The sequence below is a fragment of the Jiangella mangrovi genome, from assembly GCF_014204975.1.
GTDB lineage: Bacteria > Actinomycetota > Actinomycetes > Jiangellales > Jiangellaceae > Jiangella > Jiangella mangrovi.
This window is the reverse complement of record NZ_JACHMM010000001.1, coordinates 6,899,082-6,955,016: the sequence shown is the minus strand read 5'-3', so window position 1 is coordinate 6,955,016 and position 55,935 is coordinate 6,899,082. Positions and strand designations below refer to the sequence as shown.

Annotated in this window: 52 protein-coding genes (2 of these 52 running past the window's edge); 20 read left to right on the top strand and 32 right to left on the bottom strand. The window is 72.5% G+C overall.

Annotated elements, in window-relative coordinates; translation table 11 throughout:
• The 4 genes from HD601_RS36165 to HD601_RS32105 form a co-directional block, all read right to left on the bottom strand.
• A protein-coding gene (locus HD601_RS36165) for a sortase domain-containing protein (RefSeq protein ID WP_184828996.1) crosses the window boundary here: on the bottom strand, window positions 1–417 show its 5' portion. The gene continues 303 nt to the left of window position 1, outside the view; only the first 417 of its 720 coding nucleotides appear in the window; it begins with the start codon at window positions 415–417; its stop codon lies off the left edge, out of view.
• Window positions 390–1,061 (bottom strand): hypothetical protein, encoded by a 672-nt coding sequence (locus tag HD601_RS32115; RefSeq protein WP_184828994.1) that lies wholly within the window; start codon window positions 1,059–1,061, stop codon window positions 390–392. Before HD601_RS32115 ends, HD601_RS36165 begins: the two co-directional genes overlap by 28 nt.
• 253 nt (window positions 1,062–1,314) lie before the next feature.
• The gene (locus HD601_RS32110) at window positions 1,315–5,988 is read right to left on the bottom strand and encodes an outer membrane protein assembly factor BamB family protein (protein WP_184828992.1); all 4,674 of its coding nucleotides are present in this window, start codon (window positions 5,986–5,988) and stop codon (window positions 1,315–1,317) included.
• A gap of 95 nt (window positions 5,989–6,083) precedes the next feature.
• Entirely contained in the window at window positions 6,084–7,238 is a 1,155-nt protein-coding gene (locus tag HD601_RS32105; RefSeq protein ID WP_184828990.1) for a HupE/UreJ family protein, read from the bottom strand.
• Between the two features lie 202 nt (window positions 7,239–7,440).
• Here HD601_RS32105 and HD601_RS32100 point away from each other — a divergent pair, with 202 nt between their 5' ends.
• The 5 genes from HD601_RS32100 to HD601_RS32080 all read left to right on the top strand — a co-directional run bounded on the left by HD601_RS32100 (window position 7,441) and on the right by HD601_RS32080 (window position 12,960).
• Complete coding sequence (locus HD601_RS32100; RefSeq protein WP_184828988.1) at window positions 7,441–8,175, top strand: response regulator transcription factor; 735 nt, start codon at window positions 7,441–7,443, stop codon at window positions 8,173–8,175.
• A gap of 103 nt (window positions 8,176–8,278) precedes the next feature.
• Window positions 8,279–9,526 (top strand): ATP-binding protein, encoded by a 1,248-nt coding sequence (locus HD601_RS32095; RefSeq protein ID WP_221441487.1) that lies wholly within the window; start codon window positions 8,279–8,281, stop codon window positions 9,524–9,526.
• Between the two features lie 722 nt (window positions 9,527–10,248).
• Window positions 10,249–10,566: a PepSY domain-containing protein gene (locus tag HD601_RS32090; RefSeq protein ID WP_184828986.1), complete on the top strand. Its 318-nt coding sequence runs from the start codon at window positions 10,249–10,251 to the stop codon at window positions 10,564–10,566.
• 1 nt (window position 10,567) lies between these two features.
• Complete coding sequence (locus HD601_RS32085) at window positions 10,568–11,689, top strand: hypothetical protein (protein WP_184828984.1); 1,122 nt, start codon at window positions 10,568–10,570, stop codon at window positions 11,687–11,689.
• A gap of 47 nt (window positions 11,690–11,736) precedes the next feature.
• Window positions 11,737–12,960 carry a low temperature requirement protein A gene (locus HD601_RS32080; protein WP_184828982.1) on the top strand — a complete coding sequence of 408 codons (1,224 nt, stop codon included), beginning with the start codon at window positions 11,737–11,739 and terminating at the stop codon, window positions 12,958–12,960.
• Between the two features lie 34 nt (window positions 12,961–12,994).
• On the opposite strand, the gene HD601_RS32075 is transcribed toward HD601_RS32080, so the two are convergent.
• The gene (locus HD601_RS32075) at window positions 12,995–13,384 is read right to left on the bottom strand and encodes a cupin domain-containing protein (protein WP_184830314.1); all 390 of its coding nucleotides are present in this window, start codon (window positions 13,382–13,384) and stop codon (window positions 12,995–12,997) included.
• 177 nt (window positions 13,385–13,561) lie between these two features.
• Between HD601_RS32075 and HD601_RS32070 the strand changes: the two genes are divergently transcribed.
• On the top strand, window positions 13,562–14,758 hold the full coding sequence (locus tag HD601_RS32070) for a glycerophosphodiester phosphodiesterase (protein WP_184828980.1): 1,197 nt from the start codon (window positions 13,562–13,564) through the stop codon (window positions 14,756–14,758).
• Window positions 14,759–14,779: 21 nt separating this feature from the next.
• Here the strand turns inward: HD601_RS32070 and HD601_RS32065 are convergent, their stop codons facing one another.
• From HD601_RS32065 to HD601_RS32030, 8 genes are all read right to left on the bottom strand, one after another.
• A complete protein-coding gene (locus tag HD601_RS32065) occupies window positions 14,780–15,757 on the bottom strand; it encodes a carbohydrate ABC transporter permease (RefSeq protein ID WP_184828978.1) in 978 nt (325 codons plus the stop codon).
• A complete protein-coding gene (locus HD601_RS32060; RefSeq protein ID WP_221441485.1) occupies window positions 15,754–16,641 on the bottom strand; it encodes an ABC transporter permease subunit in 888 nt (295 codons plus the stop codon). The genes HD601_RS32065 and HD601_RS32060 overlap by 4 nt, the downstream gene beginning before the upstream one ends.
• Window positions 16,642–16,730: 89 nt before the next feature.
• Window positions 16,731–18,143, bottom strand: coding sequence for an ABC transporter substrate-binding protein (locus HD601_RS32055; protein WP_184828976.1), 1,413 nt, complete (start codon window positions 18,141–18,143; stop codon window positions 16,731–16,733).
• 59 nt (window positions 18,144–18,202) lie between these two features.
• Complete coding sequence (locus HD601_RS32050; RefSeq protein WP_184828974.1) at window positions 18,203–19,843, bottom strand: glycoside hydrolase family 13 protein; 1,641 nt, start codon at window positions 19,841–19,843, stop codon at window positions 18,203–18,205.
• A gap of 71 nt (window positions 19,844–19,914) precedes the next feature.
• Window positions 19,915–20,931 carry a LacI family DNA-binding transcriptional regulator gene (locus tag HD601_RS32045; protein ID WP_184828973.1) on the bottom strand — a complete coding sequence of 339 codons (1,017 nt, stop codon included), beginning with the start codon at window positions 20,929–20,931 and terminating at the stop codon, window positions 19,915–19,917.
• 361 nt (window positions 20,932–21,292) lie between these two features.
• Window positions 21,293–23,464, bottom strand: coding sequence for an MMPL family transporter (locus HD601_RS32040; RefSeq protein ID WP_184828971.1), 2,172 nt, complete (start codon window positions 23,462–23,464; stop codon window positions 21,293–21,295).
• 164 nt (window positions 23,465–23,628) lie between these two features.
• Window positions 23,629–24,714, bottom strand: coding sequence for a GNAT family N-acetyltransferase (locus HD601_RS32035; RefSeq protein ID WP_184828969.1), 1,086 nt, complete (start codon window positions 24,712–24,714; stop codon window positions 23,629–23,631).
• Window positions 24,715–24,756: 42 nt separating this feature from the next.
• Window positions 24,757–25,434, bottom strand: a complete 678-nt coding sequence (locus tag HD601_RS32030) for a D-lyxose/D-mannose family sugar isomerase (RefSeq protein ID WP_184828967.1) — start codon at window positions 25,432–25,434, stop codon at window positions 24,757–24,759.
• Between the two features lie 162 nt (window positions 25,435–25,596).
• On the opposite strand from HD601_RS32030, the gene HD601_RS32025 reads away from it, so the two are divergent.
• Window positions 25,597–26,295, top strand: a complete 699-nt coding sequence (locus tag HD601_RS32025; protein WP_184828964.1) for a hypothetical protein — start codon at window positions 25,597–25,599, stop codon at window positions 26,293–26,295.
• On the opposite strand, the gene murJ is transcribed toward HD601_RS32025, so the two are convergent.
• The 7 genes from murJ to HD601_RS31990 all read right to left on the bottom strand — a co-directional run bounded on the left by murJ (window position 26,242) and on the right by HD601_RS31990 (window position 32,034).
• Window positions 26,242–27,846 carry a murein biosynthesis integral membrane protein MurJ gene (gene murJ / locus HD601_RS32020; protein WP_184828962.1) on the bottom strand — a complete coding sequence of 535 codons (1,605 nt, stop codon included), beginning with the start codon at window positions 27,844–27,846 and terminating at the stop codon, window positions 26,242–26,244. The two genes, HD601_RS32025 and murJ, sit on opposite strands and share 54 nt — an antisense overlap.
• Before the next feature lie 66 nt (window positions 27,847–27,912).
• Window positions 27,913–28,866 (bottom strand): hypothetical protein, encoded by a 954-nt coding sequence (locus HD601_RS32015; RefSeq protein WP_184828959.1) that lies wholly within the window; start codon window positions 28,864–28,866, stop codon window positions 27,913–27,915.
• Between the two features lie 110 nt (window positions 28,867–28,976).
• Window positions 28,977–29,888 (bottom strand): nucleotidyl transferase AbiEii/AbiGii toxin family protein, encoded by a 912-nt coding sequence (locus HD601_RS32010; protein ID WP_184828957.1) that lies wholly within the window; start codon window positions 29,886–29,888, stop codon window positions 28,977–28,979.
• Complete coding sequence (locus HD601_RS32005; protein ID WP_184828955.1) at window positions 29,885–30,475, bottom strand: type IV toxin-antitoxin system AbiEi family antitoxin domain-containing protein; 591 nt, start codon at window positions 30,473–30,475, stop codon at window positions 29,885–29,887. Before HD601_RS32005 ends, HD601_RS32010 begins: the two co-directional genes overlap by 4 nt.
• Window positions 30,476–30,575: 100 nt before the next feature.
• Complete coding sequence (locus tag HD601_RS32000; protein ID WP_184828953.1) at window positions 30,576–30,962, bottom strand: RidA family protein; 387 nt, start codon at window positions 30,960–30,962, stop codon at window positions 30,576–30,578.
• The gene (locus HD601_RS31995) at window positions 30,959–31,531 is read right to left on the bottom strand and encodes a helix-turn-helix domain-containing protein (RefSeq protein WP_184828951.1); all 573 of its coding nucleotides are present in this window, start codon (window positions 31,529–31,531) and stop codon (window positions 30,959–30,961) included. Before HD601_RS31995 ends, HD601_RS32000 begins: the two co-directional genes overlap by 4 nt.
• A 125-nt stretch (window positions 31,532–31,656) precedes the next feature.
• The gene (locus HD601_RS31990; protein ID WP_184828949.1) at window positions 31,657–32,034 is read right to left on the bottom strand and encodes a hypothetical protein; all 378 of its coding nucleotides are present in this window, start codon (window positions 32,032–32,034) and stop codon (window positions 31,657–31,659) included.
• A 106-nt stretch (window positions 32,035–32,140) separates the two neighbouring features.
• Between HD601_RS31990 and HD601_RS31985 the strand changes: the two genes are divergently transcribed.
• Window positions 32,141–32,533, top strand: a complete 393-nt coding sequence (locus tag HD601_RS31985) for a Rid family hydrolase (protein WP_184828947.1) — start codon at window positions 32,141–32,143, stop codon at window positions 32,531–32,533.
• Here the strand turns inward: HD601_RS31985 and HD601_RS31980 are convergent.
• Window positions 32,530–33,750: an enolase C-terminal domain-like protein gene (locus HD601_RS31980; RefSeq protein WP_184828945.1), complete on the bottom strand. Its 1,221-nt coding sequence runs from the start codon at window positions 33,748–33,750 to the stop codon at window positions 32,530–32,532. The two genes, HD601_RS31985 and HD601_RS31980, sit on opposite strands and share 4 nt — an antisense overlap.
• Before the next feature lie 428 nt (window positions 33,751–34,178).
• On the opposite strand from HD601_RS31980, the gene HD601_RS31975 reads away from it, so the two are divergent.
• The 7 genes from HD601_RS31975 (at window position 34,179) to HD601_RS31945 (ending at window position 40,265) form a co-directional block, all read left to right on the top strand.
• Window positions 34,179–35,636, top strand: a complete 1,458-nt coding sequence (locus HD601_RS31975) for a restriction endonuclease (protein ID WP_184828943.1) — start codon at window positions 34,179–34,181, stop codon at window positions 35,634–35,636.
• Between the two features lie 127 nt (window positions 35,637–35,763).
• The gene (locus tag HD601_RS31970) at window positions 35,764–36,210 is read left to right on the top strand and encodes a hypothetical protein (protein WP_221441483.1); all 447 of its coding nucleotides are present in this window, start codon (window positions 35,764–35,766) and stop codon (window positions 36,208–36,210) included.
• A gap of 19 nt (window positions 36,211–36,229) precedes the next feature.
• Window positions 36,230–37,162 (top strand): LysR substrate-binding domain-containing protein, encoded by a 933-nt coding sequence (locus tag HD601_RS31965; protein WP_184828941.1) that lies wholly within the window; start codon window positions 36,230–36,232, stop codon window positions 37,160–37,162.
• Window positions 37,163–37,255: 93 nt separating this feature from the next.
• Window positions 37,256–37,999, top strand: coding sequence for an SDR family oxidoreductase (locus HD601_RS31960; RefSeq protein WP_184828939.1), 744 nt, complete (start codon window positions 37,256–37,258; stop codon window positions 37,997–37,999).
• The gene (locus HD601_RS31955) at window positions 37,999–38,880 is read left to right on the top strand and encodes an SDR family oxidoreductase (protein WP_184828937.1); all 882 of its coding nucleotides are present in this window, start codon (window positions 37,999–38,001) and stop codon (window positions 38,878–38,880) included. Before HD601_RS31960 ends, HD601_RS31955 begins: the two co-directional genes overlap by 1 nt.
• A complete protein-coding gene (locus HD601_RS31950) occupies window positions 38,877–39,782 on the top strand; it encodes an amidohydrolase family protein (protein WP_184828935.1) in 906 nt (301 codons plus the stop codon). The genes HD601_RS31955 and HD601_RS31950 overlap by 4 nt, the downstream gene beginning before the upstream one ends.
• 189 nt (window positions 39,783–39,971) lie before the next feature.
• Window positions 39,972–40,265 carry a Dabb family protein gene (locus HD601_RS31945; protein ID WP_184828933.1) on the top strand — a complete coding sequence of 98 codons (294 nt, stop codon included), beginning with the start codon at window positions 39,972–39,974 and terminating at the stop codon, window positions 40,263–40,265.
• Here HD601_RS31945 and HD601_RS31940 read toward each other — a convergent pair.
• Together HD601_RS31940 and HD601_RS31935 are read right to left on the bottom strand one after the other, a co-directional pair.
• On the bottom strand, window positions 40,247–40,996 hold the full coding sequence (locus HD601_RS31940) for an MBL fold metallo-hydrolase (RefSeq protein WP_184828931.1): 750 nt from the start codon (window positions 40,994–40,996) through the stop codon (window positions 40,247–40,249). The genes HD601_RS31945 and HD601_RS31940 overlap by 19 nt on opposite strands.
• Before the next feature lie 25 nt (window positions 40,997–41,021).
• Window positions 41,022–41,768, bottom strand: a complete 747-nt coding sequence (locus HD601_RS31935; RefSeq protein WP_184828929.1) for an SDR family NAD(P)-dependent oxidoreductase — start codon at window positions 41,766–41,768, stop codon at window positions 41,022–41,024.
• Window positions 41,769–41,925: 157 nt separating this feature from the next.
• On the opposite strand from HD601_RS31935, the gene HD601_RS31930 reads away from it, so the two are divergent.
• Complete coding sequence (locus HD601_RS31930; RefSeq protein WP_221441482.1) at window positions 41,926–42,825, top strand: LysR family transcriptional regulator; 900 nt, start codon at window positions 41,926–41,928, stop codon at window positions 42,823–42,825.
• Here HD601_RS31930 and HD601_RS31925 read toward each other — a convergent pair.
• From HD601_RS31925 to HD601_RS31890, 8 genes are all read right to left on the bottom strand, one after another.
• On the bottom strand, window positions 42,813–43,307 hold the full coding sequence (locus HD601_RS31925) for an LURP-one-related/scramblase family protein (RefSeq protein WP_221441481.1): 495 nt from the start codon (window positions 43,305–43,307) through the stop codon (window positions 42,813–42,815). The two genes, HD601_RS31930 and HD601_RS31925, sit on opposite strands and share 13 nt — an antisense overlap.
• 98 nt (window positions 43,308–43,405) lie before the next feature.
• Window positions 43,406–44,362: a phosphotransferase gene (locus HD601_RS31920; RefSeq protein ID WP_184828923.1), complete on the bottom strand. Its 957-nt coding sequence runs from the start codon at window positions 44,360–44,362 to the stop codon at window positions 43,406–43,408.
• 12 nt (window positions 44,363–44,374) lie between these two features.
• Complete coding sequence (locus HD601_RS31915; protein ID WP_184828921.1) at window positions 44,375–45,070, bottom strand: B3/B4 domain-containing protein; 696 nt, start codon at window positions 45,068–45,070, stop codon at window positions 44,375–44,377.
• Window positions 45,071–45,147: 77 nt separating this feature from the next.
• A complete protein-coding gene (locus HD601_RS31910) occupies window positions 45,148–46,410 on the bottom strand; it encodes an aspartate aminotransferase family protein (protein WP_184828919.1) in 1,263 nt (420 codons plus the stop codon).
• Window positions 46,407–47,510, bottom strand: coding sequence for a phosphotransferase (locus HD601_RS31905; RefSeq protein ID WP_184828917.1), 1,104 nt, complete (start codon window positions 47,508–47,510; stop codon window positions 46,407–46,409). The genes HD601_RS31910 and HD601_RS31905 overlap by 4 nt, the downstream gene beginning before the upstream one ends.
• Window positions 47,492–48,769 (bottom strand): ArgE/DapE family deacylase, encoded by a 1,278-nt coding sequence (locus HD601_RS31900; protein ID WP_184828915.1) that lies wholly within the window; start codon window positions 48,767–48,769, stop codon window positions 47,492–47,494. The genes HD601_RS31905 and HD601_RS31900 overlap by 19 nt, the downstream gene beginning before the upstream one ends.
• Window positions 48,770–48,794: 25 nt before the next feature.
• The gene (locus tag HD601_RS31895; protein WP_184828913.1) at window positions 48,795–49,559 is read right to left on the bottom strand and encodes an SDR family NAD(P)-dependent oxidoreductase; all 765 of its coding nucleotides are present in this window, start codon (window positions 49,557–49,559) and stop codon (window positions 48,795–48,797) included.
• Window positions 49,556–50,317: an SDR family NAD(P)-dependent oxidoreductase gene (locus tag HD601_RS31890; RefSeq protein ID WP_184828911.1), complete on the bottom strand. Its 762-nt coding sequence runs from the start codon at window positions 50,315–50,317 to the stop codon at window positions 49,556–49,558. The genes HD601_RS31895 and HD601_RS31890 overlap by 4 nt, the downstream gene beginning before the upstream one ends.
• A 60-nt stretch (window positions 50,318–50,377) precedes the next feature.
• On the opposite strand from HD601_RS31890, the gene HD601_RS31885 reads away from it, so the two are divergent.
• From HD601_RS31885 to HD601_RS31870, 4 genes are all read left to right on the top strand, one after another.
• Window positions 50,378–51,925, top strand: coding sequence for an aldehyde dehydrogenase family protein (locus HD601_RS31885; RefSeq protein ID WP_221441480.1), 1,548 nt, complete (start codon window positions 50,378–50,380; stop codon window positions 51,923–51,925).
• A gap of 20 nt (window positions 51,926–51,945) precedes the next feature.
• Window positions 51,946–52,971, top strand: coding sequence for an NAD-dependent epimerase/dehydratase family protein (locus tag HD601_RS31880; protein WP_184828909.1), 1,026 nt, complete (start codon window positions 51,946–51,948; stop codon window positions 52,969–52,971).
• Entirely contained in the window at window positions 52,968–54,011 is a 1,044-nt protein-coding gene (locus HD601_RS31875; protein ID WP_184828907.1) for a glycoside hydrolase family 88 protein, read from the top strand. The genes HD601_RS31880 and HD601_RS31875 overlap by 4 nt, the downstream gene beginning before the upstream one ends.
• 101 nt (window positions 54,012–54,112) lie before the next feature.
• Window positions 54,113–55,150, top strand: coding sequence for a LacI family DNA-binding transcriptional regulator (locus HD601_RS31870; protein ID WP_184828905.1), 1,038 nt, complete (start codon window positions 54,113–54,115; stop codon window positions 55,148–55,150).
• Here HD601_RS31870 and HD601_RS31865 read toward each other — a convergent pair.
• Window positions 55,147–55,935 carry the 3' portion of an ABC transporter ATP-binding protein gene (locus HD601_RS31865; protein ID WP_184828903.1) on the bottom strand. The gene runs 222 nt beyond the window's last position, so only the last 789 of its 1,011 coding nucleotides appear in the window; its start codon lies beyond the right edge, outside the window; the stop codon is at window positions 55,147–55,149. The two genes, HD601_RS31870 and HD601_RS31865, sit on opposite strands and share 4 nt — an antisense overlap.

Below are 55,935 nucleotides of genomic sequence, written 5' to 3'. Positions count from 1 at the left end.
CGGCTCCGGGCCCTCCTGCCACCAGCCGGCGTCACCGTACGGCGGCGGGACGAGCACGTTCTGCGCGTCGACGGCGATCGGCACGATGTTCGTGTCGATGCCGACGGCCGGGACGGCGACGGCGACCGGGTCGGCCAGTTCGGGCGCCGCGGCCTGCGTGAGCGTCGGGGTCGGGGTGGGCGTGGGGGTCGGGGTGGGTGCCGGGGTCGTCGGCTCGCTCGACGGCGACACCTCGGCCGCCGGTGTGGTCGAGCCGGCGGAGGGCTGGTCCGCGCCGCCGCACCCGGCCGTCAGCAGGCACGTCGCCGTCAGGACGGCGAGGGCCGTGGTGACCGCCGGCCGCCCGAGCCGGCGGTCACCACGGGTGCGGAGAACGGGAGCCGTCCCGTTCAGCTCTCGGTCCGGAAGCGACGCCACACCAGACCGGCGCCGCCGATCGTGGCGAGGCCGACCAGCGCGCCCGGCGCCAGCCAGCCGAGGTCGTTGCCGGACGTGCTGCCGGAGCCGGTGTCGACGCCGCCGCTGGGCGCCTGGCCGCCGTCGTCGTCGCCACCGTCATCGTCACCGCCGTCGTCGTCGCTGGTGCTGACGCCGGTGTTCACGCCGCCGCTCGGGGCCTGGCCGTCGTCACCGTCGTCGTCGCCACCGTTGCCGTCGTCGTCACCGCCGCCGCCACCGGCGCCACCGCCACCGCCGGCACCACCCGAGCCGCCGTTGCCGTCGTCGTCTCCGTGACCGTCGTCGTCACCGGACCCGCCGGCGCCGTTGCCGTCATCGTCGCCACCGTCGTCGTCACCGCCGGAGCCGCCGTCGTCGTCGCCGGCACCGTCGTCACCGTGACCGTCGTCGCCGTCGTCGTCGCCCGAGCCACCGTCGTCGCCCGAGCCGTCGTCGTCACCGTCGTCGTCGCCACCCCCGTCGTCGTCTCCGCCGTCGTCGTCGGTCTGGACGACCACGGAGTCGACCGCCGCCGTCGCGGGCGCCGCGAGCGCGACCCCGGCGCCGGTCAGGCCGGCGGCCGCGGTGAGGGCCGCGGCGAGGCTGATCTTGCTGGAACGCATGGCTGAACTCCCTCGTGTCGGGTGGACCTGCGAGCCGGTCCCGTCCGACCGGGCTCAGCATCAATCTGTCCTGGCCAGCGGCCGAATTCCAGCGCAGGAGCCCTTGTTGAGAGCGTTCTCATCGAGACCTCATCGGAGGGCTGGGACCCTCTCATCAAAGGGGCGAATCGGACCCGGAACGAGGCCGTCCCCGCCACCCGGCCGGAGCCGGATGACGGGGACGGATGATGCGCGCTAGCGGGTCGTCAGAGGGTCACTCCGCGGCCAGCTGGTCGAGCACGGCGAACGGGTTGGCGGCGCCGCCGTTGGCGATCGCGACCACCCGCCGGTCGAGCGTGTAGCTCTGCCCGGCCGGGATCTCGACCTGGAACCGGCTCATGACCCAGTTCCCGTTGCCGTAGGCCGAGAACTCGTCGTCGCCCTCGTAGATGACCCCGTACGTCTGCGGGTCGTTGCCGGCGGCACCGATCCACCGCCCGGCCGGAGCGTACTCGGCGGGGCTCTCGTACGGCGTCGTGATGACCCCGTGGCCGGGGACGCCGATGCGCTGGCCGGCGCCGTCCCAGTCCATGGCGTCGCCGACCCAGACGTTCAGGTCCGACGTCCCGTTGTTGGTGAACACCGTCGACGCCTGCACCCACTCCTGGCCGGGGCGGATCGTGTACGTGGTCGAGATGTTCACGCCCGGGTGCTCCGAGGACGTGCCGGTGGTGCGCACGACCGCCGAGTCGCCCGTCGCCTGGACGATCTCGACGTTCGAGCTCCGGACGGTCGTCTTCTGCCAGGCCTCGGTGCCGGTCGGCTCGTCGTTGACGATGTACGGCAGGTTCAGCCAGTCCAGCTGGTCGGCCCGGCCGCGGACGGCGAGGTCGATCGGCTTGCCGACGGTGGAGTTCGGCAGCTGGCCGTCGTTGTACACCTTCGAGATGGTGATGGCGAGCTTGCTGTTCTCCATGACGATGTCCTGCAGCCCGCCTTCGACGGTGCCGCCGGAGATCTGCCGCCCGGTGCTGGCGAGGACGCTCACCGGCTGGAGCGCGATGTTCGCCGTCGCCGTGCCGCCGTCGGTCACCGTCGCCGGGACGGACGCCGTCGCGTAGCCCAGCGTCGCCACCCGCAGCGTGTACGTGCCGGGGTCCAGCGCCATCAGGTAGCTGCCGTTGGCGGCGGTCCGGGCCGAGCCGACGACGGTGCCACCGGCGTTCAGCGCCTCGACCAGCACGCCCGCGGCCGGGGCGGTGGTGTCGGCCTGGGTCACCGTGCCGCCCACGCGGGACTTGTCGGCCACCTCGTCGTCGAGCAGGTCGAGCTGGTCGGCCCACGCGGCGATGTTCGAGGAGAAGTGCCCGGCACCCGGGTAGTCGGTGATGTGGTACCAGCTGATCTCCTTGGTGTCCCCGGCGCCGACGCTCGCGTCGAACCAGGTGCCGGTGACGTAGCCGAAGCCGCTGATCGCGTACGGTTCGTCCTCGAGCCAGGCCAGGCCGTGCGCCGGGACCTGCCGCACCGTGGTGGAGCCGACGTAGGCGAAGTTGTCGGTCCAGCCGGAGGTGCGGTAGCCGGGGTCGTTCCCGGCGATGCCCGGGACGTACGCGACGTCCTGGGCGCTGTCCGGGTCGAGCAGGTACTGGAAGTACCCGGTGAAGTCCGACGCCCCGGTGTTCTCGACCTCGAGCGTGATCTTGACGACCGGCGCGTCGCCGAGGGCGCGGTAGCGCAGCGTCGTCTTGAGGTTGCTGTCGATCCTCGCCGACCCGGACGCGACGACGGCGTCACCGTCGGTGCCGATGTCGGTGATGTTCAGCCAGTCGTTCGGACGGTTCCAATCCGGGGTGCCCGGGCCGCCGGCCGTCCGCGACAGCATGAGCTCGCTCCAGTCCAGCGTCTCCTGAGCGGTGCCGTCGAGCAGGAAGATGTCGCCGAGGCTGCCCTTGGCGAGCGTGCCGGGCTGGTTGTTGGCGGAGGCCTGCGAGGAGATCGTGGCCTGGATCCGCTTGTTCATCGTGAAGTGGTACGGCTGGCCGGCGACCGCGTCGGTACGCGGGCTGCCCGAGCCGTAGTCCGGCGGGACGGTGGACATGCCCGCCGTCGGCCCGGTCACCTCGGCGAGCTCGAGGTTCGCGGTCTGGGTGCCGGTGGCGCCGACGGTGATCGGCGTGGTCGAGCCGGCGGTGGGCAGGAAGGCCCGCTTGGCGGTCGACAGCGTGTACGACCCCGGCGCCAGGCCCATGACGTAGTGGCCCTGCGAGTCGGTGGTCGTCGACAGCGAGGTGCTGCCGTTGGTGGCGACGACCCGGGCGTCGGCGATCGGCGCGCCGGTCCCGGCGTCGGTCACCGTGCCGTTGACGCGGGCCCAGCGCGCGGCCGCCTCGCCGCCCGGGGTGAAGGCGTAGAGGTTGCCGTCCCAGGCGCCGGCGACGACGGTGTTGCCGCTGACCGCCGGGCCGGAGCCGACCCAGGTGCCGATCTCGTACTGCCAGAGCGGCTGCCCCGTCACGCTGTCCAGCGCGTAGAAGAAGCCGTTGTTGGCGCCGACGAAGACCGTCTCGCCGCTGACCACCGGCGAGGAGAGCACACCGCCGGTGTAGGTGCCGCCGCCCGGCAGCAGCCGATCCCACAGCACCGCGCCGGTACGGGCGTTGAGCGCCGTCACCGCGCCGCTCGGGAAGCCCATGTAGACGACCTCGCCGTCGATGGCCGGAGCCGACGGGGTGGCGCCGCTGGACACCCGCGAGGCGTGCGGGCTGCGGTAGCTCCACAGGGTCGCGCCGGTCTCGGCGTCGCGGGCGATGATGCCGTTGTTCGCGCCGATGAAGACCCGGCCGTCGGCCGCGGACGGGACACCGTCCTGCCAGCCGCCGAGGGTCGCCGCCGACGTCCACTGCTGGGCGCCGGTCTCGGCGTCGTAGGCGAGGACGACGTCGGCGTCCTGGCTGCCGACGAAGACCTTCCCGTCGACGATCGCCGGCGTGCCGTCGCTCATCGTGGAGCCGGCCATCGCGGACGCCCAGATCTCGCTGCCGTCCTCGGGGTCGAGCGCGACGAGCAGGCCGCGGTTCGCGGCGCCGTAGCGGGTCTGGTAGGCCCAGTAGACCTTGCCGTCGGCCACGGCGGGGGAGTAGTAGCCGTAGGCGCGCTGGTTGAAGTCGCCCTGGCCCGGCTCGGTGTCGCGCTGCCAGACCAGCTCGCCGGTGGCGCGGTCGACGGCGAACAGCTGCGCGCGCAGCGTGCCGACGAAGACCTTGTCGCCGAGGACGGCCGGGGTGCCGACGACCGACGACGGGACCTCGTACTCCCACAGCTTCTCGCCCGTGGCCAGGTCGACGGCGTGCAGCGCGGCGTTGCCGTCACCGTTCTCGTCGCGGGTGCCGGCGTAGATGACGCCGTCGACGATGGTGGGCGAGCCGGTGAGGAACGTGCCCGGCGTGCGGTAGCTCCACGCCAGCTCTAGGCCCGCGTCGACCACGTCGGAGGCCACGCCGGAGTGCCCGGAGTCGCCGTGGTGCTGGTTCCAGTCGGCGCCGGCGACCGGGGCCACCAGCGGCTCGGTCGTCATGGTGAACTGCGCCGACTCGGTCCAGGTCTCGCCGGCCTCGCTCAGCGCCTCGACCTGGATGGTGTGCGCACCGGGTGCCGGGGCGCGGCCGATGAACTCCGAGTGCCAGGTCAGCTCGCCCGACGGCTTCAGCGGGCGCCAGGCGCCGTTGTCGATGCGGTACCGGACGCGGGTCACCTCGTCGGCGGTGTCGTAGGCGTTCACCTGGATGTCCGGGAAGCCGGTGCGGTTGCCGTCGGCGCCGACCTCGCTGCCCGGGGCCGGGCTGGTGATCGTGATCGCCTTGTCGACGCCGTACATGCGGAACGGGTTCTCGAACTGGTCGCCGCGCATGTGGATGAAGCGGAAGCCGCGCGGCGCGTTGTCGATCGTGTACGAGCTCGACACCGTCTGGATGTGCTTGGCCGACGACGCGAAGTCGCTGTTCGGCTCGACGTCGTTGGAGTGCTCGTGGCCGACGAGCATCAGCTCGGCGTCGTACTGCTCGAAAAGGTCGCCGTACTGGTCGTAGGTCGACGGCGAGCCGAACGGCACGTTCATCGGCTGGTGCGCCAGGACGACGAGCTCCTTGTCGCCGACGTTGGCCTCGAGGTCGCGGCGGATCCAGCTCAGCTGCTCGTCGAACGGCGCCTGGCCGTTGTTCTCGAGCACCAGGAAGTGCCGGTTGCCGTAGTCGAAGGAGTACCACTCCGGGCCGACGTGACGGCGGTAGTTGTCGATGCGCGCGGCGTACGTGGTGCCGCCGCCGGAGAAGTACTCGTGGTTGCCCACCGCGGGCCAGACCGGGATCTCGGAGCCGGCCGTCGCGTTCTTGTACGTGGTGAACTCGGCGTCGGTGGCGTTGTTCGTGAGGTCACCGCTGACGGCGATGAACGGGATGTCGTTCGAGGTGGAGTTGATCTCGTGGATCTGCTCCGGCAGCTGCGGGTTGACGTGCGGGTCGGCGATGTTGGCGAACGAGAACGCCGAGCCCTCGCTGCCGGGCTTGCGGGTCAGCGCGAAGTTCGCCGACCGCGTCTCGCCGGCCGCGACCTGGCCGAAGCTCTGGTAGAACTTCGGCGTCATGAACTGGTCGGTCCCCACCACGTAGCCGGCCGGCTGGGTGATGAACACCATGTCCGTCAGACGGCGGTCGACGTCCATCTCCAGCTCGTAGCGGCCCTCGGCGTCGGTCTCGAGCAGCGCCACGCCGTCGGACACGGTGACGCCGGCGACGCCGGGCTCGCCGGCGTCCTGGGTGCCGTTGCCGTTCTTGTCCTCGAACACGACGCCGCTGACCTGTGCGGCGTTCGCGGCGATCGTCTCGGCGACCACGGTCGCGACCGGGCCGACGACCGCGACGCCCACGAGCAGGGCGACGGTCGCGGCCACCGGGCGGCGATAACGGCCGAGCGCCTCCGGGGAAAGGCGTTCGCTGAGCGTTCTCACTTCGTCTCCATTCGACGGGTGGGATGGCACCTGCGGGGTCAGAGCAGTCGTTGCACGAACCACGCCAGCCCGGTCACAGCGGCGGCTGCGGCCGCCACCACGTGGGCCAGCGAGAACCACGCGTACCGCCGGGCAACGGTGGCCAGCGGGAACACCAGGGCGGCCAGGACGGCCACCCCGAACTCGATGCCGAGGTTGAACCCGGCGTACGACGTCACCAGATCCCAGCTCAGGCCGTGCTCGAACCGGAGCTCGCCGGCGAACGCGACGCCGTGCAGCAGGCCGAACACGCCGACCACGGGCAGCCGCCAGCGCGACTCCGGCCCGACGACGTTCGTGGCGGCGACGTACACGATGGACAGCGCCACCAGCGGCCCGACGACCTGCGCCGGCAGGCTCACCCAGCCGGCGACGGCGGCGAGCATCGCGACGCAGTGGGTGACGGCGAACACGGCCAGTGAGCGGGCCAGCGCCGCGAGGCCGGTGGCGCCGACCGCCAGCGCGGCGACGAACAGGGCGTGGTCCAGCCCGGTGAGGATGCGCTCGGCGCCGAGACCGACGGAGCGCAGCGCGGACTGGCCGAAGGACTGCTCGCCGGTGCTGAAGGTGGGGTGCGCGGTGTCGAGGACGACGCGGCCGCGCTCGCCGCCGAGGTCGTAGTCGACGGTGTTCGTGTGGTCGTCGACGACGGCATCGGAGCCGGCGCCGGAGAAGACGCTGTAGTCGACGGCGTACCGGCCCGACGCGGCGCCGTGGCAGTCGAAGCCGAGCTGCAGCACCGCGTACGGGATGTCCTCCGCGGTCGCGTCGGTGGCCGGCAGCTGCTCCACGTCGGTGCCGTCGAGCGTCAGCGTGCACTCGACCTCGTCGACGAAGATCAGCACGCGGTCGGTGAGGTAGGTCTCGATGAGGTCGTGGTGCTCCTCGAGCTCGGCGCGGCGGCTGCTGTCGTCGGGCGCCTCGATCGCCTCCGTGCCCATGCCGATGGCGCGGGCGAGGATCTCGTACTCGAGGCTGAGCCGCCAGTCGACGTGGTCGCCGTCGGAACGCACCTGCGACCAGCCGTCGCTCGTGCGCACGTGAGCGGAGGCCGGGCCGGCGGCCGTCAGGAGCACGAGGACCGCGGCGACGGACGCCACGAGGGCCGCGACGGCCCCGGTTCCGAGCGCGCGAACCACCCGACTCGTCGACATGTGCACCTTTCCGGCGAATGGGATCCTTCATCCGCCGGGAACACCCTGATTCGCCCGAGTTCCCGCGGGCAATGGTCGTCGCCCGTTGTTCGCTCAGGGTTCGCACCGGCTACGGCATGGCGTCGACTGCCCGGCGACGGGGGTGCGACCCGGTCGCAGGAGGAGCAGGATTGGATCCGATGGGCGGGTCCGGAGGTGAGCGATGCGGATCCTGGTGGTCGAGGACGAACGGCGGCTGGCCGCGGGGATCCGCGCGGGCCTCGAGGCCGAGGGCTTCGCGGTCGACGTCGCCCGCACCGGCACCGACGGGCTCTGGCTCGCCACCGAGACCCCGTACGACGCGATCGTGCTCGACCTCATGCTGCCCGGCCTCAACGGCTACCAGGTGTGCGCGCGGCTGCGCTCGCGCGGCGTGTGGACCCCGATCCTCGTGCTCACCGCCAAGGACGGCGAGTGGGACGAGGTCGAGGCCCTCGACACCGGCGCCGACGACTACCTGACCAAGCCGTTCTCGCACCACGTGCTGGTGGCCCGGCTGCGGGCGCTGCTCCGCCGCGACCTGCGTGAACGGCCGGTCGTGCTGACGGCGGGAGACCTGCGGGCCGACCCCGGCGCGCGGCGTGCCTGGCGGGGCGACCAGGAGGTGGAGCTGACAGCTCGCGAGTTCTCGGTGCTGGAGTTCCTGCTCCGCCGCCGCGGCGAGGTGCTGTCGAAGACGGAGATCCTGCGGCACGTGTGGGACGAGGCGTTCGACGGCGACCCGAACATCGTCGAGGTCTACGTTGGGCACCTGCGCACGAAGCTGGACCGGCCGTTCGGGCGGGCCGCGATCGAGACGATCCGGGGCGCCGGCTACCGGCTGGCCGCCGACGGCGGCGCGCCGGGCGGGCGGTCCGGCAGCGGCTCGTCGAGAGGGTCTGTCGGTGCCCGCCCGTAGGGTGGGGACCCTCCCTACCGGGGCGGGGCATGACTCCGGCCCGGTTGGTTCGGGCGGCCGCGGTCGACGGGGCTCGGTCCGGCTGCGGACGACGGCGGGAGCGGTGCTGGTCGCGGGGCTCGCGCTGCTGCTCGGCGGGGTGGCGCTGGTGCTGGTCATGCGGTCCGTGCTGCTCGAGCAGGTCACCGACGCCGCGCGCGCCAGGGCCGCGACCGTCGCGGCCGCCGACCCGCACCTGATCGCCGACGACGACGGGTTCGCGCAGGTGATCGACACCGGTGGGCGGGTGGTGGCGGCGACGCCGAACGTGGCCGGAGCGGACGCCGTCGACCTCCGGCCGGGCGACACCGCACACGTCGACATCGTGCCGGGCGAGGACATGCTGGCGGTCGCCGTGGCCGCCGGCGACCGGACCGTCGTGGCCGGGCAGTCCACCGACGACGTCGGCGAGGCCACCGCCGTCGTGACCCGGCTGCTCGGCGTGGGTCTGCCGGTCCTCCTCGCGGTCGTGGCGGTGACGACCTGGTGGGCGGCGGGGCGGGCGCTCGCTCCCGTCGAGGCCGTGCGCGAGGAGGTCGACGCGATCTCCGCGGCCGAGCTGCACCGCCGCGTGCCCGACGCCGGGCACGACGAGATCGCGCGGCTGGCCCGCACCATGAACCGCATGCTCGACCGCCTGGAGCACGCGCAGACGCGGCAGCGCGAGTTCGTCTCCGACGCCTCGCACGAGCTGCGTTCACCGGTCGCGTCGATCCGCCAGCACGCCGAGGTCGCGCTGGCCCATCCCGGGCGGACCACGGTCCCCGACCTCGCCGCCACCGTGCTCGCCGAGGACCTGCGGGTGCAGCGCCTGGTCGAGGACCTGCTGCTGCTCGCGCGCGCCGACGAGCACCGCCTGCGGCTCGCGTCGGCGCCGGTGGACGTCGACGACCTCGTCCTCGAGGAGGCCGCCCGGCTGCGTTCGGGTGGTTCCGGGCTGCGGATCGACACGACGGGGATCGCGGCGGCCCGGGTCACGGGGGACGCGGGTGCGCTGCGGCGAGTCCTGCGCAACCTCGGCGACAACGCCGCCCGGCACGCGGCCGGCGTGGTCGGGCTGTCGGTGGCCGCGCGCGACGGCGCCGTCGTCGTCACGGTCGAGGACGACGGGCCCGGCATCGCGGTGGAGGACCGCGACCGGGTGCTGCGCCGCTTCGTCCGCCTCGACGAGGCCCGCGACCGCGACGCCGGCGGCGCCGGCCTCGGCCTCGCCATCGTCGACGAGCTGGTCCGCGCCCACGGCGGCACCGTCGAGGTGGGCTCGAGTTCGATTGGCGGGGCCCGGGTGGTCGTTCGCCTGCCGGCCGGGTGACCCTGACGCGTGTGGATGCGTTGGGTGGCCCCGTCCCCCTGATAGCTGCCCGTTCTTAGCCCCGAACGGTCGCCTCAAGCGGACCCCTGGTGGCGCTTCGCGCCGTGGGGGTCCGCTTGACCCGCCCGCCCGGGGCCTAAGAACGGGCAGCTATCAGGGGGACGGGGGGAGTCTGGCGACGGGTGGGGCGTTCCGTGCTGGCGACGGTCGGTGTTGGTGAGGTTTCGGCTGGGGCGGTGTCGGGAGGGACTTTCCTCGCTATAGCGGGGAGAACTCCCTCCTGACACATTGTGGCGGTCCAGGATGTGGGGTTTCGGGGGGTTTTCTGGGCCGCCCACCATGCTTACCCGAGCCTCGACACGCCTGCAATCGTGTTGGGGCTCGGGTAATCGTGGTGATGTACGCGATCGTTGATGATCATCGCTGTCCACAGCCCACCAAAAGCGGGACGAAACGGGCACGGAGGCGGCGAGGCGTGCCCAGGGTCTCCCCGTCCCCCTGATAGCTGGCCCGTTCTTAGGCCGCGGGTGCCCGGGTCAAGCGGTCCCCTCCGCGCGAAGCGCCATTCGGTCCGCTTGAGGCGGGTGTCCGCGGCTAAGAGAATGGGCAGCAGGGGGACGGGGAGCCCCCGACGTCGGAGCCAACCACCGTTCAGCGCAGGTTCAGCACCCCGGGCGCAGTCTCGATCCATCCGAGCCAAACACCCGGAAGGAGCGAGGACCATGAGGCACCCGAAGCGGTGGATCGGCGCCGGTGCGGCGGCCGTGGCGGTGGCCGGAGCGATCGCGGCCATGGGCGTGGCGTCGGCGCGGCACGACGAGGAGCGGCCCATCACCGGCGACGCGCTGGAGCGGGCGAGCGCGGTGGCGCTCGAGGACACCGGCGGCGGCACCGTCACCGGGACCGAGGTCGGCGACGAGGAGGGGTACTACGAGGTCGAGGTCACCCTCGACGACGGTACGCAGGTCGACGTGCACCTGGACCAGGACTTCGCCGTGCTGGGCGACGAGTCCGACGGCACCGGCGACGACGGCGACTGACGTGCGCCCGCGCCCAGCCGTCGTCCTCGCGGCGGGCGTCGTGGCGGCCGTCGCGCTGGCCGTCGTGTTGGCCGGCTGCGGCGCGAGCCAGGACACCCGCCGGGTCGACACCGCGACGCCGTCGTTCACGGACCCGGCGGCGGTCACGAACCCGCTGTTCCCGGTGCCGCCCGGCGGTCAGGTGATCCAGCTCGGCCAGGAGGAGGGTGAGCCGCTGCGGGTCGAGGTCACGACCCTGCCGCGGACGCGCACCGTCACCTGGGCGGACCAGCGGATCGAGGCGGTCGTGTCGCAGTACGTCGCCTATCGGGCCGGGCGCATCGTCGAGGTCGCGCTCGACTACTACGCGCAGGATGACGACGGCGGCGTCTGGTACCTGGGCGAGGACGTCGACAACTACACCGACGGCGTCGTCGCCGATCACGAGGGCAGCTGGCTGGCCGGGCAGGACGGACCGGGCGGCCTGATCATGCCGGCCGGGCCGCGCCGGGGCGACGTGTTCCGGCCCGAGAACATCCCGGACCTGGTGTTCGAGGAGGTCACGGTGCGCGACGACGACGTCACGGCCGACGGGCCGCGGGGCCCGGTCGGCGGCGCGATCGCCACCGAGGAGCACCAACTGGACGGCGCCGTCGAGCACAAGGTGTTCGCGCCCGGCTACGGCGAGTTCCGCGCCGAGGCCTCCGACGAGCTGGTGCAGGTGGCGCTCGCCGTGCCCACCGACGCGACCCCCGGCGAGCCGCCCGCCGTCCTGACGGAGCTGGCCGACGGCGCGGCCGCCGTCTTCGCCGGCGCGGGCGACATCGACGCCATGGTGGCCGCCTGGCGCGACCACCGCGACACCACCGCGCCGGCCGTCCTGGCCACGCAGTTGGAGAACGCTCTCGACCGGCTGTCGGCCGCGGGTGATCCTCGCGAGACGAGGCAGGCCGCCGTCGACACCGCCACCGCGGTCCTCGACCTCGCCCTCGCCTACCGGCCGCCGGCGGAGGTCGACGCGGCCCGGCTCGACGTCGTCGCCCGCCAGGCGCAGCTCGACGCCGCGGCCGGGGACGAGGCCGGACAGGCCTCCGACGCGGCGATCGCCGAGGTGATCCGGGACCGGACCGTCGGCACGCGCTGAGCGTACGCGCGTCGCCACGCGGAAGCGGCGGTACTACGCTCCGGCTCATGTCCGACGCGACACGAGACGGCCAGGATGCGCTCATCCCGCAGATCCGGATCATGCGGCGGACCGGGCGCGAGCAGCGGGCCACGTTCTTCGAGCTGTTCTTCGACCTGGTCTACGTCTTCGCCGTCACCCAGCTCTCGCATCACCTGCTGGCCACCCACCTGACCTGGACCGGCGCGGCCGAGACTGCGTTCATGCTGGTGGCGGTCTACTGGGCGTGGAACTACACGACCTGGATGGCGAACTGGTTCGACCCCGACACGGTGCCGATCCGGCTCGTGCTGACGTTCGTCATGCTGGCCAGCCTGATCATGGCGGTGGCGATCCCGCGCGGCTTCGGCGAGCTGGCGCTGCTCTTCGCCTGCAGCTACTCGGTGCTGCAGATCGGCCGCAACCTGTTCGTGGTCGTGGCGACGCCACCGGGCCGGTTCCACCAGAACTTCCGCCAGATCCTCGCCTGGTCGGTGCTGTCGGCGCCGCTCTGGGTGGCCGGCGGCCTGGTCGAGGAGGCCCGCTGGCCGCTCTGGCTGGCCGCGCTCGCGATCGACCTCGCCGGCCCGCTGGCCAAGTACTGGCTGCCCGGCGTGGGCGGCACGCCGATGAGCCAGTGGGCGATCGACGGCCACCACTTCGCCGAGCGGTTCCAGCTGTTCATCATCATCGCGCTCGGCGAGAGCATCGTCCTGACCGGCGTCACGGCGTCGGGCGCGGAGATGAACCTCGAGACCGGCGTGGCGCTGAGCCTGTCGTTCCTCGGCTCGGTGGCGCTGTGGTGGCTGTACTTCTCCGGCGCGTCTCCCGTCATCGTCCGCCGCATCGGCAGCAGCACCAGCGACGACGTCGGCTCGCTCGGCCGCGACATCTTCACCTACCTGCACCTGCCGATCGTCGCCGGCATCGTGCTCATGGCCGTCGGCGATGAGCTCGTGGTCGCGCACCCGGGCCACGAGCTGGAGGTGGTCGGTGCGCTGGCCGTGCTCGGCGGGCCGGCGCTGTTCCTGCTCGGGCTGATCGCCTGCGGCGTCCGCGTCGGGCACCACATCGGACCGGCGTCGTTCATCGCGGTGGGTCTGCTGCTGGCGGGCGTCCCGGTGTTCGCCGGGCAGAGCGGCCTGGTGACGTCCGGGTTCGTGCTGCTGGTGCTGGGCGTCCTGGCCGTCGTCGAGCACCGGCGCGAGGCTCGCGGGGCGTCCGCGACCGCCGAGGCCACGGACACCCCCTGAGCTCGGGCCGGCGGCGTTCAGGCGGAGAGACCCCTCACTGGGGCGGCTCGTCCTGGCCGGACTCCTCGGCGGCCTCGCCCTCCTCCTTGGTGTGGTGGACGGCGTCAGGGGCGTGCTCGGGCGGCCCGTAGACGGTGTAGAGGATCAGCGGGTTCTCGCCGGTGTTGATGACGTTGTGCTTCGCCCCGGCCGGGACGGCGACGAGGTCGCCCTGGGCGCACGACTTCGTCGAACCGTCGAGGACGACCTTGGCGGTGCCGCTGACGAACGTGAGGATCTGGTCGGTGTCCTCGTGCACCTCCTCGCCGATCTCCTCGTCGACCGGGATCGTCATGATCACCAGCTGGGTGTGCTCTCCGGTCCAGAGCACGCGGCGGAAGTCCGCGCTCTTCTCGGCGGCGGTCGCGATGGTGAAGTAGGGGATGTCGGCCACGGCGGCGCTCCTTTCAGGGTGTCCTTCGACGCCTCCCATACCCAGCCGTGGGCGACGCAGCACAAGCGTCGCGCGGGCGCCTCGTCACGGTCGACCGCGGTTCACCGGGCCGTCGGACGGCGCGGCGAATACTCGACCGACCCCCCACGCACGTCGAGAGGAACTGACATGGCTGTGAGGACGCTGCGCCGGACGGCCGCTGCCGCCGTCGCCATCGCGCTGCTCACCGGGCTGGCCGCCACGCAGGCCGGCGCCGAGGACGAGGACCCGCGGATCCAGCAGTACCGCGAGGCCCTCGCCCAGCTCCGTCCCCTGACCGACCCGCCCGCCTGCGACCAGCTGCCGGACCCGGCGCGCTGGGCCGACGCCGGCACTCCCGACCAGGGCTCCGCCGACGCCGTCATCTCCGCGCACCGCGGCGCGCTGACGCTGGCGCCGGAGAACACGCTGGACTCCTACGCCTACGCGTTCGCCTACGGCGTCGACCTGGTCGAGGTCGACGTCCAGCAGACCAAGGACGGCCGCTTCGTCGCGCTGCACGACTCCACCGTCGACCGCACCACCGACGGCACGGGCAACATCACCGACCTCACGTACGACGAGGTCCGCTCGCTGAACGCGGCCGACTACGCGCCGTGGAAGGGCGGCCCGTACGACCCCGCGCAGGTCGCGTCGCTCGAGGAGGTGCTCGAGCTCGCGCAGCGCGCCGGCAAGGGCGTCGAGCTGGACATCAAGGGCTCGGTCACCGAGGAGGGCGAGCTGGCCGAGCTGGTCGGCGAGTACGGCCTGATCGAGGAGTCCATCTTCAACTCCGGCGACCCGCGCGTGTTCATCGCCGAGCCCGCCGCCCGGCTCATCTACAACCGCGACGCCTGGGAGCCGGCGTTCCTCGTCTACGAGATCGCCGAGGTCTTCAAGGTGTTCGGCTCGCGGCTGGACGAGTACACGCCGGAGTCGGTCGCGGCCGCGCACGACGCCTGCGCGATCGTCATGCCGCACGCCTACGACGCCGGCCCGGACCAGGAGGTCGCGCAGTTCCTGCAGGCGCGGGCGATGGGCGCCGACGGCGTGCAGACCAACCAGCCCGCGCTCATCGTCGCCGCCGCGGGCGAGGCCGTCGACTCGGCCATCGAGGTGCGCCGCGGCGAGCACGCCCGCATCGACGAGATCTGCCTGGTCAACGCGGAGAACGGGTTCGGCTTCCCGGGCAAGCCGGTGCGGTTCGAGCGGGGCACCAGGTCGGCCGAGGCGACGACCGGCCGCGGCGGCTGCGTCGCAGTGCCGGCCGGCCACTGGCTCGGCGCCCGGGTGGCGTTCGACGGCGACGGAGCCGTCCGCGCGTCGGCCGGCCGCGTCGTCCCCTGAGGCCGCCGGGTGGCGCCGTCGTCAACCCTTGACGGCGCCACCCAGCCCGGCCCCGCGCAGGAACAGCCGCTGGAAGAGCAGGAAGATCACGATCGGCAGCGCCATCGAGATCAGCAGCGCGGCGAGGAAGACGTCGAGCTCGACGGTGTCGCGGATCAGCGGCAGGCGCACCGACAGCGGCTGCAGCGTCGGCTCCGGCAGCACGATCTGCGGCCAGAGGAAGTCCTTCCACGCGTTGAGGAACGCGAAGATCGACACGACGCCGAGGATCGGCTTCGACATCGGCAGCACCACGGACCACAGCAGCCGGAACGGCCCGGCGCCGTCCACGCGGGCCGCCTCGTAGACGTCGCGGGGCAGGCCGTCCATGAACCGCTTGACCAGCAGCACGTTGAACGCGTTGGCGCCGGCCGGCAGCCACACCGCCCAGTACGAGTTGAGCAGCGACGCGTTCACCAGCGGCAGGTCGAGCACCGTCAGGAACAGCGGCACCAGCACCACGACGCCCGGGATGAACAGCGTGGCCAGCACGGCCGCCGTCACCACCGGGGCGTACCGCGGCCGCAGCACCGCCAGCACGTAGCCGCCGGTGGTCGCGACCAGCAGCTGCACGAACCAGGAGCCCAGCGCCACCCACACCGTGTTGGTGAAGTAGTGGCTGATCTGCGCCTCGTTCCACGCGGCCGAGAGGTTCGCCCAGTCGACGCCGCTGGGCCAGAACGCCATCGGCGTGCGCAGCGTGTCCTGCGTGGTGCTGACCGACGCCCGGGCCAGCCAGAGGATCGGGCCGAGGCTGGCGACGGCGAGCAGCACCAGCACGACGGCCTGCGCGACCCGCACACCCCACCGGGTGCCGGCCCGCCCCCAGTCGAAGTCGGACAGGATGCCGCGCTCGCCCGTCGTCTCCGGCCGGCTGCGCCGGGGCGGAACCACTGGGTCCGGCACCGGAACCGCAGCGGGCGCCGTCACCCTTGGCTCGTCCTTGACCGCGTCGCTCATGTCGTGCTCCAGGACCGGGTGAGGCGGAAGTACACGGCGGACATGACGGCCAGGAACAGCGCCAGCAGCACGGACAGCGCCGTCGCCGCGCCGAAGTCGCCGAAGCGGAACGCGTAGTTGTAGATCTGCAGCAGGACGGTGACGGTGGCGTTCTGCGGGCCGCCGTTGGTCATCAGATAGGGCTCGGTGAACACCTGGAACGTGGCGATGACCTGCAGGATCAGCGTGATCAGCAGCACGCCGCGCAGCTGCGGCAGCGTGACGTGCCAGATCTTGTGCCACAGCCCCGCGCCGTCGACCTCGGCGGCGTCGTACAGGTCGCCGCGCACACCGGTCAGGGCGGCCAGGTAGATGAGCACCGTCGCGCCGGCGTTGGCCCAGGTCGCCTGCAGCACCAGCGACGGCATGGCCGACGACGCGTCCTGGATCCAGGCGAACGGCCCCAGCCCCACCCACCCGAGGATCGTGTTGAAGACGCCGGTCTGGCTGGCGTCGTAGAAGAACCGCCACAGCAGCACCGCCACCACCGGCGGCACGACGACCGGCAGATAGGCCAGCGCGCTGTAGACGCCCTTGCCGCGGCGCAGCTCGCTCATCACCACCGCGAGCACCAGCGGCACCGGGTAGCCGAACAGCAGCGCCAGCCCGGTGAAGTAGATGGTGTTGCGGACCGACGTCCAGAACAGCGGGTCCTCGAGGACCTGCCGGAAGTTGTCGAGGCCGACCCACACCGGGTCGGTCACCAGGTTGGTCTCCTGGAAGCTCATCACCACGGCGCGCCCGATGGGGAACCAGGCGAAGTAGGTGAAGACCAGCAGGAGCGGCAGCAGGAGCAGCAGCGTGCTCAGCCCGCCGCCGCGGACCCAGCGGATGGTGGCGTTCACCTCGGTTCTCCCATCGACCGCGCTGTGGATGGAGTGCCCCGGGGGTCGCGGCGGTGCCACCACGCGAACCCCGGGGCCGTCATCATGGGTCAGCCGGCGCCGAGGAGCGAGCTGACGTTGGTGTTGGCCGTCTCGAGCAGGGCGTCGATGTCGGCGTTCTCGTCGGTCAGGACGGCCTGCACGACGGCGTCGAGCTCGGCGTAGAGGTCCTGCGCCCGCACCGGCGGCTCCGGCACCAGCGGCTGGTCGAGGATGCTCTCCTTGAACGGCATCATCTGCTCCAGCGGCACGTTGACCAGGTCGGCCACCCAGGCGTCGGACTGCGCGAGCTGCTCGGCGCCGAAGATCGGCAGCGCCGGTGTGCCCAGCGGGGCGTCGGTCGCGACCAGCGCCTCGGCGTCGGCCAGCGCGGCCTCCTCCTGGGTCAGCTTGCTCATGTAGAAGAAGTCGATCCACTTGACGGCGGCCGCCCGCTCGGCCTCGCTGGCGTCGGGCCGCACGCCGACGATCGTCCCGCCGCCCAGCACGCCGGCGTCGCCGCCCTCCAGCGGCAGCACCGTCAGCCCGTAGCTGTCCGGGTCGATGCTGTTCTCGGTCACGAGGCTGTTGTAGACGTCGGAGCCGCCGATGTACATGCCGACCTGCCCGGCCGCGAACGCCTGGTTGATGGTGCCCCAGTCGAACAGGAAGTTGTCGCCCATGGCGTCGTCCTCCCAGCGCATCTGGCGCAGCAGTTCCAGGGCCTGCTGGGTCCCGTCGTTGTTCAGCGTGGCCGTGACGTCGTCGCCGTTGCCCTCCTCCATGCGCCCGCCCAGCGCGTAGGTGAGCGTGGTGAGGATCCAGCCGCCGGTGTTGTTCTGGCTCATCTGCGCGAAGCCGGCCTGGCCGGTGGCCTCGGCGATCGCGTCGGCCGCCTCGCGGACCTCGGCCCAGCTGGTCGGCGGCTGGTCCGGGTCGAGACCGGCCTGCTCGAACATGGCCCGGTTGTAGTGCAGGCCCATGCCGTAGGCGGTGGACGGGATGGCGTAGATGTTGCCGCCGTCGTCCTGGGCGACCTGCAGGACACTGGGGTTGAAGGCGTCGGCGTAGGGGAGCTCCTGCACCTCGGCCGTGATGTCGGCCAGCTGGCCGCGCTCGATCATCGCCTGCCCGTCGGTGAACGGGAACTCGAACGTCGTCGGCAGCGTGCCGCCGGCCAGCTGGGCCGCGAACGTCGTCACGTCCCACTCGTACTCGCTGGGCTCGATGGTGATGTCCGGGTTGGCCTGCTCGAACTCCTCGACGCGGGCGAGGAACGCCTCACGGGTGGCGGACTCCGTCGCGGGCGGCAGGTTGCTGACGCTGATGGTGACGGCCTCGGCGTCGTCGCCGCCCTCACTCGGCTGGCCGCTGCCGCCGTCGCCGGCCTGCGGCTCGTCGTCCTCGGACCCGCAGGCGGCCAGCAGGCTCAACGCCATCACGGCCGCGGCCACGGCGCCCAGGTGTCTGCGTGTGCTGCTCATCTCGTGCTCCATCCCTTGGTGCCGCTACGTTGCGGCGTTGTCGGGCCCAATAGGTGAACTCAGCGCTCGGGGGTGTCGGTGGTGGGCAGGCGTAGCCAGACGGCGGCGTCGGAACGGAGCCGGCCGTCATCGAGGTCCGCGCTGGCGAGCAGGACCTCCTCGTGCGCGGGCAGGTCGACGGGGTCCGCCGACAGGTTGACGACGCAGACGACGTCGCCGCGGCTGAACGCGAGCAGGTCGGCCGGGGTGTCCAGCCAGGTGAGGGCGCCGTCGCCGAGGGACGGCTCGGTCTTGCGGATCCGCAGCGCGTCCCGGTACAGGGCGAGGGTCGACGACGGGTCGCGCTCCTGTGCCGCGACGGTGAGGTCCGCCCAGGTCGTGGGCTGCGGCAGCCAGGTCTCGCCGACGGCGCCGTCGGGGCTGAACCCGTACGGCGGCTCGTCGCCCCGCCACGGGAGCGGGACCCGGGACCCGTCGCGCCCCGGGTCGACGCCGCCGGAGCGGAAGTGCATGGGGTCCTGGATGCGGCCGGGCTCGATGTCCTCGACCTCGGGCAGGCCGAGCTCCTCACCCTGGTACACGTAGGCCGAGCCGGGGAGGGCGAGCATGAGCAGCGCGGCCGCCCGGGCCCTTCTGAGCCCGAGGACGAGGTCGGACTCGGTGCCCGCCCGCTTGGTGGCGAACGCGAACGACGTGTCCGCACGGCCGTAGCGCGTCACCGGGCGGGTGACGTCGTGGTTCGACAGCACCCAGGTGGCCGGCGCGCCGACCTGCTCGTGGAAGTGCAGGCTGGTCTCGATGCTCTCGCGCAGCCGCGCCGGCTCCCACGGGCAGGCCAGGAAGTCGAAGTTGAAGACGGTGTGCAACTCGCCCGGACGCAGGTAGCGGGCCAGCCGCTGCAGGTCGGGTAGCCAGATCTCGCCGATGAGCGCCCGCGGCTCGTCGTAGCTGTCGGCCAGACGGCGCCAGCTGCGGTAGATGTCGTGCACCTCGTCGCGGTCGGTGTGCACGTGCTGGCCGGGCGCGTGGTCGGGGTCGACGTCGGGCAGGTCGGCGTGCTTGGCCAGCAGCCCGGCGGAGTCGACGCGCACGCCGGCGGCGCCGCGGTCGAACCAGAACCGCAGGATCTGCTCGTGCTCGTGCCAGACCAGCGGGTGCGTCCAGTTGAGGTCGGGCTGCTCGGGCGCGAACAGGTGCAGGTACCACTCGCCGGGCGTGCCGTCGGCGTTCTTGGTGCGGGTCCAGGCCGAGCCGCCGAAGATCGAGCTCCAGGCGTTGGGCGGCTCGGCGCCGTCGAGCCCGCGACCGGGCCGGAACCAGAACCGCTCGCGCTCCGGCGACCCGGGCGGGGAGTCCAGCGCGGCCTTGAACCAGGCGTGCTGGTCCGACACGTGATTGGGGACGATGTCGACGATGGTGCGCAGGCCCAGGTCGTGGGCCTCGGCGATGAGCTGTTCGGCCTGGCGCAGCGTGCCGTAGGCCGGGTCGATGTCGCGGTAGTCGGCCACGTCGTAGCCGCCGTCGGCCATGGGCGACGGGTACCACGGGCTGAACCAGAGTGCGTCGACGCCGAGGTCCGCGAGGTAGCGCAGCCGGTCCCGGACGCCGGCGAGGTCACCGGTGCCGTCGCCGTTCCCGTCGGCGAAGCTGCGCACGTACACCTGATAGATGACGGCGCTGCGCCACCACGCGTTGTCCATGGCGGTCACGTTAACGACGGCGATATCATCACGCAAGACTTGGACAAGAAGTTGCAACAACACGAATTGGGTTACGCCTCGGGGCGCGGTGGGGGTGCCGTCGAGCCGCGAACGACCAGCTCCGGCTCGAACAGCAGCTCGTCGGACTCGACCCGGTGCCCGTTGATCAGGCCGACCAGCAGGTCGACCGAGGCCTTGCCCATGGCCTCGATGGGCTGGCGGACCGTCGTGAGCGCGGGCTCGGTGCAGTTCATCAGCGCGGAGTCGTCGTAGCCGACCACGGAGAAGTCGTGCGGAACGCGCAGGCCGGCGCGTTTGGCGGCTCGGATGGCGCCCAGGGCCATGGGGTCGCTCGCGCAGATGACGGCGGTGACGCCGCGGCGCAGCAGCCGGCTCGCGGCGGCCTGGCCGCCCTCGAGGGAGTGCATGGCATTCTCGACGTGGTCGTCGGGCAGCTCGACGCCGGCGGCGGCCAGTCTCGTGTGCGCAGCGGCCAGCTTGCGCTGCGACGGAACGTGGTCGGTGGGCCCGAGAATGAGGCCGATCCTTGTGTGCCCGAGCGACAGCAGATGGCCCGCCGCCTGCTCCGTCGCCACCGCATCGTCGCAGCTCACACGCGGGAACGGCAGCTCCTCGATGCCCGCGTTGACCATGACGGTGGGCAGCTTGCGCTCGATCAGCCGGGCATAGTGGTCGTGTGCGCCGTTGCGGCCGCTGTAGAGTCCGCCGGCGAACAGCACGCCCGCCACCTGCTGCTGGAAGAGCAGTTCGATGTAGTCGGCCTCGGACACCCCGCCGACGGTCTGCGTGCACAAGACCGGCGTCAGCCCCTGCTGCGCCAGCGACCCGCCCACGACGTCGGCGAACGCGGGGAAGATGGGGTTCTGGAGCTCGGGGAGGACCAGCCCGACCAGCCGTGCCCGCTCGCCCCGCAGCTTCGTCGGCCTCTCATACCCGAGCACGTCGAGCGCCGTCAGCACCGCCTCGCGGGTCGCCTCCGACACGCCCGGGCGCCCGTTGAGCACCCGGCTCACGGTCGCCTCACTCACGCCGACCTTCGCCGCCACCTCAGTCAGTCGTCCAGCCATGAGCGAAAGCATACGACAGACTTGCGCAAGAATCTTGCGTGGATCTCAGGTGCGAGTCTGGCGACGGGTGGGTGGTGGCTCGCTGGCTGCGGTTGGTCGTCTTCGATGGTGGTGGGCCGTGGTGCTGTCGGGAGGGACTTTTCCTCGCTATAGCGGGGAGAACTCCCTCCTGACGCGCGTTGTAGTCGCGTTTCCTGGGCCGCCCACCAGGCTTACCCGAGCCTCGACACGCCTGCAATCGTGTTGAGGCTCGGGTAATCCTCGTGATGTAGCGGATCGTTGATGATCATGGCTGCCCACAGCCCAGCGAACACCGCATGGAACGCCGTGAGGCGGGCCCACCTCATCCCCCGGCAGAACCTCAACTGCGAGGCGCGACCGGCTCCTCCTCGGGCAGGTCCGCCGCCTCGGCCGCCGTCGGCTCCGGGTGCTTCGACAACGCACTCGGCCACCACATGAGCCGCCCGAGGTCGAGGTTGAGCGCCGTCACCAGGATCGACCGCACGATCAGGGTGTCGAGCAGAACCCCCAAAGCGACCGTGATGCCGATCTCCGCGAACGCCACCACCGGCAGTGTCGCCAGGACGGCGAACGTGCCGGCCAGCACCAGCCCGGCCGACGTGATGACGCCGCCGGTCGCCGCGAGCCCGATGAGCGCTCCGCGTCGGGTGCCGTGCTGCTTGGCCTCCTCGTGGACGCGCGTCATCAGGAAGATGTTGTAGTCGATGCCCAGGGCGACAAGGAACACGAACACGAACAGCGGGAACGCGGTGTCGGCGCCGGCGAAGCCGAGGACGTGCTCGAAGATCAGGGAGCTCAGTCCCAGCGCCGCGCCGAACGAGAGCACCACCGTCGCGATCAGCACCAGCGGCGCCACGAACGCCCGCAGCAGGATCATGAGGATCACGAAGACCGCCGCCAGTACCAGCGGCATGATCACCAGGCTGTCGCGGCTGGCCGCGTTCTGCGCATCCAGGGCGACCGCGGTGTTGCCGCCGACGAGCGCGTCCGCGTCCGGCACCGCGTGGACGCTGTCGCGGACCGCCTCGACGGTGTCCTGTGCCGCCGGGCTGTCGGGGGCGGCCTCGAGCGTGCCCTCCATGTAGACGAGGTCGTCGCCCACGGGCGTCGCGTCGGTCACGTCGGCGATGCCGTCGGTGTCCTGGAACGCCTGCCGCACCGCGTCGGACTCGGGAGCGTTGGCGATGACGATCACCGGGCTGCCGGTGCCGGCCGGGAAGTGCCGGGCCAGCGCGTCCTCGCCGGTGATCGAGGCGGGCGTGTCGACGAACGCGTCCTTGTTGGCGATGACGCCGGTGTTCAGGCCCAGCAGTCCGAGCGCCAGCGCGCCGAGCGCCAGCGACGTGCCGATCCACACGAAGCGGGGGCGGTGCGCGATCCCGCGGCCGACGCGCGACCAGAACCCGCGCTCCGTCGGCTCGGCGGACCCGAACTTCGGCACGAGCGGCCAGAACACCCAGCGCCCGGTCACCACGAGCAGCGCCGGCAGCAGCGTCAGCATCGCCGTCACGCCGATGAGGACACCGATCGCCAGCACCGGGCCCATGCCGCGGGTGGAGTTCATCTCCGCGGCCAGCAGGCACAGCATGCCGACGGCGACGGTGGCCGCGCTGGCCACGATGGCCGGGCCGGCGCGGTGCAGCGCGAACGCCATGGCCTCGTGCCGGTCCTCGTGCCGGCGCAGCTCCTCGCGGTAGCGCGCGATCAGCAGCAGGGCGTAGTCGGTGCTCGCGCCGAACACCAGCACGAGCAGGATGCCCGCCGTCTGCCCGTTGACCGTCACGTTCGCGTACTCGGCCAGCAGATAGACGACGGCCTGGGCGGCGGTGAGCGCGGTGAAGGCCGAGAACACGGGGATGATCCACAGCACCGGGCTGCGGTACGAGAACAGCAGGATGACGATGACGACGCCCATCGCCGCGTACAGCAGCGTGCCGTCGATGCCCTCGAACGCGTCGGCGAAGTCGGCCGAGACCCCGGCCGGCCCGGCGACGTACGCGTTCAGCCCGTCGGGCCCGCCGCTGACGATGTCGTTCATCTCGTCGACGGCGTCGCCCAGCGCGAACCAGCCGCCGTCGCCGGGATCGATCGGCACGATGACCTGCAGCGCCTCGCCGTCCTCCGAGGGGATCGGCCCGACGACGTCGCCGCTCACGTGCTCGACGTCCGCGAACGCCTGCGCGTCGGACGTCGCCTTCTCCTGGTCCTCGGGCGTGATGCCGCCGTCGCGCTCGTAGACGATGATGGCCGGCAGCTCCTCGCCGGTCTGGAACGCGTCCTGCTGGATCTCGAACACCCGCGTCGACTCGGCCGAGCCGGGCAGCCACGACGCGGTGTCGTTCTCCTGCGCGCCGGTCAGCTTCGCCGACAGCGGGAACGCCACCACGAGCAGCACCAGCCAGAACACCAGGACGACCCACTTGCTGCGGCGTCCGCAGACGAGCGGTCCCAGCCTGCGTCGCGTGCTGCCGGCGGGCGGCTTGCCGTCGCGCTCAGGTGTGGTCACGGCCATGACCCATCACTCCTCGGCCGGCGCGCGCGCACCGGCCCCCCGTGGGAGGTGCGGACCCGCACGAGTCTAGGCGCGGATCCGCCGCCCGGAACCGACTCGGAAGCGGATATTTTCGCCGCCATGATCGTGCTGGACGGCGTCTCGGGCGCCGGCCCCTCGCGCCGTCAGGGCGTGAGCTTCCAGGCGCCCTCGTAGCCGATGGGGGTGAAGCCGACCGCCTCGTTGACGTCGAGCATGTGGCGGTTCTCTTCGGCGTTGAAGGTGTAGACGAGCGGCGACGACGGGTTGACCTCGGCCAGTTGCTGCAGGTTGGCGACCTTGAGGAGCATGCCGAGCCGCTTGCCGCGGTGCTCGGCGAGCACCAGGGTGTCCTCCTGCGAGACCGGGCGGGCGCGGTCGGCGGGGAGGTAGAGCTCGTTGAAGCCGGCCAGCCGCCCGCTCGGGACGTGCAGGGCGGCGACGGTGAGCCGCTCGCGGCCGCTGTCGCTCAGCTGGCCGTCCCAGTCGGCGACCCGGGCGGCGTCCCATTTCTCCTCGGGGAAGTCGAGGCCGGCGCTGGGGGCGTCGGTGCTCATGCGCGTCTTCAGCGTCGCGACGTCGTCGACCCACTCGGGAGGGGTGACGCCGGTCCAGGAGACGACGCGGTAGTCGTCTCCCGCGGCGGCCTGGGCATCCGCCCGCTTCGACGCGAGCAGATCCGGGTCGACCGGCAGCGGCAGCCCGCTGATGCGTCCCACCTGCTCGAGCCTGTAGCCGCGCCGCCGCAGGAACCGCACGCCGGGGTCGTCGGCGGAGAGCCAGCCGAACCCGGTCGGCGGCTCGATGCGTTCGCCGCCGGAGGGCCGGGTGTGGATGGCGTCGGCCTGCAGCGTCGGCCGGCCGGACTCGAGCGCGATGCCCACGAGGTGGTCGTAGAGCGCCGTGCCGACGCCACGCCGGCGGAACTCGGGCGCCACCTCGACCTCGACCCACGACGCCGTCGCGTCCTCGGCCGACGACCACGACAGGATGCCCCGCCCGACGATGCGGCCGTCGACGCGCGCCACGAAGATCCGGATCGGCTCGTGCTGCTGCCGCTGGTAGACGGGGAGCAGTTCGCGCGCGGTGTAGTTGAGCACGTCGGTGCCCATGAGGTGCGTCTCGATGGCGTTGCGGACGTCGACCATCTCGGCGAAGCCGGCGGCGTCGGGCGCGTCCATCGAGGCCGGGATCGCCAGCTCGTCGACGACGACGTCGGTGTCGTTGCTCATGCTCGGCACGGTAGCCCTCCCGCCACCGCCGCCGCACCGCATTTACCGCCTGCCGAGGACCTCCGCGTACTCGCTGACCAGCAGGTACCGCGCCGGCGCGTCCTCGTCGACCGCCGCGTACCGCGGGAACGGGTCGAGGAACAGGTTGTCGTCGACGTCGTCGTTGACCGACGAGACCTCGCCGGCCAGCACCACGCCGCCGTCGGCCCAGAAACGGTGGAAGACGCCGGCCGGCACCTGGATGCTCTGCCCGGGATCGAGCCGCACCGGGTCGCCCGCGCGTACGGCCCGCTCGAGCCCGTCGACCAGGGTGACGACGGCGTCGGCGTCGCCCTGCTCGGGACGCAGCTCGACCACCAGCGCCGCGCCGCCGCGGTTGATGATGTCCTCGGTCTTGCGCCGGTGCAGGTGCATGGGCGTCTCCTGGCCGTCCTGCGCGACCAGGAACTTCTCGGCGTACGTCTGCCCGGCGCCGGAATCGCGCTCGGCGAGGGTCCCGTTGCGCAGGGTGCACAGCACCAGCCCGACGCGGTCGAAGTCGCCGCGGCCGAAGTCGGTGACGTCCCAGCCCAGCCCGCGCTCCAGCGCCGGCCGCACGGACTCCCTGGCCGAAAGCCACTCGTCCCGCGACCACGCCGCGAAGCCCGGCAGCGCGATACCGGCCTCGGCGGCCAGCGCCCTGGCTCCGTCGACGGCGGCATCGATCCGCGACCTCTCCATCGCGGCAGTCTATGCGGCCCCACCTGGGGATTAAGGAACTCTCATGTGCCTTTCACCAGGATTCTCGATCTGTTCCGTCAGGCTGACCGGGACAGCTCGAGGGGGGCTTGGGGAGGTCACGTGGTCGTGGCGGGTTCGTGGACCCGTACGGAGGTGGCGGGCGTGGGTTACGTCCGCCACGCAGTCCGTACGCGCTGGTTCACCGAGGACGACGACCTCCGGTCGGCGCTGCGCGAAACGCTGCCGCGTCTGGAGCCCGGCGACACCGTCGTGCTGAGCGAGAAGGCCACCGTGTTCCTCACCGGACGCGCGGTGCCCATCGACGAGTTGCGCCCGAACCGGCTGGCCCTGCTGCTGGCCAAACTGGTGCGGCCGCGGCCGGGATCGCGTGGGCTGTCGGTGCCGGAGAAGATGCAGTACGTCGTCCGGACGACGGGCGGGGCGCGCATCCTGGCCGCGGCGTTCGCCGGCGCCGTCACCAGGCCGCTCGGCATCCGCGGGGTGTTCTACCGCGTGGCCGGGCCGGTGGCGCGCGACATCGACGGCGGCCGCCCGCCCTACGAGCACCTGGTCCTGCCGCCGTTCACCGTCGCCGACGCGCAGACGCTGTGCGCGGAGCTCGAGGCGTTCCTGGGCGCGGGCGTCGCCATCGTCGACCTCAACGACTACGGCGGCAGCATCCGCGCCGTGTCGTCCCGGTCCCTCCCGGCCGACGTGCTGTTCGAGGCGCTGTCGGACAACCCGCTCGGGCAGCGCGCGGCCAGCACGCCGTTCGGCATCGTCCGGCGCGACGAGGACGGCGGCGGCTCACCGGCGGGCAAGGGGACGGCGCAGCAGCTGGGTCGCGTCTCGCAGCACTGAGCCCTCGGGGCCGCGCAACGCCAGCGTGACCCCGGCGAACACCGTCAGGCACACGGCGCCGACGGCGGCGACCTGCGCGACCGCGGGCGCGTCCCGCACCAGCCAGGCGACCCCCAGCGCCGCCCCGAGCGTGGCCGCCGCGGACACCGTCGTCCGCCCCAGCAGCCCCCACAGCGCGCCGACCTCGACGGCGTTGTGCCGGCGGCTGAGCAGCCAGGTGTTGCCGAATGCCGCGACCACCAGCGACAACGACGTCGACGCGGCCAGCCCGGGGATCCCGAACGCGGGCCCGAGCGTGAGGTCGCCCGCGACGTTGATCAGCATGGCGACGACGGCGACGGCGACCGGCCGCAAGGTGTCGTCGAGGGCGTAGCTGGCCCGCACGATCACCTCGCGCCAGCCCAGTGCCAGCACCGCCGGCGCGTACCAGAGCAGCGCCGTCGCCGTCTGCGAGGCGTCGTCGGCGGTGAACTCGCCGCGCTGGAACACCGTCTCGACGACGGGGCCGGCCGCGACCGCCGTCCCCACGCAGATCGGCACCAGCACGACCACCGTCGCGCTCAGGCCGTGGTCGACCAACCGGCGCAGCTCGGCGGTGTCGCCGGCCGCCGTGCTGAGCGCCGGGTACAGCGCGACCAGCAACGACGCAATCAGGACGGTGTCGGCGAGGCCGACCAGCCGCCACGCGTACGACAGCGACGAGATGACGCCGTCGCCGATGGTGGACCCGACCGCACGGTCGACGAGCGTGTTGACGTTGCCGATCGCGCTGCCCAGCAGCAGCGGCGGGATGAGCCGGAGCATGGCCCGGAAGTCGGGGTCGGAGAGTCGCAGGCTCGGCCGGATGCGGATCCCGATGCGGCGCAGCGGTGGCAGCTGCGCCAGCAACCGGGCGGCCGAGCCCACGACGAAGCCCCAGGCGAGCGCCGTCACCCCGTACTCAGGGCCGAACACCGCCGCCGCGACGATCATCGACAGGTTGAACGGGACGCCCTGGATCGCCGACCAGAAGAACGTCCGCCGCGACTGCGCGGCCGCGGCCAGCAGGTTCGTCCCCGCCACCAGCACCGTCGCGATCAGCACGATGCGGGTCAGCTGCTCCGCCGACTCCGCCTCGGCCGGCCCGAACCCCGGCGCCAGCACCCCGACGATCTCGGCGGCGAACAGCTGCATGACCAGCGTCGCGACGCCCAGCACGATCACCGTCGCCGACACCGCCACCGACAGCGTCACGCTGGACCGGCGCCGGTTGCGGCGGCTGCCGTCCTCGGCGGCGTACTGCCGCGACAGCACCGGAACGGCGGCCTTGGACATCGCGCTCGCCAGCAGCCCGAGCGCGACGTTCATCAGCCCCAGCGCGACGAAGTAGCCGTCCAGCTCGCCGCCCGCGCCGAAGACAGCGGCGATGACGACGTCACGAGCCAGACCCAGAACCGTCGACACCGCCGTCAGAGCGGTGACGAGGATGGCCGCCCCGGCGATCCACGAAGTGTGCAGCCGACCGCGAGGTCCGACGCCAGTCTCCGATGAAATAGGTCGGCGTCGATTCATGATCTGCTGAATGTAACGGGTGAAGATGAGACGCGGCGGCCTGCGGAGCCGCCGCGCCTCATGGCGTCATTCCTCGAACTCGCCCGGCCCGTTGACCTGCCACGGGTCGTCGTCGGACTCCTCGATGTCGTTGACCGGGATCCGGTAGCTCAGCACCTCGGAGCTGTTGCGGCTGATGCCCCACAGCGTGGAGTTCTGCCGCGCGTCGTCCCAGGCGATGCCCTGGCCCTGGATGCCCGGCAGGCTGATGGTCGCGACCCACTCGAGCTCGGCGCCGGCCTCCGGCAGCCGCATGACGTACGCCTCGGGCAGGTCGTGGCCGGTCAGCCACAGCCGGCCGTCGGGACCCCACGAGCCGCCGCTGTTGCTCATCTCGTCGAAGCGGTCGAGGATCTCCTTCGGGATGGTCCACGACTCGACCACCTGGAAGTCGTCGTCCATCTTCACGACCTGCGTGTTGTAGGTCTCGCCGTACGGGATCTCGGTGCCGTTGCGCGGCCGGTCGTAGTTGGCGAACGTGGCCCACCAGGCGCCGTCGTGCCGGTCCAGCCAGGTCAGCGAGCCGCGGTAGATACCGAAGCTGTGTGTGCCGATGTGGCGCATCGTGCGGGTGTCGAAGATCTCGATGGAGCTCTCCATCGGATACTCCGAGTAGTTCGAGTGCGACGCGTACAGCCGCCCGTTCACGACGACGCCGCTGTCCAGGTGCTCGATCGGGCCGTCTTCGTCGCCGGCGAACTGCAGCAGCGGCTCACCGGTGATGCGATCGTGCTTGGTGATGGTGCTGTTGTCGACGGCGTAGAAGTACCGCTTGTCGACGGCGACGCCCTGGTTCGCGTCGAAGGCGTCGTAGCGGGCGATCTCGGTGCCGGGGAGCACTTGGTCGGCGCCGGACGCGGCGGTCTTGGCGACGACGGCGACAGCCTGCGGCACGGCCTGCGCGACCAGCAATGTCCCCAGCGCGGCTGCGGTCATCGCGACGGCGGCGGCCTTGGCCGCGATCTTCCTGCGGCGGATCATGGGTCCTCCGGTGTCTCGGGGGGGTGGTGGCACAGAAGCCTCGAACACGCCCGGATCCACCGTGGGAACGCGCCTCGGCGGCCGAATGAAACGTCCATGAACGCCACGGCTCACGCCGCGGGCTCGTCGCTCCAGCGGCGGTCGCTCGCGGACCAGCTGAGCTGCCCGCCTTCCTGCGCGAGCGGGTCGGCGAAGGTCACGACAGCGGCGACCACGTCGGCGAAGTCGTGCGGCAGGTGCGCTCCGTCGCCGCGCAGCGACGTGCGAAACGTGGCGTAGGTGGTTCGGCGCAGGTCGACGAGGTCGTCGATCGCCCCGGAGAGCGGTTCGGCCGGAGTTCCGCGGAAGGCGGTCGTCGCGAGGAACGCCTTGCGCACAGCGGCGTGGCCGAGATCATGCCGGCCAGCCAGTGTGTAGACGTCGGCGTAGTCGCGGACCCGGGTGTTGGTGGCGCCGAGCAGGACGGCGGTGGCGATCTTCTCGGCGAGCACTGTCTCGATGGGATAGCCGAGAACGCGCACCGGCGTCGCGTCAGGGCGCAGGGGCGGGAGTGAGACTGTGCGCGGTGCAGGCGTGATCGGGTCGCCGAAGTTCACGTCGAGGCGGAACTTGACCACCGCCCTCGCGAGCCGGGACTCCATGCTGATGCGCACCCCGGAGTACAGCGCGTCATCTCGGATCACGCGTGCCTGTGCCGTCTCCGGCAGGAACTCCACACCGTCGTCACTTCGCATCGTGGCGATCTCGACCACGACGCGGGTGACAGTGTCGACGTCGTTGGCGAGATGACGCACGAGCGCGTCGGCGTCGACGGTCGGCCGACGCGCGCCGAAGGCGGCGAGCAGCATCCCGCCCTTGAGCACGAAGCGATCGGCGTGTGGTGACTCGCTCAGCCGGGCCAGCCAACGTTCGACCACGTAGAGCGTCAGCAACTCTTGCGTACCGCGGCCCTCTCGTCGGGCTCGGTTCTGCAGGTCCAGGTAGGCCCGTCCGGCAGCCGTCTCCCTGGTGGGCCCGGTCATTGCGCGCTCGCCACGTCGAGGGCCGCGCGCATGGGGCCGAGAACATCGAGCCTCGCCGCCGTACGCAGCAGTTCACGTGGCTTCGCGTCCGGCCGCCGCAGGTACCGATGCAGCGCGGCGTGCGCCACCGGCTCGCCGAGACGGTGGCGCAGGCGCATGAGGTCGACGACGGTGCGCGTGGGGTCATAGATGCGGACCCGTTCCCCGGGCGCGGCCTCCACATCCGACAGGCCGAGGGCGAACGTGAAGGTGTCGAACCGGAACACCTCCGTGGGCGGATAGGAGATTCGAGGCGGCCGGTTGCCGCGTGGCACCGCCATTTGTACGAGGCCGGGCATCTCGTCCGTCAGATCGTGAACCGCCGCGGCCGAGACACAGCAGATGACGGCTCTCGGTGCGCGGTAGGCGACGGCGAGCAGGTCCGGATGAGTGGCCAGCGGAGCGTCGGCTCGGCGGAAGACGCCGCGGGAGAGCTCGATGACTCGGCCCTCGTCGCGCCAGCGATAGAGGTCGCGAGGATGAGCGCCCCGCTCGAGCGCGGTACGTGTCGTGAACGTGTCCGGCAGGTCGTCCGCCGTCGGAGCCATGGATAAGAGTGTCGCACGAAAGGCCCGTTCGTGCGACACTCTTATCCACGGCGGGAGGAGGTGCAGACATCAAGGGTCCTAGTGTCGACACTTTCTCACGTCAGTCGACGGCGACGGCCTCGATCTCGAGGAGCCATTCCTCGGAGTAGATGTCGCAGATGATGATCGTCAGCGCCGGTGTGTGGACGCCGAGGACCTCGTGCCGGATGCGGCCGTTGGCCTCGCGGTAGGCACGGTCGGACAGGTAGATGGTGACCTTGGCGAGGTTCTCGACGCCCATGCCGGCCTCCGCCAGGACGGCGAGCACGTTGCGCCACGTCAGCCGGCACTGGTCGTCGAACTCCGGCGGCACTCGGCCGTCGTCGTCGGCCCAGGGGACCTGGCCGCTGACGAACACCGTCCGGCCGGCTCCGGTGACGAGTGTGCCGTGGGTGTAGTTGCCGGTGGCTTCGGGCAGGACGGCGGGGTCGAGCCGTTGGATCGTCATGCGGGCTCCTTCGCGACGTGCATGGCGGTGTAGTAGACGCACTCGGTGGCGCCGGGATTGGCGAACGCGTGCACGGCGTCGCCCGCGTAGTAGAGGGCGTCGCCGGCGGCGAGACGGTGCTCGGCCCCGTCGACGGTGACGGCGAGCTCCCCGGTCTCGACGGCGACGTACTCGCGCGACCCCGCGGCGTGCGCCGCGAACGAGCCGAGCACGACGCCGGCCGGGATGGTGGTGCGGATGAACTCGAACTCGACGCCCGGCAGCGTGGGGGAGAGGATCCGCCGCTGCCAGCCGCCGGCGTCGGTGATGGCCGGCTGGTCCGCGGCCCGGCGCACGATCACCCGCTCGGGCCGGTCCTCGCCGAGCAGCCGCGCGACCGTCACGCCGAGCGCCGTCGCCAATCGGGCGAGCACCAGGACGGTGGGCATCTTCGCGCCGCGCTCGATGTCGGAGATCATGCTGCGGCTCACGCCGCTGGCGGCGGCGAGCGCCTCGAGGCTCAGTCCCCGCCGTTGCCGCTCGCCCTTGAGCTGGGCGCGCAGGGCTGCCGCCAAGGCGTCGTCCTCCATGGCGGAAGTCTATCCGCTATCGCGTCGGCACCGAGATGGCGGTGACGAATGCTTTGCGGGCGTGTAGACGCTGATGCCAACTGTTGGCGTCACCGTCTACACGCCGACATCGCAGATCCCCGCCATCACGCCTCGCCGCGGCGTCGTCTCCATTGCCGGATCCCCACGCCGACCGCCGTCGTGACGGCGGCGCCGGTGGCTGCCTTCTTGAAACAACCCGACAGGTTCTTGCAGGTCGGGACCGGGTCGGGCTCATGCGGGTTGTGGGTGACGTGCACACGGTCGGCCGGGATCCAGCCGTTGCGCGACGGGAAGCTGTTGCCCTCGGTGGTCATCTGCTTGTAGAACCACTCGCCCTCCCACTTCTGGGCGAGGCAGGTGACGTTGGTCCGGAACCGGTCCCCGCTGAGGATGCCGACCACCAGGTGGTCGTCGTTGTAGATGGGAACCGTCCCGGAGAGGTCGTTCATCGTGACGACCGGGAAGTTCGCGTCGAGTCCCATGCCATGCCCCCATGCCATGCCCCCATGCCTTGATCGCGAGTTTGACATGGAACAGCGCCGACCGGAAGGTGAGCGAGGCCCGACCCCGCTTCCGAGGAGCAGCGCAGTGATCGAGTACATCGAGCCGGACCCCGCCAACCCGCCGCCGGTGCCGTTGTCGTCCGCCGTCCGGGTCGGGCGGCTGTTGTTCGTGTCGGGTCAGGCGTCGACGGAGCCGGACAAGGGGATCGTGGCCGACACGTTCGACGGCGAGTTCCACCGCACGATCCGCAACCTCGAGGAGATCCTGGCCGCGGCCGGCGCCACGCTGCGCGACGTGGTGCAGGTGCGCGCATTCCTGCGCGACGAGGCATCCCGCGAGCGCTACAACGAGCTGTACGCCCAGGCGTTCCAGCCGCCGTACCCGGCGCGCACCACCGTCGGCAACCACTTCTCGTTCATCCAGGTCGAGATCGACTGCATCGCCGTCCTCCCGGATGGTGTCGATCCCACCGTCTAGGTCGACAGCACCTTCCCCGGCACGCTGACGAACTCCTCGTGCCCGGGCCGGAACGGGAACCGCTCCTTGATCTCGTCGGTGAGCGTGACCCCCAGCCCGGGCGCCTGGGGCGGCAGCACCCAGCCGTCCTCGATGACGAGGTTCTCGCCCCACAGCAGCGTGTGCAGCTCGCCGCCGTCGGGCGGGATCTCGACGATGAGCGACGACGGCGACGCGAAGGCGGCGTGCACGTTCTGCAGCACGCCGCCACCGCCGCTCCACGCGTGCGACGCGACGAACCCGCCCCGGGCCGCGGCCAGCCGGGCCACCTCGACGAAACCGGACACGCCCAGCCAGGCCGCGTCCGGCTGCGCCACCGCGAACGCCCCTCGCGACAGCCAGAGCCGGAACTCCTCGACGCTGGTGAGCTGCTCGCCGCCGGCCACCCGCACCGGCGCGCCGCTGGTCAGCGCCGCGTACTCGTCGGGGTCGTCGTAGGGGAGCGGCTCCTCGAAGAACTCCAGGCCTCCGGGCCCGACGGCGTCCAGCACGGCTCTCGCGGCGTCGAGCGACCAGCGGTCCGAGCCCGTCTTGTGTCCCATGTGCCCGTCCAGCATGAACGCCACGTCCGGCCCGGCGTGGGCGCGCATCAGCGCCAGCTTCTGCACCTCGAGGTCGGCGGTCTCCGTGATCGACGACGGCGGCAGCTGCGGCCGGCGGGTGGTTCCGTCGAACCAGCCGGACCCGACCTTGACCGCGGTGAACCCCAGCGACAGGTAGTGGTCGAGCTTCCGCTTCAGCTCGTCCGCGGGCCAGTTCGCCGGCCCGCCGGTCGCGTACGCGGGCAGCCGCGGATACAGCGAGCCGCCGAGCAGCTGGTGCACCGGCACGCCCGCGGCCTTCCCGGCGAGGTCCCACAGGGCGGCCTCGACGGCGCTGATGACGGCCGCGCCGACCCCGACCCGCGCCCAGTAGACCAGGCTGCGTCGCATCCGCTCCGTCAGCACGACGGGGTCGGTGGTGTCCCCGTGCTGCAGGATCGGCCGCACGTACTCGACGATGGGCGCGATGAGCTCGGGCGCGAAGTAGCCGGCGTAGGTCTCGCCGACGCCGGTCAGCCCGGCGTCGGTGTGGATCTCGACGAACCCGGCCGTGCGGGTCGCCTTGGCGACGGTGATCCACGGGTCGTTGCTCGACGGCCCCGTCAGCAGGACGGGCCGGACGTCGGTGACGCGCACAGGCGGGCCTCCTCGAACCGACATCGAAGATGGAATACCGTGCCATGTCAAGATCCTCACGCGCCGATGAGCTGGGTCGCGGTGGAAGTCAGACGTCAAGCCGACACGTCGTCGCAGGTCCGAGCGTCGTTCACTGGCTTTCGTCCTGACGCCGGGAGTTCACCGAGTTTTCATCGATAAAAGCCGTGAAGGGGCTTTCTCGATCAATTTCGGCCTTTTCCGACCATATAATGGTCCTTACCGTTGCCGCGTCGAGTCTGGGGCGGATCATGACGCGACGGAGCAGTGAACCCTTCGAAGACCCCCATCCCCGAGACCCCCGGCGGCTCCCCGGTTCCGCCGTCGGGCACCCGGCCGAGCGGCCACTCGCACGGCCCCGAGACGACGAGAGCGAGCACGTCCGGCAGCAGCACGCCGATGCCGCCGACATGACGAGCGCGCTCGAGGCGCGCGTCGCCGAGCTCGAGTCCGTCCTCGTCGACGGACTCGCGGGCAACCCCGTCCACGTCGACCAGCTGCGCCACAGCTACCGGCCGTGGTCGTTCGTGCCCGACCGCGCGCTGGTGACCCCGGCCGAGGCGCCGGCCTGGGACGACTACGCGCCGCCGGACCTCAGCTGGGCGGCGCGGCTGCTGGTCGGCGGCCGGCGTCGCGCGGCCACGCAGGCCCGCGCCCGGTTCGACCGCGCGCTGCGGTCCTACCGCGACCACGAGGCGCTGCGCCAGGCCGCGCTGGCGGAGGCCGAGCGCCGGCACGCCGTCGCCGAGGCGACCCGCCGCGAGCAGATCGACCGGCACAACGCGCTCGTCGACCAGGTCGAGCTCGGCCTCGACACCGGCGACCCGCGCGGCATCGCCGACTACTACGAGCTGCTGATCCAGGCGGCCCGGCTGCCCGACGGGGTCTCGCCCGAGGTCGACGTCGCGTACCGGCCCGACGGCCGCCGGCTGCTGGTCGTCCGCGAGCTGCCGACGACCGAGATCATCCCCGTCGTGCGCGAGTACCAGTACGTCCGCGCGCTGGACAAGGTCGCGCCGCGGCTGCGCACGGCGAAGGAGATCCGCCGGCTCTACTCCGGCCTGGTCGCCCAGCTCGTGCTGCGGACTCTGCATGCCGCGCTCGAGGTGCAGCCGCCCGGCCTGGTCGACGAGGTCGCCGTCAACGCGCATGTCACGACCCGCAACCGCGCCACCGGCCGAGCCGAGCACCCGTGCCTGGTCAGCGTCACCGCCAGCCGCGAACAGTTCGCCGGCCTCGTCCTGACCCGCCTCGACCCGCGCGAGTGCCTACGCCACCTCGACGCCGTCGTGTCACCGCACCCGTGGGACCTCGAGGCCGTCCGCCCGATCTTCGACCCCGATCTGTCGAGGTACCGCGTCGTCGACCCGATCGACGCCGCCGCCGTCCTCGACGGCCGGCCGGTGCTGCTGCAGCTGCGGCCGGCCGAGTTCGAGCACCTGCTGCGGCAGCTGTTCGAGGCCATGGGCATGCGCTCGTGGGTCACGCAGGCCTCGGGCGACGACGGTGTCGACGGCGTCGCCGTCAACGCCGACCCGATCATGGGCGGCGTCTGCGTCGTCCAGGCGAAGCGCTACCGCAAGGTCGTCCCGCCCGACGCCGTCCGCGCGCTGGCCGGCGTCATGGACGACAAGCGGGCCGGCCGCGGCGTCCTCGTCACGACGTCCTGGTTCGGCCGGGCGACGCACGAGTTCGCCGCCCGGCACGGACGGATCCAGCTGATCGAGGGCGGCCAGCTCACGCACCTGCTCGCCGAGCACCTCGGCCTGCAGGTCACCGTCGGCCCGCTCGACCGGCCGCTGCCGAAGCAGCGCGGCGCAAAGCAGCCCGGTGCGAAGCAGCCCGACGCCGATTCAGCGCCATTGTGAGATCGATGCCCTGATGATCTTGCGCTGAGGTGGGTTCGTCGGACAAGGTCATGCGTGACAATCCGGTTGTCTCGGGGCAAGGAGGATCCACCGGATGAAGCGCGCCCTTTCTGCTTTCGCCATAGTCATGCTCGTTCTGCTCGGTTTCGCCACGCCCGCGACAGCAGCCGGAGACTCGGATTCCACCGTCGCCGGCGACGATCGAATGGCCCTCGCGGCCGGCCCCTGCGGCTCGTCGTACCGGCACATCGGCCACTACGCCGTCGGCACGTCGCCCGTGATCGGCTACATGGACGTCTACTGGTCCAGCACCGCGAAGCGGAACTGCATGGTCACCAACCACGCCGGTCCCACCTACGGGGTGCGGCTCTACACGCAGGCGACCATCAAGCCGCACGGGTCCGCCTACGCGTGGCCGCCCTGCCCCAGCGTCGGCTGCGACGACGGCAGGTACAGCTACTACGCGGGTCCGGTCTACACGCCGGCCGGCGTGGACATGTCGAACAAGTGCATCGACATCAAGGGCGCCATCGACTGGACGCAGGCCTCGCGCACGCGCATCCACTGCGGCTGACGTACGCCAGACTGGCGTCGTGGAGCTGAGGCAGCTGGAGTACTTCGTCGCCGTCGCGCACGAGAAGAGCTTCACGCTGGCCGCGAAGCGGCTGCACGTGGTCCAGAGTGCCGTCTCGGCGGCCATCGCGGCGCTCGAGAAGGACCTGAAGGTCACCCTCTTCGAGCGCAACGCGCAGCGGGTGGTGCTGACGGAGGCCGGCGCGGCGCTGCTGCCCGAGGCGCTGGCGGTGCAGGACGCCGTCCAAGGGGCGCGCGACGTCGTCGACGAGCTCGGCAGCGGGCTGCGCGGCCGGGTCCGGGTGGCGATGCTCGGCGGGCTGGCGCTGGTCGACCTGCCGGCCGTCGCCGGGGTGTTCCGCGCCCGGCACCCGGGGGTCGAGCTGCAGCTGCGGGTCGAGTCGACGGGGTCGGCGGGCAACCTGGCGGCGCTGCTGGCCGGCGACTGCGACGTCGCGTTCCTGGCGCTGGCCGGGCCGCCGCACCGCGACGTCACCGGCTGGGAGCTGGTCCGGGTGCCGAACGTGCTCGCGGTGCCGGTGGGGCATCGGCTGGCCCGGCGGCGTCAGGTCACCCTGGCGGACCTCGCCGACGAGAGCTTCGTCGACTTCCCGCCCGGCTTCACCAATCGCGCCGTCGCCGACCAGGTGTTCGAGGCCGCGGGTATCGCGCGCCACATCGCCGTCGAGGTCGCCGGGGTCGACGACGCCGCGGCGTTCGTCCGCAACGAGGTCGGCGTCGCGCTGCTGCCCGAGTACGCGGTCCAGCTCGCGGGCGACGGCGTCCGGATGCTGCGGGTCGAGGGTCAGACGTTCGAGTGGTCGGTGCACCTGGCGATGCTGCGCAAGCGCCGCCCGTCGGCCGCGGTGCAGGCGCTGCTCGGCCTGGTCATGCAGCACGTGCGGCTGCTCGACGGGACGGTCGCGGGCGCGGATCTACATCAACGCAACTGATTCTGGCATCGAGAAGATTCGTTTGTCTTGATGCTCTACGGGTCCGAGGATCGAGGTGTCAGCAGGACAGCTCAGATCCGGAAGGACCCGGCCATGACCACCGACCACAACACTCCTCGTGTCGCGATCGTCACCGGCGGCTCGCGCGGCATCGGCCGCCAGACCGCCGCCCGCCTCGGCCGCGAGGGCTACGCCGTCGCCGTCACCTACGGCGGCGCCAAGGACGAGGGCGAGCAGGCCGCCGCCGAGGTGGTCGCCGCCGGCGGGCAGGCCATCGCCGTCCAGGCCGACGTCGCGGACGAGGCCTCCGTCGCAGCCCTCTTCGACGAGGCCGAGCGGGCGTTCGGCGGCGTCGACGTCGTCGTGAACTCCGCCGGCATCATGCGGCTAGCGCCGCTGGCCGAGCTGGACCTCGCCGAGCTCGACGCGCACCTGCGCACCAACGTCCGCGGCGCGTTCGTCGTCGACCAGCAGGCCGTCCGGCGGGTGCGCTCCGGCGGCGCGATCATCAACGTCACCAGTTCGCTGACGCGGTTCGCGCGGCCGGGCTACTCGGCGTACGCGGCCAGCAAGGGCGCCGTCGAGGCGATCACGCTGATCCTCGCCCGCGAGCTGCGCGGCCGCGACATCACCGTCAACGCCGTCGCCCCCGGCCCGACCGCCACCGCGCTGTTCCTCGACGGCAAGCCGCAGGAGCTGATCGACCGGATGGCCGCCGAGGTGCCGCTGGAGCGGATCGCCGAGCCGTCGGACATCGCCGACGTTATCGCCTTCCTCGCCGGCCCGGCCCGCTGGATCAACGGCCAGACGCTGTACGCGAACGGCGGTGCGATCTGATGAGCACGATCCTGATCAGCGGCGCCTCCAGCGGCTTCGGCGCACTCACCGCTCGCGCGCTGGCCGACGCCGGCCACACCGTCTACGCCGGCATGCGCGACCTCGCCGGCCGCAACGCCCCGGCCGCCGCCGAGGCGAAGGCGCACCCCAGCGGCCGCCTGCACCCCGTCGAGCTCGACGTCGCGACCGACGCGTCCACGCAGCGGGCCGTCGCGACCGTCGTCGCCGAGCAGGGCCGCCTCGACGTCCTGATCCACAACGCCGGCCACATGGTCACCGGGCCGGCCGAGGCGTTCACGCCCGAGCAACTGGCCGCGCTGTACGACGTCAACGTGGTCGGCACCCAGCGGCTCAACCGCGCCGCGCTGCCCGTGCTCCGCGAGCAGGGCGACGGGCTGGTCGTCTGGGTCGGCAGCTCCAGCACCCGCGGCGGCACCCCGCCGTACCTGGCGCCGTACTTCGCGGCGAAGGCCGGCATGGACGCGCTGGCGCAGAGCTACGCGCTGGAGCTGTCGCGGTTCGGCATCGAGACCACCATCGTGGTGCCGGGCGCGTTCACCCATGGCACCAACCACTTCGCGCACAGCGGCTCGCCCGCCGACACCGCCGTCGTCGCCCAGTACGAGCAGCACTACGCCGGGCTGATGGAGCAGGTGGGGCAGAAGCTCGCCGAGCTCGAGCCCGCGTGGGCCGACGTCGCCGAGGTCGCCCGGGCCATCGTCGACGTCGTCGGCACCGAGAAGGGCCGCCGTCCGTTCCGCGTGCACATCGACCCGTCCGACGACGGCTCGGTGGCCGTCAACGCCGTCGCCGACCGGATCCGCGCCGACTTCCTGCTGCGCATCGGCCTGGCCGACCTGCTGCACCCTCGCGTCGCATGACGACGCCGGGCCTGGTCGACCTGCACGCCCACTTCCTGACCGAGGAGTACGTGGCCGCCGCGGTCCGGGCCGGGCATCGCGCCCCCGACGGGATGCCCGGCTGGCCGTCGTGGTCCGTCGGTGCGCAGCTGGAGCTGATGGACCGGCACGGGATCGAGCGGGCGGTGCTGTCGGTGTCGTCGCCGGGGGTGCACTTCGGCGACGACGTCCGGGCCCGGGTGCTGGCGCGGCAGGTGAACGCGGCGGCCGCGGCGTTGGTGGCGGACCGGCCGGACCGGTTCGGCTTCCTCGCCGCGCTGCCGCTGCCGGACCTCGACGGCGCGCTGGCCGAGGCCGGGCACGCGCTGGACCAGCTGGGGGCGTCCGGGGTCGTGGTGCTGACGAACGCCGCCGGCCGGTACCCCGGCGACCCGCGGCTGGAGCCGCTGTGGCGTGAGCTGGACTCGCGCGAGGCCGTGGTCCTGCTGCACCCGACCTCGCCGCCGAACTGGCGCGACGTCGCGCTGGACCGGCCCCGCCCGCTCATGGAGTTCGTCTTCGACGGTGTCCGCGCGGTCGGCGACCTGGTGCTGTCCGGCGTGCTGGCGCGGTATCCACGGATCCGGTTCGTCGTCGGCGACGCGGGCGCGGTGCTGCCGCTGCTGGCGTCACGGCTGGAGCTCCTGGCCGACGACGGCGTCCGGCTCGCGTCGCAGCTGGGGTCGCTCTGGGTCGACCTCGGCACCTCGGGCGTCTGGCCCGCGTCCGCGGCGGAGCGGGTCGTGTACGGGAGCGGCTCCTGCTTCACCCCGGTCGACGCGGTCGCGCGTCAGCTGACGCGGCTGGACGCGGCCGCCGCCGACTGGCGAGCCGTGACGACGGCGAACGCGGCCCGGCTCCTTGAGCGCCTCCCCGTCCCATGATCATCAATGATCCAACCACTCCACGGTGGTTGGATCATTGATGATCACGGGACCGTGCCGGTTCGCGCCCGCGACTCGTCCCAGTCGATCAGCTTGACCCGGTCGCCGTCGACCAGCACGTTCCCACGCGGTGACGTCGGGACGCATCCGGACGTTCTACCAGGATCGGCGCTCCGTTACGCTCCGACCATGATCCGCCACACCGTCGCCTTCCGCCTCCGTCACGCCGCCGGCTCGGACGACGAGCGCGACTTCCTCGCCGCGGCCCTCGCGCTCGCGGACATCCCCGGCGTCGAGCGGTTCGAGCAGCTGCGGCAGACCAGCCCGAAGAACGACTTCACCTTCGGTTTCTCCATGGAGTTCGCCGACCAGGCGGCCTACGACGGCTACAACCAGCACCCCGTGCACGTCGCCTTCGTCGCCGACCGGTGGGCCGCCGAGGTCGACGACTTCCTCGAGATCGACTACACGCCGATCGGCTGAGCCGGCCCGGGCGTGGCCAGTTCGGCGCCGCCCGCGCCGGTCACCGTCGCCGCCGCGGCGAGGTAGCGGGCCGGGTCGATCCCCGGCCACAGGTGCGTGAGCATGGTCCGCCCGGCCCCGGCGGCCAGCCCCTGCTCCGCCGCCTCGACGGCGCTGCAGAGCTGCCCGGCGTTCCCATCGGGCACGGCGTCGGGGTAGGTGGCCTCGATGAGCAGCAGGTCGGCGTCGCGGGCGAGCTCGACCAGCGCCGGGTCCGGGCCGGCGTCGCCGCTGTAGGCGAGCGTCGACGTCGCGTCGCTGATCCGCACGCCCAGGTTCGGCACGAAGTGCGGCAGCAGCGCCGGCAGGACGTCGAACGGCCCGACGCGGACGCCGTCGCCGTCGGTCAACACGATCGTCTCTGCCGCGCCGGCGACGGACCGGATCGAGTCCAGCGCCAGGACGGCGTCGACCGCGCCCGCCGGCGCGTAGACCGGCAGCGGGGGCGGCGGCTCGGCGCTCAACGCGCGGGCGCGGAGTAGCGGGCTGAGGTCGGCGCAGTGGTCCGGATGCCCGTGCGAGACGACGACGGCGTCGACGGCGGCCGCGTCGACCGTCGCCAGCAGCCGCGGCAGGACCGCGTAGCCGGGGTCGATGAGCAGCCGGAAGCCGTCCCGCTCGAGCAGGTAGCCGCTGCACGCCTGGCCGGCGGCCGGCCAGGCGCCGCAGCCGCCGAGCACGGTGAGTCGCATCCGGCGATTCTCTCCGCCCGGCGGGTCAGACCGCGATCCGGCCCCCGTCGACGGGGAGCACCGCGCCGTGCACGAAGCCGGCGTCGTCGCCCACGAGGTAGGTGACGGCCGGTGCGATGTCCTCGGGACGTCCCGGCCGGCCGTGCGGGATGGCGGCGGCCAGCTGGTCCAGCGCGTCGCCCATGACGGCGGTGCCCTCGGTGCGGGTGGGGCCGGGGCTGACGGCGTTGACCCGCACGCCGGCCGGGCCGTACTCCGCCGCCCACGACTTCGTCAGCAGCACGAGCGCCGCCTTGCTCGACCCGTACAGGGCCATGCTCGCCTGACCGAACTGCGCGACCATGGTGGTGACGTTGACGACGGCCCCCCTGCCTCGCGCGGCCATGGCCGGCGCCAGCTCCGCGACCAGGAAGAACGGCACCTTGACGTTGATCGCGTAGACGGCGTCGAAGTCGGCCTCGGTGGTCTCGTGCGTCGGGCCGAACGGGAAGACGCCGGCGTTGTTGACCAGGATGTCGACGTGCCCGCCGCCGAGCTCGACGGCGCGGCGGGCCAGGTCGCGGGCGGACCGCTCGCCGGTCAGGTCGGTCGCGACGAAGTCGGCCTTGGCGCCGTCCGCCCGCAGCGCCGCCGCCACCTCCTCGCCGCGCCGCTGGTCGCGGCCGGACAGGACGACGTGCGCGCCATGGGCGGCCAGGTCGGTGGCGACGGCCCGCCCGATGCCGCTGTTGCCGCCGGTGACGAGGGCCGTGCGGCCGGTGAGATCGGTCATGGTTCGGGTGTCCTCTCATGGGATCCATCGGATCGACGGTGACGCGATCCGCTGGGTCCCAACCGCGCCGCTCGCCGCCGCATTGCGGACCGGCTGCCGGTTGTGCCTGCAGCGGGCATAGGCCGGAGTTCTGGCCGGTGCGTGGTGAGATGTGGGCGTGGAGCTACGGGAGCTGCGCGCGTTCGTCGCCGTCGTCGAGGAGGGCAGCCTCTCCGCGGCCGCCCGCCGGCTGCATGTGAGCCAGCCCGCGCTGTCGCAGACGGTCAACGGGCTGGAGCGGCAGCTGGGGCTGCAGTTGCTGGTCCGCGCCAGCACCGGCGCGCGGCCGACCGACGCGGGCCGGACGCTCGTGACCGAGGCGCGCGCCGTGCTCGCCCGGCACGACCAGGCGGTGGCGGCGCTGGCGCGGCACGGCGCACCCGGCGGCGGCGTGCTGCGCGTCGGCATCCCGCTCGAGCTGCCCGCGGGACTGTTGGCCAAGCCGCTGGCGACGCTGGCCGAGCAGTCGCCGTCGACCCGCGTGCAGGCCCTGCACATGTCGACGTCCGCACAGGTCGCCGCGTTGGGCGATGGCGAGCTCGACCTCGGCCTGGTCCGCGAGCATCCGATCGGCGACGCGCTCGACGCGATGCTCGTCGCCGAGGAGCGTCTCGGCGTCCTGCTGGGCGCCGACGTGGCCGCGGAGCTCACCGGTCCCGACGGCGTCCGGCTCGACGCGCTGGCCGGGCTGGACTGGATCGGCTTCCCGCGCTCGGGCAGCCCGGCCTGGTACGACGAGATCGTCGCCATCCTGCGCACCCACGGTCTCGAGCCCGGGCCGGAGGCGCCCGAGGGTCAGGAGCTGATCCCGGACGTGAAGCTCGCCGCCGTGAGCGCCGGAGGTGCGTTCGCCCTGGCGCCGCCGGACTGGTCCGCGCCGCTCGCGGGCGCCGTCACGTGGCGTCCGCTGGCCGGTCATCCGCTCGTCCGCCGCACCTGGGCCGTGTGGCCGGCCGGCTCACACCGTCACGACGTCGGCGTCCTGGTGGCCGCGTTCGAACCGGGTCAGTGGTCGTGAGTCATGAGGTCGAGCGCGACGGTGGCCGCCAGGACGGGCACCGGGTCCTGGCCGGGCGCGATCTCGACGCCGTAGGTGTCGGCGATCCGGAACCACTTCTTCGAGACGGTCGCGACGGGCGTGCGGCCGTCGGTGAAGGTGTACTCGTGCTCGACGATGTTCCCCTTGACCTCGAGGTCGGCGCCGCCGGCGATCTGGACGCTCCAGCGATCGCGGAGCGGGCTGACCAGCGCTTTCTTGATCATCGCGATGCGGTTGCCGTCGGGGTCCTCGACCTCCATCGCGTCCTTGACGTGCAGGAGCCGCTCCTGGATCTTCGCCACCTCGTGCCCGCCGGCGTCCTCGAGGATCAGCGTCTTCCGCAGCCGCAGCGCCTTGCCGTCGACCTTGTAGGCGCGCTGCCCGTCGTCGGTCTCGATCCAGAAGTCGTCGCCGATCGACACCAGCCGCTGCCGCATCTTGTAGTGGACGGGCTCGCCCAAGCGCCGCTCCTCGCGCCGTTCGCGTCGTCGCCCCAGCATGCCGACCACGTCCTCTCGTCCGGGTCTGGCGAGCATGCGACGGACGCCGCCGCACGGCCTCACCCGCGCTGAGTGATTCCCGCCAGCAGGCCGCCGAGCCGGTCGCGGGTGTGCGGGTCGTCGAGCGCCTCGTCGATCCACTCCTCGGCGTGCGCCCGGCTGGGGGAGCGGTCGTTCGGCCGCAGCCAGTCGCCGGCCGCGAGCTCGGTGATGTGCCCGAGCACCGCGATCAGCATGGAGAAGTCGCCCGGCCCGGTCACGCGGCCCGGCCCGCCGGCGTCGGCGTAGGCGGCAGCCAGCGCCCGGGCACGGCCGGGATCGGTGCGGCCGAACTCGAACAGCACGAAACCGAGCTCCTGGGAGGCGTCGGCCGGGCCACTGTTCTCCCAGTCGATGATGCACACACCGCCCGACGCCGTCGGGACCAGGTTGGCGGCGACGAGGTCGCGGTGGCAGGTCCGCGGCGCCGCCGGGGGTGTCAGCCACGACTCCAGCCCGACCAGCTCGTCGCGCAGCGCGGCCAGCTTCGGCGCGAACGGCGCGCCCTCGGCGTCGAGCTCGTCGATCAGCCGGTCCCACCGCGGCGCCCCGACGGGGTCGAGGTACCAGCGGTCGACGTCGGTGAACGGCGCTGCCGGCTCGGCGCCGGGCACCCGGTGGGTCGCGGCGACGGCGGCGCCGACCAGCTCGGGATCAAGGAGCGGGTCGGGGTCGGCGTGGTCGACCCACTCGTGGACCCGTAGCTGGACGCCGTCGACGACGGCGAAGAGGTCACCCTCGGGGGTGCGCCGGATGCGTGGCGCCGGGACCCCGGCCGCGGCGGCCGCCTCCTGGAACACGGCGGCCGGGCGCAGCGCCTGCTCGTCGTCCGGGCGGAACGGGACCTTCACCGCCCACCGTCCGTCAGTGGTGGTGAGCCGCCAGACGGCGCCCTGCTTGCCGCGGGCGGCCGGGCCGTCGGAGAGCGCCGCGCGGGTGCCGAGGGCGAACCGGTCGGCGATGGCGGCGGCGTCCACCGCGCCAGTCCATCACACCCGCGTCTCCGGCCGCTCTGCTGTGAGGAGGGTCGGCGTCGGTGTCGGGCGGGGCCAGGCGCGGGCGATCTCCGTGCCGAGGGTCGTGAGCAGCGCCTCGACGTCGGCGGCGGCGCCGGGGTGCAGCGCCTCGCTCACGATCAGCACGTCGCGGGTCTCGGGCCGGACGGTGGACGTGCTGCTCTGCTTGTACGTCCAGCGCCGCGCGTGCGCCTGCCCGGCCTCGTCGGCGAAGATCACCTCGCCGGGGACCGGATGCTCGACGTCGCCCGCGAACGTCGCGTACGTCTCGTCCCCGTGCGCCCTCCGGACCTCGAGGTCGCCCTTGATCCGGTCGCGGTCGAGGACGGCGACGGGGATGGCGGCGGCCACCGAGACCGCGTTGCACAGATCGACGAGCGGGTGGATCCGCGGCAGCGTGCCCACCTTGGCCAGCCGGCGCAGCAGCGACTCCGCGGCGCACCGGTACTGGGTCGGCTTCAGGCCCATCGCGGCGAACGTCCGGCGCCAGGCCTGGATCTGCGGGAGCTCGCTGATCGCGGTGGTGGCGAGCATGCTGGTGGCGCGGGCGACGTGGGCCGCGACCGCGTCGTCGACGTTCGCGCCGTCGTCGATGCCGTCGACGGCGATGACCCCGGCCGCAAGCGTGGGATGGTCGGCCCGGATGCCGGGCGCGTGGCGGAACCGCATGGGGTGCATGGTGCGCCGTTTCGGGCCCGCGATGACAGAGCCAGGCCGCGGGCGGTGGGTTGGGCCAGCGCCGCACCTCAGTCCGCGGTGCGCTCCGTCATCCCGGCGAGCACGGTGTCCAACGTCTCGACGAGCAGGTCCGCGTGCTCGGTGCCGAACACCAGCGGCGGCCGTATCTTCAGGGTCGCGCTTGCCGGCCCGGTCGCGCTGACCAGCACCCCGGCATCGCGCAGCCCGTCGACCACGGCCTGCGCGGCCGCGCCGGACGGTCCGCCGCCGGCCTCCACGTCCACGCCCACGAACAGCCCGGCGCCGCGTACGTCACCGATGAGGTCGTGCCTCGCCGCCAGTTCCTCCAGGCCGTCCCGCAGCCGCGCGCCGACCTCGCGGCAGGACGCGACCAGGTCGCGGTCGGCGATCTCGCTCAGCACCGCCGAGCCGACGGCGGCGGCCACGCTGCTCCCGCCGAACGTGTTGAAGTAGCGGTACCGCCCGCCGAACGCCGAGGTGATCTCGGACCGGGTCACCACGCCGGCCAGCGGGTACCCGTTGCCCATGGGTTTGCCGAGCGTGACGACGTCGGGGACCAGGCCGTGCCGGTCGAAGCCCCACAGGCCGTCGCCCAACCGTCCGAACCCGGCCTGGACCTCGTCGGCCACGTACAGGCCGCCCGCGTCCCTGACCACGCGCACCGCGTCGGCCAGCATCCCCACCGGGTCGGGGATGATGCCGTCGCTGGACATCACGGTGTCGACGATGAGCATGGCCGGGCGCAGACCGTGCCGGGCGAGGTCGTCGACGGCGGCCCGCACACCGGCGGCGAACCGCGGGCCGGCCTGGGCGCCGAGCCGCGGGTCGGGCGCCGGAACGGCGCGCGCTGTGGGCGCGAGCTCGGAGGTGAGCGACGGCGACAGCGCGGCGATCTCGCCGGTCACGCCGTGGTACGCGTTCGCCGTGACGATCGCGCCGGCGGCTCCGGTGAACTCGCGGGCCATGCGGTAGGCGAGGTCGTTCGCCTCGCTGCCGGTGCAGGCGAAGACGGCCCGATCGAGGGAGTCGTCGAACAGCCCGAGCAGCCGCTCGCCGTAGTCGACGATCTCGTCGGACAGGTACCGGGTGTGCGCGTTGAGGCGGCGCGCCTGCTCCGCCATCGCGGCCGCCACCCGCGGGTTCCCGTGCCCGACGGACGGCACGTTGTTGTAGGCGTCGAGGTAGCGCCGCCCGCTCGCGTCGTACAGCCACACGCCCTCGCCCCGGACCAGGTGGACGGGGTCGCGGTAGAACAGGCGGTAGCTCTCGCCGAGCACCCGGCGGCGGCGGACGTCCAACGCGTCGGTCATGGTCCCTCCAGGAGACGCTGGAACTCGGCGGTGGCTGCGGCGCAGCCCACCTCGGCGGCGCGCTCCAGCCCCAGCCGGGCGCGCCGGTGGTTGCGCAGGATGTACCGGCGGTTCTTGGGGTGCTGGGCGGCCCGCCAGCCGGTGATGGCGACGATCAGGACGAGCCGCGCGACCACCAGGTCGAAGAGCACCTCGATCTCGGCAGCGGTCAGCGGGTTGACCTCGTGGTAGCCGCGGACGACGTCGAGGCAGGCGTCCAGCGCGGTGTCGCCGTCGACGAGTTGATAGGCGCTCGCCGTCGCCGCCTCCTGGACCAGCGGCGCTCGGATGATGTCGCCGAAGTCGATGATGCCGGCGACACGCTCGCCGGCCGCGTCGGCCATGACGTTCTGCGGGTTCGCGTCGTTGTGGATCACCTGGTGGCGCAGCAGCGGCAGCGCCGGCACCGCATGCTCGGCGAAATGCGCCAGCAGGCCGTGGGCCACGGTGTCCGCGGGATCGAGCACGTCCCGCACCCGCGTCGCCTTGCTGGCGTCCCAGAGGAGGTCGTGCTGCGCGCCCGGATGGCGGAACGCCGCCAGGGCGCGGTCCAACCGGCCCAGCTGCCGGCCCAGGTCGGTCCGCAGCGACGGCGACGGCGGGACGGCGTGCAGCGGTGTCCCGGGGAGGTACGAGTACACCCGCACACGCGAGCGCGGCGCTCCGTCCGGCGCTGACGGCGGCCAGAACACCTCGCCCCGTACGGGCTCCGACGCCGGGCGGATGCGCGGCACGGGGAGCGCGGGGTCGACGGCGGCGACGTGCCGCAGCGCCTGGGTCTGCAGGTCACTCAGCACCGGCGGTTCGGCCGGATGCACCACCTTGAGCACCCACGCATCGCCACCGGGCTCCAGCACGCGGAAGTTGCGGTCCCGCTCGCCGCTGAGTGGCTCCACCGTCCCGTCGAGGCCGAAGTGCGTGCGTGCGAGCGACCGCGCCTCCTCGACCGTGGTGCCGGGCGCGTGGTCCTCGAGCAGCGGCCCGAACGGGGCGGGTACCGGCGGCTGCAGGTGCACGGCCGCCGCTCGGGCGCCGTCGTCGCTCACGCGCGCCCGACCCACGCCGCCACCGTGCGGGCCAGGGTCCGGGCGACCCGCCGGACGCTCGCGAGGTCCACCCACTCGTCCGGGGCGTGCATCCCGCCGCCGCCCGGCCCGTAGTAGACGGCGGGGATGCCGCGGGCGGCGAAGTACCGCGCGTCGGCCGTGCCGAGCATCGGCGACACCGGAGCCGGAGCGCCGGATACCCCCTCGGCCTCGGCGCGCAGCAGCGCCACGATCGGCTCGCCGGGGTCGATCGCGAATCCGGGGGCCTGGAAGCCGTGCCAGCGCACCCGGGGCGGATGGGCGCCGGGCCGGCGCTGGGCCGCGGCGAACTCGTCGACGCAGGTCAGCACCTCGTCCCTGGCCCGCTGGACGGGCCAGTCGAGCGGGAAGGCGAGCCGGAACCCGACGACGCACTCCAGCGGCACGTTCGAGGGCCAGTCGCCGCCGCGGATCGTGCCGGTGTTGAGCGTCAGCGGCTCGTCGATGCCGTCATAGGCCGGGTGCCGGAACGCGGCGTTGAACCGGGCCGGCAGCGACCTCAGATGGGCGATCAGCTCGGCCGCGACGTCGATGGCGTTGACGGACGCACCGGCCTGGCCGACGTATGCGGGTGTCCCGGTGACGGTGACCTCGAACCAGAGAACGCCGGGGTTGGCGATCTGGACGTGCTCGCCTGTGATCTCGGGGATCACCGCGGCGTCGACGTGCGGGCCGCGCTCACGGGCGGCCAGGGTGCCGTTGCCGGTGCTCTCCTCCTCGATGACGGACTCGAAGACGAGGTCACCCCGGCGTGGCAGTCCGCTCGACGCGACGGCGTGGATCGCCAGGAGCCCGGCTACCAGGCCACCCTTCATGTCCAGCGCGCCGCGGCCGTAGAGCCGGTCGCCGTCGACGGTCCCGCCCCACGGGTTGCGGGTCCAGTGCGCGAGCGGCTCGACGGGGACGACGTCGACGTGCCCGCTCACCGCGACGGACCGGCCTCCGCCCGTTCCCGGCAGCACCGCCGTCAGGTTGGGGCGGACCTGCCGGCTGTGGTCGGCGGTGGCGAAGCCGGGGTGCGCGGCCAGGCCCTGCGGGTCGGTGTCCCACAGCTCGGCGTCCATCCCCGCGGCACGCGCCCGCGCGGCCAGGAGCTCCTGAGCCGCGCGCTCGTGCGGGGCGGTGCTGGGGATGCGAACGAGGTCGGAGAGGACATCGACGTAGCCGGCCCACAGCTCGTCGATCCGGGCGTCGAGCAGCGCGGCGTCGGCGGCTGCCAGGCGCTCTGGCGTCATGAAGTGGTCTCCTTTCGCGCGTCGGCTACGCCGACAGTCCGCCGTCGACGGCGAGCACCTGGCCGGTGACGAACCCGGCCCGGCCGTCGTCGAGCAGGTACTCGACGGCGGGGACGATGTCGTCGTAGCCGGCCACCCGGCCGAGAGGGATCGCGGCGACGACCGCCGCGCGGGACGCCGGGTCGGCGAGCGTCTGGCGGCCCAGATCGGTGTCGACGAACGTCGGCGCGACGGCGTTCACCCTGATGCGGTGCGGAGCCCACTCGCGCGCGAGCGTCCGAGTCAGCATGACCAGCCCCGCCTTGCTCGCGGCGTAGGCGGCCCGTCCAGTGGTGCCCACCAGCGCCGCCGCCGAGGCAATGTTGACGATCGCGCCGCCGCCCCCGCGGCGGAGCATCGACCGGCCGGCGGCCTGGGAGCACAGGAAGGCGCCCTTGAGGTTGGTGTCGACGATGTCGTCGAGGTGCTCCGGGGAGAGCTCCAGCGCCGGGCCGACGTGCTGCGCGCCGGCATTGTTGACCAGCGCCGAGAGCGGGCCCAGTGCCGTCTCCGCAGCCTCGACGGCGGCGGTGACATCGGCCGCCAGGCGCACATCGCCCTCGAGCGTGAGCACACGGACGTCTCCGCACTGTTCGGCGGTGGCGTCGAGAGCGACCCGGTCGCGGCCGAGCAGCGCGAGATCCCAGCCCGCCCGCGCCAGACCGGTGGCCAGAGCGCGGCCGATGCCGCGGGACGCGCCCGTGACGAGGGCGACCCGGCCGCCGGGACCCCCGGATTGGTGGTCGCTCATATCATCAGGTCCCCGCCGTTGACGTCCACGCTCGCGCCGGTGATGTAGGCCGCTTCGTCCGAGGCGAGGAAGCCGACCAGCGCGGCCACCTCCTCGGGCCGCCCGAGCCTGGGGATCGGGAAGCCCTCCGCGTACCGGCGCACCTGCTCCGCGTCGATGGTCCGGTGCACCATGGGGGTGTCGATGAGGCCGGGGCAGACGGCGTTCACCGTCACCCCCGACGCGGCGTACTCCGCGGCGAGATGCCGGGTCAGCCCCAGCACGCCGGCCTTGGCGGCGGTGTAGTGGGCGCCGCCGATGGTGCTGACGTTCTTGCCCGCGGTGGACGACAGGTTGACCACGCGGCCCCAGCCACGGGCCTGCATCGGCTCCAGCGCCGCCTGCGACAACAGGAAGCTGGACTTGAGATTCACGTCGAGCACGAGGTCCCACTCGTCCTCGCTGATCTCGCGGACCGGCGTCCCGAACAGGACGCCGGCAGCGTTGACCAGGATGTCCGTGGCCGCCAGCGGGCCCGAGCCACCGCCGAACAGCGCCGTGACCGCGTCGGCGTCGGTGACGTCCAGCTCTTCGGTGTCCGCCTCGCCGCCTGCTGCCTCGATGTCCGACCGGACCGCGGCGAGACCCGCCGAGCCGGGCAGGTCGGCCAGGACGACTCGGGCGCGCCGGCCTGCGAGCTCGTGCGCGATCGCCGCGCCGATGCCGCCGCCGGCTCCGGTCACGAGCGCGGTGCGGCCGGAGAGATCCGTGGCTGCCATGGGCTCCTCGAGACTCTTGCGGGTCCTGTGGGTACGTATGCATACTAAGCGCATCAGGCGGTGGCGAAGCAAGCATCCCGTCCGACCGCACCGACCCGCGAGACCTCCGGGAGCATCGTGCTCGACATCTCCGAACTCCCCGCCCAGGCCGTCCACCAGCAGCTCTACGTCGCAGGTGGGTTCGAGCCCGCCGCTGACGGGCGCACCTTCCCCACGGTCAACCCGGCCACCGGCGAGCCGATCGCCGACATCGCCCTGGCCGGGCCGGAGGACGTCGACCGCGCGGTGGCCGCCGCTCGCGGCGCGTTCGATCGCTGGGCGGGCCTCGACCCGCGCGAGCGCGGCCGCCTCCTGCGCCGCATCGCCGAGACGATGATCGACAACCTCGAGCTGCTGGCGCAGGTGGAGTGCCTCGACCTCGGCAAGCCGATCACCGACTGCCGGGCCGGCGTGCGTGACTCGGCGGCGTGGTTCGAGTACTTCGCCGACGTCACGCCGCATCTGCGCAGTTCGACGATTCCGCACGCGGACGCCCAGCTGGCCTACGTCCTACGCCGGCCGCGCGGTGTGGTCGCGGTGATCCCGGCCTGGAACTTCCCGCTGCCGCTCTACGGCATCAAGATCGCCGCGGCCCTGGGCACCGGCAACGCCGTCGTGCTCAAGCCGGCCGAGCAGACGCCGTTGAGCGCCCTGCTGCTGGCCACCCTCTGCGCCGAGGCGGGTCTCCCTCCGGGCGTGCTCAACGTACTCACGGGTCCCGGTGCCGAGACCGGCCGGCTCCTGGTCCGGCACCCGGGCGTCGACATGATCACGTTCACCGGCAGCACCGAGGTCGGCCGCGAGATCGCCGCGGCGGCGGGGGAGCGGCTCACCAAGGTCACGCTCGAGCTGGGCGGCAAGTCGCCGAACATCGTCTTCGCCGACGCCGACCTCGAGAGCGCCGCGGCGACGGGTCTGTTCAGCTTCACCGTCAACCAGGGCCAGCTCTGCAGCGCGGGCACCCGGCTGCTGGTCGAGCGGCCGGTGCACGACGAGCTGCTCGCCCTGCTGACGGCGAAGGCGGAGGCGCTGCGGGTCGGTGACCCGAGGGACGAGGCGTCGCACCTGGGCGCCATCGTCAGCGACCGGCAGCTGAGCCGGGTCGAGGGCTACGTGGAGTCCGGCCGCCAGTCCGGCGCGACGGTGGTGACCGGCGGGCGCCGGGCCGAGGTGCCGGGGCTCCCCGGCGGCTACTTCTACACCCCGACCATCTTCACCGACGTCGATCCCGCCGCTCGCATCGCGAACGAGGAGATCTTCGGGCCGGTGCTGGCGGTGCTTCCGTTCGACGACGAGGAGGAGGCCGTGAGGCTGGCCAACGCCGTCGACTACGGGCTGGCCGCGGGCGTCTGGACCCGTGATCTCGACCGGGTGCACCGGGTGTCGAGCGCCGTCGAGGCCGGCATCGTCTGGGTCAACACCATGCACCAGCTCTCGCCGGCCGTCCCCTACACCGGCTGGAAGCAGAGCGGGCTGGGCGTCGAGGGCGGCACCGAGCAGGCGCTGGAGTTCACCCGTCCGAAGTCGGTGTGGGTGGGCAGCAGCGCGGCCGCCCCGCGGTTCGTGTGAGAACGGGGGCGGACGCGACCATGGACGTCCTGATCACCGGCGCCGGCGGCCGCATCGGCTCGCAGGCGGCCCGGCTGCTGCTGGCCGGCGGCCACCGGGTCCGCGGCCTCGACGTCGCGCGCGGCCCCGTCGTCGACGAGCTGGAGACGCTCGGCGCCCGGGTGTTCGTGGGCGGGCTGAACGATCGTCAGCTGCTCGCGGAGGCATGTGCGGAGGTCGACGCCGTCGTGCACACCGGCGCTGTCCTGAGCTCGCACGGGCGGCCCGACGACCTGCTCATCGACGCGAACATCGTCGGCACCTACACCCTGCTGACCGCGGTCCGAGACCACGCGCCGGCACTGCGCCGGTTCGTGAACCTCAGCAGCGACGCCGTGTACTGGACCGGCGGCGACGTCGCGCCCGCCGCGCTGCCGGTGGACGAGCACTTCCCGCGCACCGCCGGGTCGGTCTACGGCGCCACCAAGGTCGCGGCGGAGCAGCTGTGCTGGTCGTTCCTGCACACCTACGGCGTGCCGATCGTCATCGCCCGGCCGACGGCGACCGCCGCGCCCGCCGAGCTGATCACGCCGGGCAGTGTCTTCGGGCGCCGGTGGTTCACCGGCGGCGCGCTGGACTGGTGGGCGTCGCGGCCGTCCCTCGCGCCCGCCGACGAGGAGCTGCGGCGGCTGCTGCGCGACTCCGGCGCCGCCCCGGACGACCTGTTCGTCGCGATCGACGCCGAGGGTCGCTCGAGCGTGTCGATGACCAACGACGCCCGCGACGTCGCCGCAGGTATCTGCCTCATGCTCGAGGTGCCGGAGGCCGTCGGCGAGGCGTTCAACCTGGGCTCGACCGAGCACTCCGACGCCGAGCTCGTCCGCTATCTCGGCGAGCGGCTCGGCCGGCGGGTGCACCAGATCGTCCACCCGGGCAAACGGCCGAGTTGGTACGTCAGCAGCCTCAAGGCGCGCTCGCTGCTCGGATACCGGCCGCGTCACGACGTGTTCTCCATGGTCGACGAGGCGCTGGCGGCCGCCGCCACCGGCACGGAGGTGTCCGCATGACCACGCAGGTGAATCCCGCACCGCCCCCGGGCTGGACCGGCCCGTCGCTGACCGAGCTGGACCAGGCCTGTCGCCGGGCGGTCGAGTGGGTCCGCGGCCACGCTCGACCCGACGGCGCGCTCGGCGATCCCGCCGACGGTTTCAAGACGCACCGCGCGCCGTGGGCACTGACGCTGGCCGGCGAGACCGACCTGGCCCAGGCCTACTGCGGCTGGGTGCGCCGCGAACTGCTGCGCGACGGCCGCCTCGACGGACCGGCACGGCTGCTCGACGACGGCTGGGCCTACCGCGACTCCACGCTGGTCATCGGCGCGCACATGCTGGAGCAGTACGACCTCTCCTATGGCGTGATCGATCACTTGTGCAGCTGGCAGGACCCCGCCTCGGGCGGTTTCGCCAACGACCGGCTGCCCGACGGGTCCGGCAGCGACGAGATGGACATCCCCTATGCCTGCGGGCCGGGGTTCGCCGCACTCGTCACGGGCCGCCTCGACGTCGCCCGCAGGGTGGCGGCGTTCCTGGCCACCGTCTACGACGCCCAGCAGGAGCTTCCCGACCGGCTGCACCTGTTCTTCTCGCGGCGCGACCAGCGGCCGATCCTGCCGTCGGATCCGCAGTTCGAGCAGCGGTTCGTCGTCGAGAACGCCGTCGACCGCAACCAGCGGTGGACCGCCGGCGGCATCGCGGCGGGGTTCCTGGGCCGGCTGTACCTCGTCGACCGCGACCCGGCGCTGCTCGAGTTGGCGCGCAGATACCAGGCGTTCTCGATGAGCGCCACCGATGCCCAGTTCAAGTACCCGGCGGTCTGCAAGACCAGCTGGGGTGCCGCGCTGCTGTACCAGATCACCGGCGAGGACCAGTACCGCGACTGGCTGGCCCGGATGGCCGACTGGTATCTCGACACGCAGGACGACGGCGGGTACTGGCACCCGGTGGTCGAGAACTGCGTCGGCGACGTCCTCGAGGTCACTCTCGAGTTCGTCATGCACGTCAAGATCCTGTCTGGCGCGCTGGTGTCGCGGCCGGCGCGGACGGGCTGAGTCCGATGCCGGCGGAGGGCGGCAACGGCGCCGGATCGGGGCGTATCCGGCGTGCTAGCATCGGTCGTCCCCAGCCACCGGATAGCAGGTCAGCCGCCTCGATGCGACGCCCCAGCGGGTCTCCCAGCAGTCGCGATCTCGCGCGCGAGGCGGGCGTCTCGCAGTCGACGGTCTCGCGCTATCTGAACAACGATCCGCGGGTCAGCAAGCAGGCACGCCGCAACATCGAGGCGGCCATGACGAAGCTGGGCTACACCCGCAACGCCGCGGCCCGCACGCTCATCACCGGGCACAGCCAGCTCATCGGGCTGGTCGTGTCGAACATCGCCAACCCGTTCTATCCCGAGGTCATCGAGGCCGTCGTGGCCACGGCGGCGGAGCACGGCTACAACGTCATCCTCTGCAACACCCAGGAGAGCCCCGAGCTGCAGCTCTCCTACCTCGAACTGCTGGTGGCGCACCAGGTCGACGGCGCCATCCTCACCTCGATGATGCTCGGCGGCGACGAGGACGTCATGCAGCGCATGCTCAAGCGCGCCCCGCTCGTGCAGGTCAACCGCACCGTCGAGGGTCTGCTCACCGACACCGTCCAGCTCGACAACGTCCGGGCCGGCACGCTGGCGACCGAGCACCTGCTGTCGCTGGGCCATACCCGCATCGGCTACATCGGCGGCAACCCGCAGGCGTCGACGAACGTCAACCGCTTCGAGGGCTACCGCAAGGCCCTGACCGCGCGTGGCATCGAGCCCGGCGACGACGACGTCCGGCACGGCCAGTTCACCCACGAGAGCGGCTACCAGTTGGCCACCGAGATCGTCGCCCGGCCGTCGCGGCCCACGGCGCTCGTGTGCGGCGACGACGAGGTGGCCATGGGCGTCATGGACGCCGTAATGGACCAGGGCCTGCGCATCCCCGAGGACGTCGCCATCGTCGGATTCGACGACGTCCCGGTCGCCTCCCTGCGGCCCATCGGCCTGACGACCGTCCGGCAGCCGGCCACGGAGATGGGCCGTCGCGCGGTGACGCTGCTGCTCGAGCGCATCCGCGGCGACCGCGACCGCGAGCCCGTCGACGTGCTGCTGCGGCCCAAGCTCATCGTGCGCCGCACCTGCGGAGGCCGGCCCGACGACACTCCCTAGCCCACGCGCTCCGGAGCACCGGCGAAGTGGCAGGCCGCCTCGTGGGTGGTGGCTGCGCCGGACACCGCCTCGAGGAGTGGCTCCTCGTGCGCGCACACGTCCTGGGCCAGCCAGCACCGGGTGCGGAACCGGCAGCCGCTGGGCGGGGTGGTCGACGACGGCACGTCGCCGGTCAGGACCCGCCGGCCGCGGCCGCGCTCCGACGGGTCGTCGATCGGCACCGCCGACAGCAGGGCCTGGGTGTACGGGTGCGACGGCGCCGCGTACACGTCCGCGCAGTCGCCGTACTCGACGAGCGAGCCCCAGTACATGACCGCCACCTGGTGGCAGAGGTGCCGGACCACGGCGAGGTCGTGCGCGATGAACAGGTACGCCAGTCCGAGCTGCTCCTGCAGGTCACTCAGCAGGTTGATGATCTGCGCCTGGACGGAGACGTCGAGTGCCGACACCGGCTCGTCCAGCACCAGCAGGCTCGGCTCGAGTGCCAGCGCGCGGGCGATGCCGATGCGCTGCTGCTGGCCCCCGGAGAACTCGTGCGGGTAGCGCTCGACGTCGCCGGAGCGCAGGCCGACCATGCCGAGCAGATCGCCGACGCGCCGCCGCCGTGACCGTGCGTCGCCGACGCGGTGGATGCGCAGCGGCTCCTCGACGATGTCGCCGACGGTCATCCGGGCGTCGAGCACCGAGGCCGGGTTCTGCAGGACCACCTGGAGGCGGCGGCGGTGCCCGCGCAGCTCGCGCTCGGACAGTCCGGTGAGGTCGACGCCGCCGAACCGCACCCGGCC

Bases quoted from the DNA above. Each gene is read 5' to 3' on its own strand.
- HD601_RS32115 (WP_184828994.1), bottom strand. From the start codon at position 1,061: ATGCGTTCCAGCAAGATCAGCCTCGCCGCGGCCCTCACCGCGGCCGCC.
- HD601_RS32105 (WP_184828990.1), bottom strand. From the start codon at position 7,238: ATGTCGACGAGTCGGGTGGTTCGCGCGCTCGGAACCGGGGCCGTCGCG.
- HD601_RS32100 (WP_184828988.1), top strand. From the start codon at position 7,441: ATGCGGATCCTGGTGGTCGAGGACGAACGGCGGCTGGCCGCGGGGATC.
- HD601_RS32090 (WP_184828986.1), top strand. From the start codon at position 10,249: ATGAGGCACCCGAAGCGGTGGATCGGCGCCGGTGCGGCGGCCGTGGCG.
- HD601_RS32080 (WP_184828982.1), top strand. From the start codon at position 11,737: ATGTCCGACGCGACACGAGACGGCCAGGATGCGCTCATCCCGCAGATC.
- HD601_RS32070 (WP_184828980.1), top strand. From the start codon at position 13,562: ATGGCTGTGAGGACGCTGCGCCGGACGGCCGCTGCCGCCGTCGCCATC.
- HD601_RS32065 (WP_184828978.1), bottom strand. From the start codon at position 15,757: ATGAGCGACGCGGTCAAGGACGAGCCAAGGGTGACGGCGCCCGCTGCG.
- HD601_RS32055 (WP_184828976.1), bottom strand. From the start codon at position 18,143: ATGAGCAGCACACGCAGACACCTGGGCGCCGTGGCCGCGGCCGTGATG.
- HD601_RS32050 (WP_184828974.1), bottom strand. From the start codon at position 19,843: ATGGACAACGCGTGGTGGCGCAGCGCCGTCATCTATCAGGTGTACGTG.
- HD601_RS32045 (WP_184828973.1), bottom strand. From the start codon at position 20,931: ATGGCTGGACGACTGACTGAGGTGGCGGCGAAGGTCGGCGTGAGTGAG.
- HD601_RS32040 (WP_184828971.1), bottom strand. From the start codon at position 23,464: ATGGCCGTGACCACACCTGAGCGCGACGGCAAGCCGCCCGCCGGCAGC.
- HD601_RS32035 (WP_184828969.1), bottom strand. From the start codon at position 24,714: ATGAGCAACGACACCGACGTCGTCGTCGACGAGCTGGCGATCCCGGCC.
- HD601_RS32030 (WP_184828967.1), bottom strand. From the start codon at position 25,434: ATGGAGAGGTCGCGGATCGATGCCGCCGTCGACGGAGCCAGGGCGCTG.
- murJ (WP_184828962.1), bottom strand. From the start codon at position 27,846: ATGAATCGACGCCGACCTATTTCATCGGAGACTGGCGTCGGACCTCGC.
- HD601_RS32015 (WP_184828959.1), bottom strand. From the start codon at position 28,866: ATGATCCGCCGCAGGAAGATCGCGGCCAAGGCCGCCGCCGTCGCGATG.
- HD601_RS32010 (WP_184828957.1), bottom strand. From the start codon at position 29,888: ATGACCGGGCCCACCAGGGAGACGGCTGCCGGACGGGCCTACCTGGAC.
- HD601_RS32005 (WP_184828955.1), bottom strand. From the start codon at position 30,475: ATGGCTCCGACGGCGGACGACCTGCCGGACACGTTCACGACACGTACC.
- HD601_RS32000 (WP_184828953.1), bottom strand. From the start codon at position 30,962: ATGACGATCCAACGGCTCGACCCCGCCGTCCTGCCCGAAGCCACCGGC.
- HD601_RS31995 (WP_184828951.1), bottom strand. From the start codon at position 31,531: ATGGAGGACGACGCCTTGGCGGCAGCCCTGCGCGCCCAGCTCAAGGGC.
- HD601_RS31990 (WP_184828949.1), bottom strand. From the start codon at position 32,034: ATGGGACTCGACGCGAACTTCCCGGTCGTCACGATGAACGACCTCTCC.
- HD601_RS31975 (WP_184828943.1), top strand. From the start codon at position 34,179: ATGACGAGCGCGCTCGAGGCGCGCGTCGCCGAGCTCGAGTCCGTCCTC.
- HD601_RS31970 (WP_221441483.1), top strand. From the start codon at position 35,764: ATGCTCGTTCTGCTCGGTTTCGCCACGCCCGCGACAGCAGCCGGAGAC.
- HD601_RS31960 (WP_184828939.1), top strand. From the start codon at position 37,256: ATGACCACCGACCACAACACTCCTCGTGTCGCGATCGTCACCGGCGGC.
- HD601_RS31955 (WP_184828937.1), top strand. From the start codon at position 37,999: ATGAGCACGATCCTGATCAGCGGCGCCTCCAGCGGCTTCGGCGCACTC.
- HD601_RS31950 (WP_184828935.1), top strand. From the start codon at position 38,877: ATGACGACGCCGGGCCTGGTCGACCTGCACGCCCACTTCCTGACCGAG.
- HD601_RS31945 (WP_184828933.1), top strand. From the start codon at position 39,972: ATGATCCGCCACACCGTCGCCTTCCGCCTCCGTCACGCCGCCGGCTCG.
- HD601_RS31940 (WP_184828931.1), bottom strand. From the start codon at position 40,996: ATGCGACTCACCGTGCTCGGCGGCTGCGGCGCCTGGCCGGCCGCCGGC.
- HD601_RS31935 (WP_184828929.1), bottom strand. From the start codon at position 41,768: ATGACCGATCTCACCGGCCGCACGGCCCTCGTCACCGGCGGCAACAGC.
- HD601_RS31915 (WP_184828921.1), bottom strand. From the start codon at position 45,070: ATGCGGTTCCGCCACGCGCCCGGCATCCGGGCCGACCATCCCACGCTT.
- HD601_RS31910 (WP_184828919.1), bottom strand. From the start codon at position 46,410: ATGACCGACGCGTTGGACGTCCGCCGCCGCCGGGTGCTCGGCGAGAGC.
- HD601_RS31900 (WP_184828915.1), bottom strand. From the start codon at position 48,769: ATGACGCCAGAGCGCCTGGCAGCCGCCGACGCCGCGCTGCTCGACGCC.
- HD601_RS31895 (WP_184828913.1), bottom strand. From the start codon at position 49,559: ATGAGCGACCACCAATCCGGGGGTCCCGGCGGCCGGGTCGCCCTCGTC.
- HD601_RS31890 (WP_184828911.1), bottom strand. From the start codon at position 50,317: ATGGCAGCCACGGATCTCTCCGGCCGCACCGCGCTCGTGACCGGAGCC.
- HD601_RS31880 (WP_184828909.1), top strand. From the start codon at position 51,946: ATGGACGTCCTGATCACCGGCGCCGGCGGCCGCATCGGCTCGCAGGCG.
- HD601_RS31875 (WP_184828907.1), top strand. From the start codon at position 52,968: ATGACCACGCAGGTGAATCCCGCACCGCCCCCGGGCTGGACCGGCCCG.
- HD601_RS31870 (WP_184828905.1), top strand. From the start codon at position 54,113: ATGCGACGCCCCAGCGGGTCTCCCAGCAGTCGCGATCTCGCGCGCGAG.